Source organism: Promicromonospora sp. CA-289599, assembly GCF_050936155.1.
In the GTDB taxonomy this organism is placed as follows: domain Bacteria; phylum Actinomycetota; class Actinomycetes; order Actinomycetales; family Cellulomonadaceae; genus Promicromonospora.
In genome coordinates, this window is sequence record NZ_JBNJNI010000001.1 from 57,672 (window position 1) to 115,342 (window position 57,671).

Annotated in this window: 43 protein-coding genes and 1 tRNA gene (2 of these 44 cut by a window edge); 8 read left to right on the plus strand and 36 right to left on the minus strand. The window is 71.8% G+C overall.

The features are described from left to right. On the minus strand, positions 1–1,380 hold the start of the coding sequence (gene uvrA, locus ACQEVI_RS00235; RefSeq protein ID WP_432893422.1) for an excinuclease ABC subunit UvrA. 1,566 nt of this gene lie to the left of the window's left edge; the window shows 1,380 of its 2,946 coding nt (coding positions 1–1,380); it begins with the start codon at positions 1,378–1,380; its stop codon lies beyond the left edge, outside the window. 103 nt (positions 1,381–1,483) lie between these two features. Beyond that, a complete protein-coding gene (locus tag ACQEVI_RS00240) occupies positions 1,484–4,276 on the minus strand; it encodes a tetratricopeptide repeat protein (protein WP_432893425.1) in 2,793 nt (930 codons plus the stop codon). 271 nt (positions 4,277–4,547) lie between these two features. Here ACQEVI_RS00240 and ACQEVI_RS00245 point away from each other — a divergent pair, with 271 nt between their 5' ends. Next, positions 4,548–4,784: a hypothetical protein gene (locus ACQEVI_RS00245; RefSeq protein WP_432893427.1), complete on the plus strand. Its 237-nt coding sequence runs from the start codon at positions 4,548–4,550 to the stop codon at positions 4,782–4,784. Positions 4,785–4,894: 110 nt separating this feature from the next. On the opposite strand, the gene sthA is transcribed toward ACQEVI_RS00245, so the two are convergent. Further along, positions 4,895–6,313 carry a Si-specific NAD(P)(+) transhydrogenase gene (gene sthA / locus ACQEVI_RS00250; protein ID WP_432893430.1) on the minus strand — a complete coding sequence of 473 codons (1,419 nt, stop codon included), beginning with the start codon at positions 6,311–6,313 and terminating at the stop codon, positions 4,895–4,897. Between the two features lie 128 nt (positions 6,314–6,441). On the opposite strand from sthA, the gene ACQEVI_RS00255 reads away from it, so the two are divergent. Then, entirely contained in the window at positions 6,442–6,723 is a 282-nt protein-coding gene (locus ACQEVI_RS00255; protein WP_432893433.1) for a YciI family protein, read from the plus strand. A 125-nt stretch (positions 6,724–6,848) separates the two neighbouring features. Next, positions 6,849–7,715: a hypothetical protein gene (locus ACQEVI_RS00260; protein WP_432893436.1), complete on the plus strand. Its 867-nt coding sequence runs from the start codon at positions 6,849–6,851 to the stop codon at positions 7,713–7,715. A 114-nt stretch (positions 7,716–7,829) separates the two neighbouring features. Here ACQEVI_RS00260 and ACQEVI_RS00265 read toward each other — a convergent pair whose 3' ends face one another. The 6 genes from ACQEVI_RS00265 to coaE form a co-directional block, all read right to left on the minus strand. Then, on the minus strand, positions 7,830–8,858 hold the full coding sequence (locus ACQEVI_RS00265) for a TerC family protein (RefSeq protein WP_432893439.1): 1,029 nt from the start codon (positions 8,856–8,858) through the stop codon (positions 7,830–7,832). A gap of 260 nt (positions 8,859–9,118) precedes the next feature. Beyond that, complete coding sequence (locus ACQEVI_RS00270) at positions 9,119–10,090, minus strand: NAD(P)-dependent alcohol dehydrogenase (protein WP_432893442.1); 972 nt, start codon at positions 10,088–10,090, stop codon at positions 9,119–9,121. A 103-nt stretch (positions 10,091–10,193) separates the two neighbouring features. Then, positions 10,194–12,308, minus strand: coding sequence for an excinuclease ABC subunit UvrB (gene uvrB, locus ACQEVI_RS00275; RefSeq protein ID WP_432893445.1), 2,115 nt, complete (start codon positions 12,306–12,308; stop codon positions 10,194–10,196). Between the two features lie 48 nt (positions 12,309–12,356). Further along, a complete protein-coding gene (locus ACQEVI_RS00280) occupies positions 12,357–13,796 on the minus strand; it encodes an NAD(P)/FAD-dependent oxidoreductase (RefSeq protein ID WP_432893448.1) in 1,440 nt (479 codons plus the stop codon). Positions 13,797–13,829: 33 nt separating this feature from the next. Beyond that, on the minus strand, positions 13,830–14,516 hold the full coding sequence (locus ACQEVI_RS00285) for a pyroglutamyl-peptidase I (RefSeq protein ID WP_432893451.1): 687 nt from the start codon (positions 14,514–14,516) through the stop codon (positions 13,830–13,832). Between the two features lie 43 nt (positions 14,517–14,559). Further along, positions 14,560–15,189, minus strand: coding sequence for a dephospho-CoA kinase (coaE, locus tag ACQEVI_RS00290; protein WP_432893454.1), 630 nt, complete (start codon positions 15,187–15,189; stop codon positions 14,560–14,562). 248 nt (positions 15,190–15,437) lie between these two features. On the opposite strand from coaE, the gene ACQEVI_RS00295 reads away from it, so the two are divergent. After that, positions 15,438–16,427, plus strand: coding sequence for an alpha/beta hydrolase (locus ACQEVI_RS00295; protein ID WP_432893457.1), 990 nt, complete (start codon positions 15,438–15,440; stop codon positions 16,425–16,427). 11 nt (positions 16,428–16,438) lie between these two features. On the opposite strand, the gene ACQEVI_RS00300 is transcribed toward ACQEVI_RS00295, so the two are convergent. Continuing rightward, complete coding sequence (locus ACQEVI_RS00300) at positions 16,439–17,671, minus strand: cytochrome P450 (RefSeq protein ID WP_432893460.1); 1,233 nt, start codon at positions 17,669–17,671, stop codon at positions 16,439–16,441. A gap of 243 nt (positions 17,672–17,914) precedes the next feature. Here ACQEVI_RS00300 and ACQEVI_RS00305 point away from each other — a divergent pair, with 243 nt between their 5' ends. After that, entirely contained in the window at positions 17,915–19,804 is a 1,890-nt protein-coding gene (locus ACQEVI_RS00305) for an ABC transporter ATP-binding protein (protein ID WP_432905724.1), read from the plus strand. Positions 19,805–19,837: 33 nt separating this feature from the next. Here ACQEVI_RS00305 and ACQEVI_RS00310 read toward each other — a convergent pair whose 3' ends face one another. From ACQEVI_RS00310 to ACQEVI_RS00335, 6 genes are all read right to left on the minus strand, one after another. After that, entirely contained in the window at positions 19,838–22,585 is a 2,748-nt protein-coding gene (locus ACQEVI_RS00310; RefSeq protein ID WP_432893462.1) for a tetratricopeptide repeat protein, read from the minus strand. 217 nt (positions 22,586–22,802) lie between these two features. Further along, positions 22,803–24,296, minus strand: a complete 1,494-nt coding sequence (rpsA, locus tag ACQEVI_RS00315) for a 30S ribosomal protein S1 (RefSeq protein WP_432893465.1) — start codon at positions 24,294–24,296, stop codon at positions 22,803–22,805. 184 nt (positions 24,297–24,480) lie between these two features. Then, on the minus strand, positions 24,481–26,214 hold the full coding sequence (locus tag ACQEVI_RS00320) for a dipeptide ABC transporter ATP-binding protein (protein WP_432893472.1): 1,734 nt from the start codon (positions 26,212–26,214) through the stop codon (positions 24,481–24,483). Further along, on the minus strand, positions 26,211–27,113 hold the full coding sequence (locus ACQEVI_RS00325) for an ABC transporter permease (protein ID WP_432905726.1): 903 nt from the start codon (positions 27,111–27,113) through the stop codon (positions 26,211–26,213). Before ACQEVI_RS00325 ends, ACQEVI_RS00320 begins: the two co-directional genes overlap by 4 nt. A 56-nt stretch (positions 27,114–27,169) precedes the next feature. Continuing rightward, positions 27,170–28,177 carry an ABC transporter permease gene (locus ACQEVI_RS00330; protein WP_432893475.1) on the minus strand — a complete coding sequence of 336 codons (1,008 nt, stop codon included), beginning with the start codon at positions 28,175–28,177 and terminating at the stop codon, positions 27,170–27,172. Positions 28,178–28,300: 123 nt separating this feature from the next. Then, the gene (locus ACQEVI_RS00335; protein ID WP_432893478.1) at positions 28,301–29,947 is read right to left on the minus strand and encodes an ABC transporter substrate-binding protein; all 1,647 of its coding nucleotides are present in this window, start codon (positions 29,945–29,947) and stop codon (positions 28,301–28,303) included. 227 nt (positions 29,948–30,174) lie between these two features. Between ACQEVI_RS00335 and ACQEVI_RS00340 the strand changes: the two genes are divergently transcribed. Beyond that, positions 30,175–30,975: a class I SAM-dependent methyltransferase gene (locus ACQEVI_RS00340; RefSeq protein WP_432893481.1), complete on the plus strand. Its 801-nt coding sequence runs from the start codon at positions 30,175–30,177 to the stop codon at positions 30,973–30,975. Between the two features lie 108 nt (positions 30,976–31,083). Here ACQEVI_RS00340 and polA read toward each other — a convergent pair whose 3' ends face one another. Further along, positions 31,084–33,813, minus strand: coding sequence for a DNA polymerase I (polA, locus tag ACQEVI_RS00345; RefSeq protein WP_432893483.1), 2,730 nt, complete (start codon positions 33,811–33,813; stop codon positions 31,084–31,086). 121 nt (positions 33,814–33,934) lie between these two features. Between polA and ACQEVI_RS00350 the strand changes: the two genes are divergently transcribed. Next, positions 33,935–34,276, plus strand: a complete 342-nt coding sequence (locus tag ACQEVI_RS00350; RefSeq protein ID WP_432905729.1) for a PaaI family thioesterase — start codon at positions 33,935–33,937, stop codon at positions 34,274–34,276. Between the two features lie 55 nt (positions 34,277–34,331). On the opposite strand, the gene ACQEVI_RS00355 is transcribed toward ACQEVI_RS00350, so the two are convergent. Both ACQEVI_RS00355 and ACQEVI_RS00360 read right to left on the minus strand, forming a co-directional pair. Next, positions 34,332–34,976 carry an N-acetyltransferase family protein gene (locus ACQEVI_RS00355; protein ID WP_432893486.1) on the minus strand — a complete coding sequence of 215 codons (645 nt, stop codon included), beginning with the start codon at positions 34,974–34,976 and terminating at the stop codon, positions 34,332–34,334. 125 nt (positions 34,977–35,101) lie between these two features. Further along, positions 35,102–35,710: an ANTAR domain-containing response regulator gene (locus tag ACQEVI_RS00360; RefSeq protein WP_233257301.1), complete on the minus strand. Its 609-nt coding sequence runs from the start codon at positions 35,708–35,710 to the stop codon at positions 35,102–35,104. 136 nt (positions 35,711–35,846) lie between these two features. Between ACQEVI_RS00360 and ACQEVI_RS00365 the strand changes: the two genes are divergently transcribed. After that, positions 35,847–35,930 (plus strand) — tRNA-Leu (locus tag ACQEVI_RS00365). A 53-nt stretch (positions 35,931–35,983) separates the two neighbouring features. On the opposite strand, the gene ACQEVI_RS00370 is transcribed toward ACQEVI_RS00365, so the two are convergent. The 17 genes from ACQEVI_RS00370 to ACQEVI_RS00450 all read right to left on the minus strand — a co-directional run. Beyond that, positions 35,984–37,696 carry a RyR domain-containing protein gene (locus ACQEVI_RS00370; protein ID WP_432893489.1) on the minus strand — a complete coding sequence of 571 codons (1,713 nt, stop codon included), beginning with the start codon at positions 37,694–37,696 and terminating at the stop codon, positions 35,984–35,986. A gap of 133 nt (positions 37,697–37,829) precedes the next feature. Beyond that, positions 37,830–39,266, minus strand: a complete 1,437-nt coding sequence (gene pyk, locus ACQEVI_RS00375; protein WP_432893491.1) for a pyruvate kinase — start codon at positions 39,264–39,266, stop codon at positions 37,830–37,832. Positions 39,267–39,336: 70 nt separating this feature from the next. Further along, on the minus strand, positions 39,337–40,815 hold the full coding sequence (locus ACQEVI_RS00380; RefSeq protein WP_432893493.1) for a glutamate synthase subunit beta: 1,479 nt from the start codon (positions 40,813–40,815) through the stop codon (positions 39,337–39,339). Then, positions 40,808–45,391, minus strand: coding sequence for a glutamate synthase large subunit (gene gltB, locus ACQEVI_RS00385; RefSeq protein WP_432893496.1), 4,584 nt, complete (start codon positions 45,389–45,391; stop codon positions 40,808–40,810). Before gltB ends, ACQEVI_RS00380 begins: the two co-directional genes overlap by 8 nt. 114 nt (positions 45,392–45,505) lie before the next feature. Beyond that, the gene (gene lgt / locus ACQEVI_RS00390; RefSeq protein WP_432893499.1) at positions 45,506–46,618 is read right to left on the minus strand and encodes a prolipoprotein diacylglyceryl transferase; all 1,113 of its coding nucleotides are present in this window, start codon (positions 46,616–46,618) and stop codon (positions 45,506–45,508) included. Next, positions 46,615–47,559 (minus strand): tryptophan synthase subunit alpha, encoded by a 945-nt coding sequence (gene trpA / locus ACQEVI_RS00395; RefSeq protein WP_432893502.1) that lies wholly within the window; start codon positions 47,557–47,559, stop codon positions 46,615–46,617. Before trpA ends, lgt begins: the two co-directional genes overlap by 4 nt. Then, complete coding sequence (trpB, locus tag ACQEVI_RS00400; protein ID WP_432893505.1) at positions 47,556–48,851, minus strand: tryptophan synthase subunit beta; 1,296 nt, start codon at positions 48,849–48,851, stop codon at positions 47,556–47,558. The genes trpA and trpB overlap by 4 nt, the downstream gene beginning before the upstream one ends. An 11-nt stretch (positions 48,852–48,862) precedes the next feature. Further along, a complete protein-coding gene (trpC, locus tag ACQEVI_RS00405; RefSeq protein ID WP_432893508.1) occupies positions 48,863–49,678 on the minus strand; it encodes an indole-3-glycerol phosphate synthase TrpC in 816 nt (271 codons plus the stop codon). Between the two features lie 186 nt (positions 49,679–49,864). Further along, complete coding sequence (locus ACQEVI_RS00410; protein ID WP_432893511.1) at positions 49,865–50,344, minus strand: DUF2752 domain-containing protein; 480 nt, start codon at positions 50,342–50,344, stop codon at positions 49,865–49,867. Next, positions 50,328–50,657, minus strand: coding sequence for a DUF4190 domain-containing protein (locus ACQEVI_RS00415; protein WP_432893514.1), 330 nt, complete (start codon positions 50,655–50,657; stop codon positions 50,328–50,330). The genes ACQEVI_RS00410 and ACQEVI_RS00415 overlap by 17 nt, the downstream gene beginning before the upstream one ends. A gap of 4 nt (positions 50,658–50,661) precedes the next feature. Then, positions 50,662–50,922, minus strand: coding sequence for an HGxxPAAW family protein (locus ACQEVI_RS00420; RefSeq protein WP_432893517.1), 261 nt, complete (start codon positions 50,920–50,922; stop codon positions 50,662–50,664). 60 nt (positions 50,923–50,982) lie between these two features. Beyond that, positions 50,983–51,621, minus strand: coding sequence for a Trp biosynthesis-associated membrane protein (locus ACQEVI_RS00425; RefSeq protein ID WP_432893519.1), 639 nt, complete (start codon positions 51,619–51,621; stop codon positions 50,983–50,985). After that, complete coding sequence (locus ACQEVI_RS00430; RefSeq protein WP_432893521.1) at positions 51,618–53,219, minus strand: anthranilate synthase component I; 1,602 nt, start codon at positions 53,217–53,219, stop codon at positions 51,618–51,620. Before ACQEVI_RS00430 ends, ACQEVI_RS00425 begins: the two co-directional genes overlap by 4 nt. Beyond that, a complete protein-coding gene (gene hisI, locus ACQEVI_RS00435; protein WP_432893524.1) occupies positions 53,216–53,644 on the minus strand; it encodes a phosphoribosyl-AMP cyclohydrolase in 429 nt (142 codons plus the stop codon). The genes ACQEVI_RS00430 and hisI overlap by 4 nt, the downstream gene beginning before the upstream one ends. Positions 53,645–53,862: 218 nt before the next feature. Next, positions 53,863–54,813: a type IV toxin-antitoxin system AbiEi family antitoxin domain-containing protein gene (locus tag ACQEVI_RS00440; protein WP_432893527.1), complete on the minus strand. Its 951-nt coding sequence runs from the start codon at positions 54,811–54,813 to the stop codon at positions 53,863–53,865. A 319-nt stretch (positions 54,814–55,132) separates the two neighbouring features. Further along, complete coding sequence (locus ACQEVI_RS00445) at positions 55,133–57,019, minus strand: ABC transporter ATP-binding protein (RefSeq protein ID WP_432893530.1); 1,887 nt, start codon at positions 57,017–57,019, stop codon at positions 55,133–55,135. Beyond that, a protein-coding gene (locus ACQEVI_RS00450; RefSeq protein ID WP_432893533.1) for an ABC transporter ATP-binding protein crosses the window boundary here: on the minus strand, positions 57,016–57,671 show its final stretch. Its footprint extends 1,225 nt past the window's final position; only the last 656 of its 1,881 coding nucleotides appear in the window; its start codon lies beyond the right edge, outside the window; it ends in the stop codon at positions 57,016–57,018. The genes ACQEVI_RS00445 and ACQEVI_RS00450 overlap by 4 nt, the downstream gene beginning before the upstream one ends.

Genomic DNA, 57,671 nt, shown 5'->3' on the forward strand with positions numbered 1-57,671 from the left:
GATCTGCGCCTCGCGCACCCCGAGCACGATGCCCTTGAGGAACTCGGCGGCCTCGCCCACCGGCAGGCGGCTGACGTCGGCGATGGACAGCCCGTCGATCTTGACCGCGAGCACCTCCGGCTTGAGCCGCGCGCCGCCGCACGTGGGGCACGGCACCTCACGCATGTAGGCCTCGTACTTGTCCTTGGACAGGTCGGAGTCGGTCTCGCGGTGCCGGCGCTCCAGGAACGTCACGGCACCCTCGAACCCGGTCGAGTACTGCCGCTCGCGGCCCCACCGGTTCTTGTACTTGACGTGCACCTTGTGGTCGCGCCCGTGCAGGATCGCCGCGCGGGCGCGCTCGGGCAGGGCCCGCCACGGCACGTCCATGGAGAACTTCATCTCCTCCGCGAGCGCCGTCAGGACGCGCTCGAAGTACTCCGACGACGTCTGCGCCCACGGGGCGACGGCGCCGCCGCGCAGCGTCTGCTCGTCGTCCGGCACGATGAGGTCGGGGTCGACCTCCAGCCGGAAGCCGATGCCCGAGCACTCCGGGCACGCGCCGTAGGGCGCGTTGAACGAGAAGGTCCGCGGCTCGATCTCGTCGAGCGCGAGGGTGTGCTCGTTCGGGCAGGCCCGCTTCTCGGAGAACTTACGGGTACGCGTCAGGTCGTCGACGTCGGCGTCCACGAGCTCGATCATCACGAGGCCGTTCGCCAGGGTCAGCGCGGTCTCGACGGAGTCCGTCAGCCGGCGCTGCACGCCGTCGCGCGCCACGAGGCGGTCCACGACCACCTCGATGTCGTGCTTCAGCTTCTTCTCCAGCGTGGGCGGGTCGGTCAGCTGCACGACCTCGCCGTCGACCCGGGCCCGCGAGAAGCCCTTGGCCTGCAGCTCCTTGAACAGGTCCGCGTACTCGCCCTTGCGGCCGCGCACCACGGGTGCCAGGACCTGGTACCGCGTGTTCTCGGGCAGCTCGAGGATCTGGTCCACGATCTGCTGCGGCGTCTGCGACTGGACCTTCTCGCCGCACACCGGGCAGTACTGCGTGCCCGCGCGCGCGAAGAGCAGGCGCAGGTAGTCGTAGACCTCGGTGATGGTGCCGACCGTGGAGCGCGGGTTGCGGTTGGTCGACTTCTGGTCGATCGACACCGCGGGCGACAGCCCCTCGATGAAGTCGACGTCGGGCTTGTCCATCTGGCCCAGGAACTGACGCGCGTACGCGGACAGCGACTCGACGTACCGGCGCTGCCCCTCGGCGAAGATCGTGTCGAACGCGAGCGACGACTTGCCGGAGCCCGACAGCCCGGTGAACACGATGAGCTGGTCCCTGGGCAGGTCCAGGGATACGTTCTTCAGGTTGTGCTCTCGGGCTCCCGAGACGACGAGACGATTGCTCACAGAGGCATCCTAGGGCGACCCACTGACATTCGCACGCCTGTTCTAGAAATCAGGCTGAAGTCACACTGACAGACTCGTCACACCCCGCGGGGACCAGCAGGGTTCAGCGCACCGGTCGGCCGTCGGTGACGCCCGACCGGCGTACGCGGGCCTGCAGATCGAGGGCCCGCAGGAGGTCCTGCTCATGGGCGTAGGACCCGTCGACGAGCCGGCGCCGTACGTCCACGACCTCCTGGGCGTACTCCGCCGCGGAGTCCAGCATCTTCAGGTCGAGGTGCACCGAGACCATGTTCGAGAGCGCCGAGGCGAGACCCGGCAGGTGGAGGTCGGGGCTCCTGCGCGCGAGCCCCCGGCGCACGCGCACGGCCTCCGCCGTCGGCTCGACGCCCTCCTCGGGGCGCCCCGCGTCGATGAGCGCGGCGCCCAGGTTCAGCAGCGCGTCGGCGAGGTCCGGCTCGAAGCGTTCGGGATCGCCCACGGCGAGCAGCCGCAGCTGGGCCACCGCCTCCTCGGTCGGCGCGACGGCGTCCTCGGCCCGGCCGAGCTCCGAGTAGAGCACCCCCAGGTTGGACAGCGAGCGCGCCAGGTACTCCTCGCCCGGGTGCCCCTCCGCCGCCAGGCCGCGCCGGATCGCCACGGCCTCCTGCTCCAGGGGCAGCGCCTCGTCCGGCTCCCCGGCCCGCGAGTGCGTGACCGCGAGGTTCGACAGCGAGGCGGCGAGCATCCTGCGGAACCGCGCGGGGTTCTCGCGCGCGAGCCGACGGCGCAGCAGCACGGCCTCGCGTTCGAGCGATATCGCCTCGTCCAGGTCGCCGAGCCGGGACCGCACCGCGCCCAGCGACGCGAGCGTGTAGGCGAGCGTCCAGGTGTGCGCGGCGGGGTTCTCGCGGGCGAGCTGACGACGCAGGGCCGCGGCCTCGCCGAGCGGCTCGATCGCCTCCCGGTCACGGCCGAGCGCCGCGTACGAGTTGGCGAGGTTCGTCAGCGCGAACCCGAGCTCCTGCCGGTACCGCTCGGGTGCCTGCAGGACCATCCTGCGGCTGAGCTCGACAGCCTCCAGCGCGAACGCCGGGGCCTCCTCCGGGCGGCTCTCGGTGAGCGTCACCGCGCGGTTGGACAGGGCGGTCGTCAGGAAGACGCCCCACTGCCGCGGGTCCCGCTTCACCAGGTTCCGGAGGATCGGGAGCAGCTCCATGAACCGCGCGTTCTCCTCCTGGGGAGGACCCGTGTCGTTCAGGACGACGGTCAGGCTCATCAGGACACGAGCCAGCTCCGCCTCGATCCAGCCGGTGTCCCGTTCCTCGGCCGTCCGGGTCAGCTCGACGGCCTCGAGCTGCGCGGCCAGCGCGTCCTTCGTCATCCCGGCTCGCCAGTGCGCGACGCCCAGGGCGTGGATCGCTCCCACCAGGGCCGTGCGGTACCGGTCGGGGTCGCCCGCCGCGAGGCGGCGCCACGCGGCCACGGCCGCCTCCAGCGCGTCCAGCGACTCGGCCAGGCGTGCGTCGTCCCGGAGCGCCATGCCCAGGTCGGTGAGCGCCTCCGCCCGGCCCGCCGCGTCCCGGGCCACGGCCACCGACCGCTCGGCCCTGTCCACGTCGTCGGTCGACACGTCCATCACGCCGCGGGGCTTGAGCAGGAACGACGTCCGCAGGGCGCGTGGGTCGTCGCCGTAGGAGTCGCCCGCGCGACGCAGGAGCTCTGCCGCCAGAGCGCCCACCCCCGGCGTCTCCGACAGCTCGATCTCCAGCCGGCGGGCGACGTGGACCACGCGCAGCGCCGCCTTCCGGGACAGCCCCCACGTGCACGAGCCGACCAGGGCGACCGACCGGCCGAACCGGTCGGCGATGAGCACGTCGCCGAGGCGGCCGTGCCCGACGGCGTTCGCCTCGAGCCCCACCACCGGACGCCGCAGGTCGAGCAGCCACTGCGCGCCGGCGCGGCCGGGCACCCCAGGGACCACCCGGCGCAGCACGTCGCGCATGCTCGCCGCGTCGTCGGCGCCCAGCAGGCAGACGGCGGCCATGACGTCCTTGACCTCGTCGACGGTCAGCTCCAGACCGGCCTCGCGCGCCGACCGGGTCCACGAACTCGCGGCCACCTCCAGGAGCGCGCGCACCGGGTTCAGCTCGGTGGCCGGGACCTGGACCCCTGCCGCCCCGAGGGCGGCCAGGGCCGCCGCCGCGTGCAGGTCGACCACGCGGGTCCCGCCGACCGGTTCCGGCATGCGTACGGCGGACGCGCCGGGGTCCTCGACGCCGAGACACTCGGCGAACGCGGCGGTCGCGGCCTCCAGCACCGCGCCGTCCGGCAGGCCAGGTGCCAGCGCGAGGTCCAGCGGGATCTGCGTCGCGCCACCACGCTCGAGCAGCGGCCACAGCATCGATCCCCAGCGCAGCCGGCGCAGCCACTCTCCCGCGACCCGGGCGAGCAGGAGGACGCGGACGCGTCCGTGGGCGGGACGCGCCAGGGCGTCGAGCATCGCGCCGAGGCCGAGCCGGGTCGCCGCGTTGTCCACGACGAAGAGCACGTCGCCCTGCGGCCGTGCGCGCACCGTGGCGGCCTCCCGGCCGCGCGGCACGGGGACGACGGTCCAGCCGGCCTCGCCCATGCGGCTGCCGAACTCGTTCGCGAGGCGGGTCTTGCCGAAACCGACGGGAGCGACGATGAGCCGCAGGCTGATCGTCGCCGGGCTCTCGGCCCACGTGCGGAGCTCGTCGAGCTCCTGCTCACGGCCCATGAAGGGGACCACGGCCTGGGCCGGGTCGAGCAGCGCGGTCGGCCGTCGGAGGCCGTCCAGCGGCTCGTCCGTAGCAGCCGTGAGCGGGCCGCGGCGGACCACCGTGCGGGCGGCCCGGACCGCGGCGGCCAACCGGGTCGACACCTCCGAGACCACCACGATGAGCAAGTCAACCGGACGAACGTCCAACACTGCAAGGGGAACGGGCAGACTGGTTCACCCCGTGATCAGGACCACGCACGGACGAACACGGCGTAACGGTCGCGCAGCCGCTCGTGAACGGCGTCACAGCGCCGAAAGTCGCGCATCACCCGCACGGCGGATCCGACATTTCGGATGAAAGTTGCATACCCACCTCGACCACGACATCCTTCCCTCGGTCGGGTGAGAGCCCGGCCGCTCCACTTCCGCACGGACGAAAGGCAGGCACGTGAGCCTGAACCTGAACAAGCTCGTCGACAAGGCCTACAAGGACCAGAGCATCGCCGCGATCCTGGCGGCTCCGCCGTCGGCGCTGCTCGGCCTCACGCCGAAGCACGACGAGATGCTCGCCGAGCTCAAGATCAAGACGATCGAGGACCTGGGCAAGTGGCAGCACGCGGTCCACGCGCAGGCGCTCGTGACCCTGGCCGACGCCGAGGTCCCCTCGGTGGCCGGCGACAAGTGAGCCTGGCTCACCTGTCGCGGTAGACGCACGAAGGCGCCCGTCCACCTCGCGGTGGGCGGGCGCCTTCGCCGTCCGAACCGCTGGAGCCCGAACCGTTGGAGCCCGAACCGCTAGAGCCCGAACCGTTCGACGTCCCGCATCTTGTTCGTCGCATCGAGGGCGGCGACCTTGTAGGCCTCCGCGAGCGTCGGGTAGTTGAACACCGTGTCGACCAGATGGTCCACCGTGCCGCCGGTGGTCATGATCGCCTGTCCGATATGGATGATCTCGGTGGCCCCCGTCCCGAACACGTGCACGCCGAGGATCCTGCGGTCCTCGGTCGAGACGAGCAGCTTGAGCATCCCGTAGGAGTCGCCGACGATCTGCCCGCGCGCCAGCTCGCGGTAGCGCGCGACCCCCACCTCGTACGGCACACCCGCGGTGGTGAGCTGGTCCTCGGTGTCCCCGCAGTAGGAGATCTCCGGGATCGTGTAGATCCCGATCGGCTGCAGCTCCAGGAGCGACGAGATCGGCTCGCCGAACGCGTGGTACGCCGCGAGCCGCCCCTGCTCCTGGGACGTGGCCGCGAGCGCCGGGAAGCCGATCACGTCGCCGACCGCGTAGATGTGCTCGACGCCGGTCCGGAACTGCTTGTCGACCTGCAGGCGGCCGCGCCTGTCCGCCTCGAGCCCGGCCGCGGCGAGGTCGAGGCCGTCGGTGGAGCCCTGCCGTCCGGCGGAGTAGAGCACGCAGTCGGCGGGGATCCGCTTGCCCGAGGCCAGCGCGGTCACCGTGCCGCCGCTGCTGGCCGTCACCGACTCGACGGTCTCCCCCAGCCGGAACGTCACCGACAGGTCGCGCAGCTGGAACTTGAGCGCCTCGACGACCTCGGAGTCGCAGAAGTCGAGGATCTTGTCGCGTGCCTCGACGACGGTGACGCGCGTGCCGAGCGCGGCGAACACGGACGCGTACTCGATGCCGATCACGCCCGCGCCGACCACGACCATGGTCCGCGGCACCTCCGTCATGTCGAGGATGCCGTCGGAGTCGACCACGCGGACGCCGTCGAACGCGATGTTCGCGGGCCGCGCGGGCCTGGTGCCGACGGCCACGACCACCTTGTCGGCGGTCAGGCGCCGGACGACGTCGCCCTCGCCGTCCGTCACCTCGAGGTCGTGCGGGCCGGTGAACCGGGCGCTGCCCACCACCGTCTCGACCTGGTTGCGCGCGAGCTGGTTGCGCACCACCTCGACCTCCCGGCCGATGACGTGCTGGAGCCGCGCGAGCAGGTCCTGGACGGTGATGCGTTCCTTGAGCCGATAGCTGGAGCCGTACACGTCGCGCATGTGCAGGCCGGTCAGGTACAGGACCGCCTCGCGCAGGGTCTTGGACGGGATGGTCCCCGTGTGCAGGCTGACGCCGCCGACGTGGTCGCGCTGCTCGACCACTGCCGCCCGCTTGCCGAGCTTGGCGGCACCGATGGCGGCCTTCTGGCCGCCGGGGCCGGAGCCGATCACGACGAGGTCGAAGTGGTTCTCACGTGCGTCCATCGTCCGAGTGTGGCGGTGCGGCGGCCCCGTGACGAGCGACTTCGTCGAGGAAGGTGCAACTTCATCAAGAATTAACCGGGCCCGCCCTCGATTAACCGGCCCCGCCCTCGTGATGGCAGTCTGGCGCCATGAGCATCTACGCCGTGAGCTACACCTACTCCGACGACGTGGCGACGCGTGACGAGGTCCGCCCCAGCCACCGCGACTTCCTGCGCGGGCTCAACGCGGAGGGTGTGGTCCGCGCCTCGGGACCTGTCGACGGCGGGATCGGCGCACTGGTGGTCCTCGAGGCGGAGTCGGCCGAGGACGCGCTGCGGATCCTGGACGCCGACCCGTTCCAGGTGCGGGGGGTCATCGCCGAGCGCAGCGTGCGCCAGTGGGACGTGGTGATCGGCGGCCTCGCGGAGTAGGCCGCCAATACTTCACCATTTGGAAACTTTGACCGAAGAGTCCTGACCGGGCAATAGTCTTGAGCGGCCTCTGGTGCACATGATGCCAGTTGGAGCACTGCTGGCTATGTTCGGGAGGCACCCGCATGACCTCTGTCGACAGCACCACGGTGGCCTACGCGAAGATCAGTCCGCAGATCTGCGTGACGCCGCCGTACTACGCGCTCGGTGAGCTGATCAGTCCCGTCCCTGGGCTGGCCACCGCCACGGTCCCGGTCCAGACGCCCACCGGACGCCAGGCGACCCTGATCAACATCGCGGAGGCTGGGCGGCACCTCGCCATCCTCGGTCTCTCCGCCACCGCCACCGTCAACCCGGGCACCGGACGGCACTACTACCTCGCGCACCGCGGGGTGGGCCGGATGTACCCGCCGATCGGGACGCTGACCACGCTCCACGGGACCGCGACCGCCCGCATGACCGGCCGCAACCGCGCGGTCGCCGAGACCGAGCTGCGCGACGCCGACGGAAGCCTCGTGGCGCGGCTCGATCTCGAGTACCTCGTCATGTCGACGCCCGTGTTCCGGCGCCTGATGGGCCCGGCCACGGCACCGGACGCGACGGAGCCGGCCAGCCCGTACAGCGCCCCGGCGCCGCTCGTCGACGTCGCGGCCGACGCCCGCAGCGCCACGGCCAAGCTGGCGGTGGAAGCCTCGATGTGCCGGGGGCACTTCGACGGGTTCCCCGCACTTCCCGTCTCCGTGGCGGGCTACGCGACGTTCGCGCTGTTCGACCACGTCCTGGAGGCCGCGGCCGGGCCGGACGCCCAGTGGCAGGCGGGCCTCTTCCGGCTGCAGGCCGACCATCTCGCCGCGGCGGGTCAGACCTGCACGGTGGACGTCGAGCCGTCGGCACCCGCCGAGCCCGAGGCGCACGAGCGCGGGTTCACCGGGACGCTCCGGTCCGGTGACCGCAACATCTTCTCGATCCAGGTGGACTACACGACCGTCTGAACCGACGCCCGAGCAGGCCGACGGCCGCGCCACCGTGGTGGACGCGGCCGTCGGCCTGCTGTACTGCTACCTGCGCCGTGCGAGTCGCTTCGCCGTACGAGGCGCTTCGGAGTCCTACTTCGAGGGCTCCTCCGACGGCTCGAGCTCCTTCGCTGCCTCCACCCGCTCGTCGTGCGCGGACTTGATGAGGCTCGCGACGGTGCCGACCACCAGTGACACGACGATCACCGTGAGCGACAGCCAGATCGGGATCTCGGGCGCCCAGTGGAAGCCGTGGCCACCGTTGATCCAGGGGATCGCGTTGGTGTGCAGCGCCTCGAGGATCAGCTTGATGCCGATGAAGCCGAGGATCGCCGAGAGCGCGTAGGGCAGGTACACCAGCCTGTCGAGCAGGCCGCCCAGCAGGAAGTAGAGCTGCCGTAGACCCATCAGCGCGAACAGATTCGTGGCGAACACGATGAACGGGTCCTTGGTGATGCCGAAGATCGCCGGGATCGAGTCGACGGCGAACAGGACGTCCGTCGAGCCGATGGCCAGGAACACGATGATCAGCGGCGTGAACAGCCTGCGGCCGTCGACGGTGGTCCGCAGCTTCGCGCCGTCGTACTGGTGGTGCAGCGGCAGCACGCGCCGCATCATGCGGATGAGCGCGTTCTCCTTGTAGTCGTCGTGCTCCTCCGGCTTCTCGGGGATCGCCTGCTGGATCGCCGTGTAGATGAGGAACGCACCGAAGATGTAGAAGAGCCACGTGAACTGCTCGATCAGCGCCGCACCCGCGAGGATGAACGCGGCGCGGAAGATCAGCGCCATGATGATGCCGACCATCAGCACACGCTGCTGCTGCTCACGCGGCACCGCGAACCGGGCCATGATGATGACGAACACGAAGAGGTTGTCGACGCTCAGGGAGTACTCCATGAGCCAGCCGGCATAGAACTCCGCGGCCGGGGTGATGCCACCGACGCCCCAGACGATCCCACCGAAGATCACGGCGAGCCCTACGTAGAAGCTCACCCAGATGGCGCTCTCCTTCATGGACGGCACGTGCGGACGACGGCCGACGATGAGGAGGTCGGCGATCAGCAGGACGAGCATCGCCCCGAGCGAGACCACCTCGAACGTCACGGGTAGTTCGTGGACCATTGTTTCCTTCCGGAACAGGGAGGAACGCGCAACAGCCTCGGGCCTCCGGTGTGTACAGCAGGGCACCGGAGGTCTTCCTCGCTCGCCCGTACACCAGCCTGACCGAGATCAGACGCTGACGCACCACGAGCCGGCCAGGCCGAGCTGACGTCATCGGCAGCTGTGATGACGACCAAGCCGTTATGAGGTACTCCCCTCCAACGGAGGGAAGCATACGGGACACGACGTTTGTTCCCGAACGTGACGCCCGTCACCGCTCATCAAGCGAGCGTGACCACGAGCTTCCCGCGCGCGTGCCCGGCACCGGCCACCTGCCGGATCGCCTCGACCGCGCGGTCGAGCGGGTACGTCGCGCTCACGATCGGCAGCAGCACGCCGTCGTCCACCATCCGGGCGAGCACCGCGAGGTCCTCACTGTTCTCGGCCGCCGAGACGCTCATCGCCCGGTACGGTCGGAACCGCGCCACCAGCGGCGCCGCCAGCAGGTCGGGCATGGAGCCGAGCAGACCCGCCTTGCTCCCGTCGTTGGTGAGGATCAGCCCGCCCGGCACGACCACGCGGCCGAGCGCCCGCAGCGGGTACCGTCCGGCATTCGTGAAGACGACGTCGAAGCGCGGCTCGCCCGCCGTGACGTCCTCGTGCGTGTAGTCGATGACGTCGGAGGCGCCGAGCTCGCGCACCATCGCCACGTTGCGCGTGCTGCACACGCCCGTCACGTGCGCGCCCCACGCGGCGGCGATCTGCACGGCGAAGTGGCCGATCCCGCCGCCCGCGCCGGTGATCATCACGCGCTGCCCGGCCGTGAGCCCCGCCGCGCGCAGGAACTGGAGCGCCGTGACGGCCGCCATCGGGAGCGCGGCGGCCTCGACGTGGGTGAGGTCGACCGGACGGTGCGCAATCCGGGAGGCGTTCGCCAGCGCGCACTCCGCGAACGTTCCCGCGGCCCCGAACCCGAACACCTCGTCGCCCGGCGCGAACGCGGTGACGCCGGGGCCCACCGCCACGACGACTCCCGACAGGTCGGCGCCCCGGACCTGCGGACGGGGACCGCCGAGCCCGCCCATCATCGGGCGGGCGATCATCGGCTGCCCCGCCGCGAAGTGCCAGTCGTACGGGTTGACCCCCGCCGCGCTCACCCGGACCAGCACCTGCCCCTTCGCGGGGAGCGGCTCGGGGATCTCTCGCACCGCGAGGGCGTCCAAGCCGTAGCTGTCCTGTGTGAGTGCTCGCATCACGGCCTCCTGGCCTGTCACGCTCCCGGACGGGCGCTGCACCCCTGCGGGATCAGGGTCCTCCGGGCCTGTGACCAGGTCAAGGATGAACTCGGCACCCGTCCTATGCCGTCGCCGCCTGCATCTGCCGCAGCTCCTTCTTGAGCCCCGAGATCTCGTCGCGCAACCGTGCCGCCACCTCGAACTGCAGCTCCGCGGCCGCCGCGTGCATCTGGTCGGTGAGCTCCTGGATGAGCTCGGCCAGCTCGCTCGCGGCAGCGCCGGAGAGCCGGTTGCCGGTCGTCGAACCCTCCTTCGGGCTGCCGGGCACCCGCGCGCCCCTGCCCTCGCCCTTCCCCTTGCGGTTGTTCCGGAACCCGCCGGCCAGCAGCTCCTGGGTGTCCAGGTCCTCGCGGGCGAGCATGTCGGTGACGTCCGCGATCTTCTTGCGCAGCGGCTGGGGGTCCAGGCCGCGCTCGGTGTTGTAGGCCACCTGCTTCTCGCGGCGCCGCGTGGTCTCGTCGATGGCCATGCGCATCGCGGGCGTGATCTTGTCCGCGTACATGTGGACCTGACCGGACACGTTACGGGCCGCACGGCCGATGGTCTGGATGAGCGACCGCCCCGACCGCAGGAAGCCCTCCTTGTCGGCGTCGAGGATCGCCACGAGCGACACCTCCGGCAGGTCCAGGCCCTCCCGCAGGAGGTTGATGCCCACCAGCACGTCGTACTCGCCGAGCCGCAGCTCGCGCAGCAGCTCGACGCGGCGCAGGGTGTCCACGTCGGAGTGCAGGTAGCGCACCCGAACGTTGCGCTCCAGGAAGTAATCCGTGAGGTCCTCGGCCATCTTCTTGGTCAGGGTGGTCACCAGGACACGCTCGTTGCGGTCGACGCGGTCCCTGATCTCGCCCAGCAGGTCGTCGATCTGGCCGGTCGTCGGCTTCACGATCACCTCGGGGTCCACCAGGCCGGTGGGGCGGATGACCTGCTCCACCACCCCGTCCGACAGCGAGCGCTCGTAGTCGCCGGGGGTGGCCGACAGGTAGACCGTCTGCCCGATCCGCTCGGTGAACTCCTCCCACTTCAGCGGGCGGTTGTCCATGGCGCTCGGCAGGCGGAAGCCGTGGTCGACGAGGGCGCGCTTGCGGGAGGCGTCCCCCTCGTACATGGCGCCGATCTGGGGCACCGTCTGGTGGGACTCGTCGATGACGAGCAGGAAGTCCTCGGGGAAGTAGTCGAGCAGCGTGTTGGGCGCCGTGCCCGGCTCGCGGCCGTCGATGTGCATCGAGTAGTTCTCGATGCCGGCGCAGGTGCCGATCGAGCGCATCATCTCGATGTCGTACGTGGTGCGCATGCGCAGCCGCTGCGCCTCCAGCAGCTTGCCCTGCTTCTCGAGCTCGGCCAGCCGGCCCTCGAGCTCCTTCTCGATGCCGCCGATGGCCCGCTCCATACGTTCCGGGCCTGCCACGTAGTGCGTGGCCGGGAACACGTAGATCGACTGCTCGTTGCGGACGACGTCGCCGGTGAGCGGGTGCAGCGTCTGGATCGACTCGATCTCGTCGCCGAACATCTCGATCCGGATCGCGAGCTCCTCGTACACCGGGATGATCTCCACGGTGTCGCCGCGCACCCGGAACGTCCCGCGCGTGAACGCCACGTCGTTGCGCGTGTACTGCATGGTCACGAACTGGCGCAGCAGCTGGTCGCGGTCCACGACGTCACCCACGTCGAGGCGGACCATGCGGTCCACGTACTCCTGCGGCGTGCCCAGGCCGTAGATGCACGAGACCGACGCGACCACTATCACGTCCCGCCGGGTCAGCAGCGAGGAGGTCGCGGAGTGCCGGAGGCGCTCGACCTCGTCGTTGACCGACGAGTCCTTCTCGATGTAGGTGTCCGACTGCGCGATGTACGCCTCGGGCTGGTAGTAGTCGTAGTACGACACGAAGTACTCGACGGCGTTGTTCGGCAACAGCTCCCGGAACTCCGTGGCGAGCTGCGCGGCGAGCGTCTTGTTGGGCGCCATCACCAGGGTGGGCCGCTGCAGCTTCTCGACGAGCCAGGCAGTCGTCGCCGACTTGCCGGTACCCGTGGCGCCGAGCAGCACCACGTCCTTCTCGCCGGCCTGGACGCGCTCGGTCAGGTCGGCGATCGCCGTCGGCTGGTCGCCTGCCGGCTGATATTCGGAGATGACCTCGAACGGGGCCACCGTGCGCTGCAGATCGGTCACGGGTCGCATGTGACTACGGTACGACCCACCACTGACACTGCCCGCGAGCGAGTCACCTCACAGCCGGAGCGGCGGGGCGGCGTCGGCGGGTGCGCCCTTCTCGAAGAGCACCGACCGGAGGACCGCGGGCCGGAACAGCTCGGTAGGCGGGGCCATGAGCGCCAGCACCTGACGGAAGGTGGCCTGGACCTCAGGATTGACCCCGCAGCGTTCCTGCACCCTGGCCAGGTACCAGCCCGTGAACCGGTCGCGGAGGGACTGGTTCGCGGCGTTGCCCGTGACGCCCGGACGCGCCTTGTCCGCGCCGGCCGAGATGGCCCAGGCGTGGCCGGAGGCGGCGAGCAGCGCCGCCTGCGTCCTGCGGTTCGAGGACCCGGCGGCGACGCTCTCGTCGAGCGCGACGGCGGCGAGCGCCGCCGTCGACATGCCTTGCCCGAAGACCGGGTTCAGCGCGCACAGCGCGTCACCCGTGACGAGCAGGCCTTCCGGGACCGTCCGGTCGTACGCCCGGCGCACGTTCTCCGTCCTGAGGTACCCGTACACGGGCGAGACCGGCTCGGCCTCGTCGATCCACTGCCTTACCAGGGGGTGCGGCTGGCGGTCGGCCAGCGCCTCGAACGCGCCGGGTGCGGTGGGCAGGGCCTCGCCCCGCGGGGTGGCGAAGGTGACCATGTGGGTGCCCGCGGGCTCGACCGGCACGATCACGGCGCCCATCGTCTCGCCCACCAGGTACACGAGGCGGGCGTCGGTGAGAGCGCCGTCCGTGCCGTCACGGTAGACGCGCGTGGTGTAGCCGATGCCGGACTCGACACGATCCTCGGCGGGCCGGGCCACGCCGAGGCGCTCCAGCCACTCCGGCGTGTGCGAGGACCGCCCGGAGGCGTCGACGACCAGGTCCGCGGCCAGCGTGGTCGGCAGCGTGGTCGGCAGCTGGCTCGGCTCAGCGCCGGCTCGCTCCCCGCCGCGCTCGCGCAGCAGCACACCGGTGACCCGCTCGGCGGTCCCGGTCAGCCCGACGACATCGGTGCCCTGCAGCGCCGTGATCCTCGGGTGCGCCAGGACCCTGGTCCGCACCCCGTGCTCCAGCAGGGGCCGGGTGAGGCACAGCGTCGTGGAGCTCGCGGGTCCTCTCCCGAACCAGCGACCACGCATGTGCTGCAGGTAGTCGGTGGGTGACCGGACCTGGAGCGCCCCGGCGGCCACCAGCTCCGCCTCGAGGCCGGGCAGGAACCGCTCGATGGCCAGCAGCCCGCTCTCCAGCAGGAGGTGGGTGTGCCTGCTCTGCGGCACCCCCTTGCGCGGCTCCGGCCGGTCCGGGTAGCGGTCGCGCTCGACCATCGTCACCCGGCCGGCGTGCCGGGCGAGCGCGACCGCCGCGAGCAGGCCGGCGAGGCTCCCGCCGACGACCACCGCGTGCCCTCTGCCGTCGCCGATGCCGTCGTCGCCGATGCCGTCACCGTGGTCCTGCCGGACCTCGTCCAGCCGCCCGTCACCCACGCGGCACCATCCCTCCCCGATCAGCGAGCACCGTCAGTGCAGCGTGCCGGCGACCTCGACGGTCTCCACCGTCTCGCCGCGGGCCGTGGCGAGCGCCGTACGCGCCACTATCTCCAGGGCGCTGACGAGCGATTCGAGCGGGAGGTGCGGCTCACCGCCGTCCGACAGCGCGGACGCCGCGGCATCTCCCCCGACCTCCTCGGTGGTGCGCGGGACGTGTACGAAGCCGGACAGCACGCCCGGCCGCTCGGCCAGCGCGTGCTGCAGCGCGTAGAACGCGGCGTTGCAGACGTACGTCCCGGCGCTGTACGTGACGCCGGCGGGGATGCCCGCCGCGCGGACGGCGGCGACGGCGGCCTTGGCCGGGAGGGTCGTGAACCGGGCGTCGGGGCCGCCGTCGGCCACCGGGGCGTCGACGGGCTGGGTACCGCCGTTGTCGGGGATCCCGGCGTCCATGAGGTTGATCGCCACCTGCTCTACCCGCACCTGGGTGACCCCGGCGGCCAGGCCCACGGCGAGGACGACGTCCGGCGCGTGCTCGTCGAGCAGCCGCAGCAGCGGGCCGTCGGCCGAGCGGACCTGCTCGAACTCGACCGGCAGGACGGCCGTGACCAGCTCGTCCGGACCCGTCCAGCGTGCCGCGAGGGCCCTTACCGCGTCCCCCGACGAGTTGACGGCGTCACCACCGAACGGTTCGAACCCTGTGACCAGTACCTTCATCGCGCACGCTCCTCACCGGGCCGTGCGGATCACGCCGGCCGGATCACGCGGAGTCAGCCTCCGCCTCCTGCGCGACCTCTTCGGCCACGCGCTGCCACAGGGTATCTACCTGTGCGCGTAGATTGTCCTCGGTCCCCGAACCGTCCAGGGTGAAGTCCGCGACAGCGAGCCGCTCGTCGTCGGCGGCCTGCGACGCGAGCCGGGAGCGCGCGGCCTCCTCGCTCAGCCCGCGTCCCTCGACGAGCCGGCGCACCCGCTGCTCGGCGGGCGTGTGCACCACGACCAGCAGGTGGAAGTGCTCGGCCTGCCCGGTCTCCACCAGCAACGGGATGTCGTGCACGATGACGGCGGTCGGGTCCGCGGCCGCCGACATGGCCTCTCGTTCTGCCGAGAGCCGCCGCACCTCCGGATGCACTATGTCGTTCAGGCGGCTGCGGGCGGCCGCGTCGGCGAAGACCAGGGCGCCGAGCCCCGGCCGGTCGAGGCTGCCGTCCGGCGTCAGGACGACGTCGCCGAACGCCTCGACGATCGCGGCGAGGCCCACCGATCCTGGCGCGACCGCCTCCCGCGCCAGCAGGTCGTGGTCGATGACGACGGCGCCGAGCTCGGCCAGGCGTGCCGTCGCGACCGACTTTCCGGCCGCGATTCCTCCGGTGAGTCCGATGCGGAACATGTTGTCCTCAAGAGCCAGATCTGATGGTCCGCCCAGGCTACCTCCCGCCAGGACGCGTCGCGCGGAGCGGGGAACGGCTACGGCGGTGCGCACCCGGCATGTGACGTGGCCCGCAGTCGACGGGTCCGCGCCGACAGAGCAGCAGCGCGATGGGACGATGGCGCCGTGTGATCACGGTATTGATCGCAGCAACAGATCGACCCAGGGGGCACGGACGTGCGCAAGGCCGGCGAGACGACGATGGCACCATGAGCGGCAGCACGCCCGGCCGCGGGTCCGGGGCCGCCGTCGACGCCGGGCGGCCCGCGTGGCTGACCTGGTCCGTCCGCGCGGTCGCGGCCGCCGGGATCGTCGTCGTGGCGTGGGCCTGCCTGACCGCATGGGGTGCGGTGGTGCACGGTCACCCTGCCTACGCGGTGCTGCTGGGCCTGACCGTCCTGGGCTGCGCGGCGGTCCTCCGGCGCAGCCTCCGGCCGCGCTCCGCCCGCACCGGCCTGCGCCGGGTCCTCGACCTCGTGCTGGTCGCTGGGGGGATCGCATGGGTCGCCGCCATGGCCTGGCTGCGCCCGTTCACGGCCGTCGAGCCGGCGCTGGCCGCCATGGTCTCGGACGACGCTGTCACCGTGACCGAGTCGGCGACGCGCGTCGAGCTCTCCCCGGCCGGGGACGCGGACGGTACCGCCGTCTTCTTCCGCCCCGGGGCCAAGGTCGAGGCCCGGGCCTACGCCGCGATCCTGCGCCCGATGGCCGAGGCGGGGCACACGGTGGTGATCGCCAAGCAGCCGCTCGCCGTCGCGTTCCTCGCGGGCGGAGCGTTCGACGACGCCCGCGCGCAGGTCCCCGCTGCCGAGCGCTGGGTGGTGGGCGGGCACTCGCTCGGCGGCGTCGTCGCCTCGTCGGACGCCGCGGCCGGGTCGGCGGGCGCGGACGAGACCGCGCCCGCCGTCGGCCTGCTCCTGTACGCCTCCTACCCCGCCGAGGACCTCAGCGCGCTGACAGTGGCGGTCGAGTCCGTCTCCGCCTCGCAGGACGGGCTCGCCACGCCCGCCGAGATCGAGGCCTCCCGCCCGAACCTGCCGGCCGGGAGCACCTTCACGGTGGTGGACGGCGCGATCCACGCGTTCTTCGCCGACTACGGCTCACAGCCGGGAGACGGGAACCCGACCATCACCCAGGACGAGGCCCGGTCCCGGATCTCGGCCGTGAGCACGCAGTTCGTCGACTCGCTGAGCGGGTAGCCCGCGGCGGGTCAGACCCGGGCAGGCGTACGCGCGGACTGCCGCTCGGGCGTGAACGCCACGGGCAGCACCGCCGGGTACCGCGACCACGGCGACGGGGCCCAGGTCACCTCGGGATCGGTGAGGCGCAGGTCGAGGCGCTCCATGAGGCTCTCCACGGCGATCTTCACCACCAGCCGCCCCGGACGCCTGGCCGGGCACGCGTGCGGCCCGACACCGAACGACAGGTGGGAGCGGTTGTTCGCCTCGAACAGGTCGTCGGTGGTGCGCACCCGCGGGTCGTTGTTCGCGGCGGCCAGGCCCATGACTATCGCGTCCCCGGCCTGGATCCGCACCCGGCCGAGCGTGCAGTCGGTCACGGCGTACCGGGCCGGCAGGTTGGCGACGGGGGGCTCGCTCCACAGCGTCTCGTCCATCGCGTCGTCCAGGCCGCGGCGCACGCCGGTGACCCGGCCGGTGTACCGGGGGTCGATGAGCATCCGGCGCAGCGTGGCCGCGATCCACGTCACGAGCATCTCGTTGGCCGCGCAGATCGCCACCACCATCGAGTGCACGATCTCCGTGTCGTCCTCGAAGCTCGGGTGCTCGACGAAGCGGGCGGTCAGGTTGTTCCCCGGGTCCTCCCGCGTCGCGATGACGTGGTCGAGCACTATCTGGTCCATGGTGGCCAGCGCCGTCACGGAGTCGCCCCCGTGCCCGAAGATGCCGTGCGCGCACCGCAGGAGGGCGATGCCCTGCCGCTCGTCGAACCCGAACATGCCCGACACCGACAGGAACGAGACCGCCGCGGCGTACCCGCCGATCAGGTCGGCGTGCCCCTGGGCAGCGAAGGAGTCGATCAGCCGGCCGCACACACCGCGCACCATCGCGGCGGTCTGCGCCTCGTCGATGCCCGCGAACGCCTCGTCCACCGGGAGGCGCAGCCGCCGGTGGTCCGCGCCGTCCGCGTAGTACAGCGCGCGTCGTCCGGCCGGGGACAGGATCGCGTGCAGGGTCGAGTCCAGCGGCAGCCGCTCGTTCCAGTGCCGCGGGTTGCGCGCGAAGACGCTCTCCGTGCGCATCACCTCCATGACCTCGGCGTGCCCCAGCACGAGCCAGCCGGGCACTCCGGGCTCCAGGTCGACGGGGGCCACCGGCCCCCACCGCTCCTGCAGCTTCCGCAGTTCTGCGGTCATGTCCTTCGCGCCGGTCAGGTCTACCAGCGCCACGCGACCGCCGCTCCGCTGCGGCTCCAGGTCAGACATGCCCCTCCACCCGTCGATATTCATCGAGTCATCCATCACGAGTCATCCGTCGAAATATAGGGCGACCTGCGTAGACGCCCGATCGTGGGTTTCTATCACGGGCTGCGGAGAACACGTAACACGCGTGTGGTCCAGCTCACTGTCGGCGGACCCGCTACCTTCGGGTCACCTGTGCGTGCGGGGGCGTGCGGAGCGCCCGATTCCGGACGGAACCGGGCCGCGTGCGACGATGCAGTCGTGAGCATGCACGGTGGCGGCGGAAGCATGGGCGGGGGCCGCGCCATGCGGTCGTTCACGCAGGACGGCTCGGTCGCACACGAGCGCCTCGGCCGGGCGACGCTGCGGCGCATAGTGGGTTTCGCCCGTCCCTACCGGGGCCGGCTGATCCTGTTCGTGCTGATCCTGGCCCTGGAGGCCGCCGCGGGCGCCGCCACGCCCTTGCTCTTCCAGCGGATCATCGACCACGGCATCACGGGTGGCGACACCCGCCTCGTCGTCCTGCTCGCCGGCGCCGCGGGGGTGCTCGCGGTCCTGGCCGCCGGGCTGTCCGTGGCGGACCGCCTCGTGTCGTCCCAGGTCGGCGAGGGACTCATCCTCGACCTGCGCATAGCCGTGTTCGACCACGTCCAGCGCATGCCGCTGGCCTTCTTCTCGCGGGCCCGTACGGGCGCGCTCGTGCAGCGCCTCAACGGCGACGTGCTCGGCGCGCAGCGCGCCTTCACGTCGACCCTGCAGACCGTGGTCTCCAACACCCTGACCATCGCCTTCACGCTCGCGGCGATGCTCACCATGTCCTGGGAGCTCACGCTCGGCGCCCTCGTGCTGGTGCCGCTGTTCGTGTTCCCGGCCCGCTGGTTCGGCCGCCGGCTCGCCGTCCTGACCCGCCGCGGCATGGAGGTCGACGCCGACCTGGGCCAGGTCATGAACGAGCGGTTCAACGTGTCCGGCGCGCACCTCGTCAAGGTCTTCGGCGATCCCGCCACCGAGTCGGAGCGGTTCGCCGAGCCCGCCCGCGAGCGCCGCGACCTGGGCGTCCGGACGGCGCTGCTCGGCACCTGGTTCCGCGTGGGGTTGTCGACCATCGCGTCCCTGGCCGTGGCGGGCGTGTACGGGCTGGGCGGGCTGCAGGCCATCGCGGGCGAGCTCACGGTCGGCACGGTCGTGGCGCTCGCCACGTACCTCACACGTCTGTACGGGCCGCTGACGGCGATGGCGAACGTCCAGGTCGACGTGATGACGGCGCTCGTCTCGTTCGAGCGGGTGCTGGAGGTGCTGGACCTGGAACCGTCGGTCGCCGAGAAGCCGGACGCCGTCGACCTGCGGGCCGCCGTCGCCGCCCGGGGCGCCTCGATCTCGCTGGCGGACGTGACGTTCCGGTACCCCCGGGCGGAGGAGGTGTCGCTCGCCTCCCTGGAGTCGGTGGCGGGGCCGCGCAAGGATCCGACGGCGGACACGCTGATGGACGTCTCGTTCGAGGTCCCGGCAGGCTCCATGGTGGCGCTCGTCGGCCCGTCCGGGGCGGGCAAGACCACGATCTCGCAGCTGGTCAGCCGCATGTACGACCCGACGTCGGGCGCGGTGCGCATCGCCGGGACCGACCTGCGCTCCGTTACATTCGCGTCGCTGCGGGCCACCGTTGGCGTCGTCTCGCAGGACGCCCACCTGTTCCACGACACGATGTCCGCGAACCTGCGGTTCGTGCGCCCGGAGGCGACGGACGCGGACCTGGAGCGGGTGCTGCGCCAGGCCCGCATCTGGGACCTCGTCGACCGGCTGCCCGAGGGCCTGGAGACCGTGGTGGGCGACCGCGGCTACCGGCTGTCCGGCGGTGAGCGGCAGCGCCTCGCGATCGCGCGCCTGCTGCTCAAGGCGCCCGACGTGGTGGTGCTCGACGAGGCCACCGCGCACCTCGACTCGGAGTCCGAGGCCGCCGTGCAGGTAGCGCTCGACGAGGCCCTCGCCGGGCGGACGTCGCTGGTCATCGCCCACCGGCTGTCCACGGTACGCGCGGCGGACCGCATAGTGGTGCTCGCCGAGGGGCGGGTGGCCGAGGCGGGCACGCACCTGGAGCTCATCGCCGCCGGGGGCCTGTACGCCGACCTGTACCGGACGCAGTTCGCCGCGTCCGCCTGACCAGCGGTTCAGCGGTTCAGCGGTTCGAGAGGTTCAGCGGTTCGGTAGGGACGTCGGGTTCCGGATCGCCGCGTCGATCCGTGCGAGCACCGCCCGCGACCGCTCGAGCTCGGACAGGTACCGCTCGGGCAGGTCGGCGGCGAGCCGGCGGCGCATGTCGACCGCCTCCCGCGCGTGCCCCAGCGCGGCCACGTTGTCGCCGGCCGCGCTCATCGCGCTGGCCAGGTTGGAGAGCGCGAGGGCCAGGTCGGGCCGGTGCTTGTCCGGGTTCTCGAGGACGAGCTGGCGGCGCATCGTCACCGCCTCCCGCATCGGCGGCAGCGCGTCGGCGGCCCGGTCGAGGTCGAGCAGGGTGGCCCCCAGGTTCGCGAGCGCCTCCGCGAGACCCGTGCGGTACTTCTCCGGCTGCTCCCGCACGAGCCGGCGGAGCATGTCGACAGCCTCCTGCGTGGGCCGCAGCGCCTCGTCGAACCGGCCGAGGTCGGCGTACCGCACGCCCAGGTTGGACAGGGACTGTGCGAGGTACTTCAGGGACCGGGCGTTCCCGCCGGCCAGGCCGCGGCGGATGGCCACCGCCTCCTCCTCCAGCAGCACCGCCTCGTCGTACCTGCCGCGCCGGGCCAGGGTGACGCCGAGGTTGGACAGCGAGTGCGCGAGGTAGTGCAGGTACCGGTCGGGGTGCTCGGCGGCGAGGTCGCGCCGGATCTCCAGCGCCTCCCGCTCCAGCCGGAGCGACTCGTCGGCGCGGCCGGTGGTCGAGTACAGCGCACCGAGCGCCGAGAGCGCGCCGGCGAGGTCGGGGCGGGTCCCGCGCGCGTTCTCCTTGGCGAGGCGGCGCTGGAGCTCCAGCGCCTCCACGAGCACCACGCCCGCCTCCTCGTAGCGCCCGAGGGCCTCCAGGGTGGTGCCGAGCTGGCCGAGCGACCAGGCCAGCTCCCCGAGGCGCTCGGGACGGGCTGCGGCGAGCCTGCGGCGGATAGCCACCGCCTCGGCGTTCGCGGGCAGCGCGTCCTCCGGCCGCCCGCTCTCGGTGAGGGCCTCGAAGTTGCCCAGCACCGCGGCGACCTGCGGCTCGTACTGGACGGGGTCGCCCTCCGCGAGGCGGCGGTAGATCTCGAGCGACGCCCGCTGCGCCACCTCGATCTCGCCGACCCGGCCGAGCTCGGTGTAGGACACCCCCGCGTTCTGCAGGGCGTGTGCGTGCTCGGCGTCCGCCCACAGCCCGTCGCCCGGGGGAAACTGGCGGCACAGGGTGATCACCTCCTCCTGCACGGCGAGGGCGTCGCCGTGCCTGCCCACGGCCCGGTACCCCGTCCCGAGGTTGTTCAGGGCCGCGCACAGCGCCGGCCGGTACCGGTTCTCGTCGCCCCAGACGAGGCCGCGCCACAGACCCACCGCCTCCTGCAGCGCGCCGATCGCGCCGTCGGGCTCGCCCTCGGCGATCAGCACCATGCCGAGATCGGTCAGCGCCTCACCGTGCTCGGCATCGCTGCCGGTGTTCCGGGCGACGTCCGCCACCCGGTGCGTGAGTCGGTCGAGCACCGGCACGGCCAGGGGCCCCGACGGGCGCGGCAGCCGGCGGGAGGCCCGCATCAGCGCCGGCAGGTCCGTCGCCCGTCCGGCGGGCAGGGCGGATGCCGCGGCCGCGACGAGCTCGCCGGTGACGTCGCGCTCGGCGACCGGCCGGTCGAGACCCATCTCGGTCGCGAACGCCAGTATCGCGAACGCCTCTCCCGGCGCGAGGTCGCGCGTGCAGGCGGCGGTGAGCTCCTCCGACGCCGCCAGGGTGCGCGAGACGAGCAGCTCCGCCAGCCGCGGGACCGCCGGCAGGTGCGCGCGGACCCACGCCACGGCGTCCGCCGTCGGGCCCGCGACGGGCTCCGCGCCGGCGCGGCGCAGTGCGGCTCGGATGCCCTCGTCCGTGGGGTCGCCGAGCAGGGTCGCCACCACGAGTGCCGCCTCGGCGGCGCCGGGCGCGAACCCCGCGTCCGCGTCCGAGCCCGCCCACCGGGCGCGTTCGTGGTCGAGCACCAGGTCGAGCGCGCCCGCCGGGTCGACGACGTCGTCGCCGCCGTCGAGCACCGTCGCCAGCGCGGCCGCGTGCAGATCGAGCGCACGGACCTGCTGGTCGGGCTCCGCCTGGAACCGCAGCCGCGGGACCGGGCGGCCCAGCGCTCTGGCGAAGCGCGCGGCCGCCGCCTCGACGAGCGCGCGATAGTCGCCAGAACGCTCGATCTCCAGCCCGAGCGCGGGGTCGAAGGCGACGTCGAGGGTCCGGTCGAGGGCCGGCTCCAGCGCCATCTGGGTGACCGACGGCGTCCGGCCGGCCCACAACGGGCTGGTCCACCGCTCCCTGCGCCACCACTGCCCGCCGCTGCGGGCGGTGCACAGGACGCGCAGGCGACCGCGCGGCCGGGTGGACCCGATGGCGTCGAGCATCGCGGACAGGCCGGGCCGGGACGCGGCGTCGTCGACGACCAGCAGGACGCGGCGCGTGTCCGCGGCTGCCAGGACCGCGGCGGCCTCCGCACCCCGCGGCACGTGCACCACCGTCCATCCGGTACGCCGGAGGCTCTTGCCGAGCTCGAGCACGAGGCGCGTCTTGCCCACACCACCGAGCCCGCACAGCAGCCGTAGCGCCACCGGTTCCCGCGACCGCACCCACGACCGCAGCTCCGCCAGCTCCCGCCCGCGGCCCATGAACGGCACCACCGCCCGCTCGGGCTCGAGGAGAGCGGCTGGGCTCGTGCCCCGCGTCTCGTCGGGTCCGGGTCGGCTCATGGGGAGTCATCCAACAACACCTCGGTCCGTCTGACCAGCACGCCTGTGATACGCCAGGAAGCCGTGCGGAACGGCATCACCCCAGGTCAGCGGCCTGAGATCGGTCACGGGGCCAGGCACCGCACCGCATCATGAAAACGCCCGCTGCCCACCCAGGGAACGACGACGGCCCGCCGCCCCCGAGGGGGCGACGGGCCGTCGATCAGATCAGCTCAGATCAGTTACCCGTGAGCTTCTCGCGAAGCGCGGCGAGCGCCTCGTCCGAGGCCAGCGTGCCGCCGACCTCCTCGACCGGAGCCGAGGAGTAGGTGGTGGAGCTGCTGCTGCCGCTGCTGCTACCGCCACCGGCCGCGGCCGCGGGGGCCTCGGTCGCCTCGGTGTCCGCGGTGAGCGCCTCGGCGACCTGCTTGCGGTGCGCGGTCCAGCGCTCGTGCGCCTTGGCGTACTCCGCCTCCCACGCCTCGCGCTGGGTCTCGAAGCCCTCGAGCCACTCGTTGGTCTCCGGGTCGAAGCCGTCCGGGTACTTGTAGTTCCCGGCGTCGTCGTACTCGGCGGCCATGCCGTACAGCGCGGGGTCGAAGTCCTCGGACTCCGGGTCCACGCCCTCGTTGGCCTGCTTGAGCGACAGCGAGATCCGGCGACGCTCCAGGTCGATGTCGATGACCTTGACGAAGACCTCGGCACCGACGGTGACGACCTGCTCGGGCAGCTCGACGTGGCGCACGGCCAGCTCCGAGATGTGGACCAGGCCCTCGATGCCGTCCTCGACGCGGACGAACGCACCGAACGGGACGAGCTTGGTGACCTTACCCGGCACGACCTGACCGATGGCGTGCGTACGGGCGAAGGTCTGCCACGGGTCCTCCTGCGTCGCCTTCAGCGACAGGGAGACACGCTCGCGGTCGAAGTCGACGTCGAGCACCTCGACCGTGACCTCCTGGCCGACCTCGACGACCTCGGACGGGTGGTCGATGTGCTTCCAGGACAGCTCCGAGACGTGCACCAGACCGTCGACGCCGCCGAGGTCCACGAACGCACCGAAGTTGACGATCGAGGAGACGACGCCCGGGCGCACCTGGCCCTTCTGCAGCGTCTGCAGGAAGGTGGAACGAACCTCGGACTGCGTCTGCTCGAGCCAGGCACGGCGCGACAGCACGACGTTGTTCCGGTTCTTGTCGAGCTCGATGATCTTGGCCTCGATCTCCTTGCCGACGTACGGCTGGAGGTCGCGGACGCGACGCATCTCCACGAGGGAGGCGGGGAGGAAGCCGCGCAGGCCGATGTCGAGGATGAGGCCGCCCTTGACGACCTCGATGACGGTGCCGGTGACGACGCCGTCCTCTTCCTTGATCTTCTCGATCGTGCCCCAGGCGCGCTCGTACTGTGCGCGCTTCTTGGACAGGATCAGGCGGCCTTCCTTGTCCTCCTTCTGGAGGACCAGGGCCTCGACGGCGTCACCGACGGCGACAACCTCGCCAGGGTCGACGTCGTGCTTGATCGAGAGCTCCCGGGACGGGATCACACCCTCGGTCTTGTAGCCGATGTCGAGAAGGACCTCGTCGCGGTCCACCTTGACGATCGTGCCTTCGACGATGTCCCCATCGTTGAAGTACTTGATGGTGGCGTCGATGGCAGCAAGGAAGTCCTCCTCGGTGCCGATGTCATTGATGGCAACCTGGGGTGCGGACTTCGCGGGGGTGGAGATGGTCATTGAGTTCGATGCTCCGATGCGGACATGGCGTAGTAAGGACAGGGTCTGTTTGAGCTCTGCTGATGCTGTGCTCGTGAGGTGCCGACGATCGCCAAAAGGCGCACGGCACCGCCAGTCATCCTAGTGGCGTCGCAGCGCCCTGGTCAACGCGAGCCAGGGCGCTGCGAGCCGCCCGTGCGAGCCCTCAGAGGGCGAGCTCCAGGTCCTTGCCCGGGATGGCGTCGAGCAGGGCCCGCGTGTAGGCGGTGGCGGGCGAGTCGAAGACCGAGTCGACGGTCCCCTCCTCGACCACTCGACCGTTCTGCATCACCAGCACCCGGTCGGCGATCTGCCGCACGACGGCGAGGTCGTGCGTGATGAAGAGGTAGGTCAGCCCCAGCTCCTCCTGGAGACCGGCGAGGAGCTGCAGGATCTGTGCCTGCACCACCACGTCGAGCGCCGAGACCGCCTCGTCGCAGACCACGAGCTCGGGCGACAGCGCGAGAGCGCGGGCGATCGCCACACGCTGGCGCTGGCCGCCGGACAGCTCCGAGGGGAACCGCTGCAGCTGGCCCTTGCTGAGCGCCACCTGGTCGGCGAGCTCCTCCACCCGGGCCCGGCGGGCCGCGGCGTCACCGTAGGAGTGCGCGCGCAGCGGCTCCTCGATCGCGCGGTACACCGAGTACAGCGGGTCGAGCGACGAGTAGGGGTCCTGGAACACGGGCTGGACCCGGCGCCGGTAGGCGATCTGGTCGCGGTGGTTGCCCGCGCCGACGAGGCCGCCGTCGAACACGATCGAGCCGGTGGTCGGCTTCTCGATGTCCAGGATCATCCGGGCGAGCGTCGACTTGCCCGAACCCGACTCCCCCACCACGGCCACCGTGGAGCCGCGCGGTATGTCGAGGCTCACGCCGTCGACCGCCGTGAAGTCCTTGGCACGGGAGAACAAGCCGTTGCCGCGGATGGAGAAGACCTTGCTCACGTCCTTGACGGAAACCAGCACGTCGGCCTCCGCCGAGCCCTCGGCGGCCACGTCCTCGCCGTGGGCCAGCAGCGCGTCGTCCAGCACGTCCTCCAGGCCGCGCTCGCGCGCGATCTCGATGCGCCGCGAGGCGAGCGACGGCGCGGCCGCCATGAGGCGCTTGGTGTACTCGTGCTGCGGGTCGGAGAGGACCTGGCGCGCAGGGCCCTGCTCGACGATGTCGCCGCGGTACATGACCACGACGACGTCGGCACGCTCGGCCGCGAGGCCCAGGTCGTGCGTGATGAGCAGCACCGCCGTGCCGAGCTCCTCGGTCAGCCCGGAGAGCTGGTCGAGGATGCCGCGCTGCACGGTCACGTCGAGCGCCGACGTCGGCTCGTCCGCCACCAGCAGCGCGGGGCGGCCCGACAGGCCCATGGCGATGAGCGCACGCTGGCGCATGCCGCCGGAGAACTCGTGCGGGTACTGGCTCGCCCGGCGCCGCGCGTCCGGCAGGCCGACCTCGTCGAGCAGCTCGACCGTGCGGGTTCGGGCGTCCCGTCGGGTGCGCAGACCGTTGTCGATCAGACCCTCGTCGATCTGCTGCCCGATCCGCATGATCGGGTCGAGGTTGGTCATCGGGTCCTGCGGCACGAGGCCGAGCTCGGTGCCGCGCAGCTGCGCCATGCGCTGCGGGCTGACCTTGCCCAGGTCCTCGTCCTTGAACCAGATGTGCCCCTCGGCCACTGAGCCGTTGCTGGCGAGCAGGCCGAGGACGGCCATGGCCAGCGTGGTCTTGCCGGAACCCGACTCCCCCACGATCGCGACGGTCTGGCCGCGCCGGACGGTCAGGTTCGCATTCGCCACGGCGCGTGCCGCGCCGTTCTCGGTGCGGAAGTCGACGCTCAGGTCCTCGACGCGCAGGACGACGTCGGCGGCCGCGGCGTCGGAGATCTTCTGCTCAGGGGTGTCGCTCATTTTCGGGTCCTGTTCCGGGGGTCGAGGGCCTCGCGCAGGCTCTCGCCCACGAGGGTGAAGCCGAGGGCCGTCACGGCGATGCAGATACCGGGCAGGATCGCCAGGCGCGGCGCGACCGCCAGCTCCTGCTGCGCGGCCGTCAGCATGCGGCCCCACTCGGCGGTGGAGGGCTCGCCGCCACCCAGGCCGAGGAAGGACAGCGCCGCCGCCTCGATCACTGCCGTGGCCAGGGTCAGCGTCGCCTGCACGATGACGGGGCCCACGCTGTTGGGCAGCACGTGGCTCATGGTCACCGAGCGCCGGCTCAGGCCCAGGGCGGACGCGGCCAGCACGTAGTCCTGACCCCGCTGCGCGAGCATCGAGCCGCGCAGCAGGCGGGCGAAGATCGGGATCTGCACCACACCGATGGCGACGATGACCGACATCGAGGACTGGCCCGCGATCGCGGCGATCGAGACGGCCAGGAGCAGCGACGGCACGGACAGCATCAGGTCCACCAGGCGCATCGCGGCGAAGTCGACCCACTTGCCGAACCAGCCCGCGAGCAGGCCCAGCGCCATGCCGCCGGCCAGGCCGAACAGCGTGGACAGGACGCCCACCAGGAGCGATGCGCGCGCGCCCCAGATCAGCTTGCTCAGCACGTCACCGCCGTAGCGGTCCAGGCCCAGCGGGTACTCGGCCGACGGTCCGGGGATCATCGTCGGGCGCACCTCGGCACGGCCCGGCAGCTCGTGCGGGCCGTACGGGGCGAGCAGCGGCGCGAGCAGCGCGATCAGCACGAACGCGGCGACGATGGCAGCGCCGATGATGGCGACGGGGTTCTTGCGCAGCGTGCGCCAGGCACGCGCCCAGACACCCTCGCCGCCGTGGTCGGCGCCGCCGGGTCCGTCGCCGTGGATGCTGGTGTGGAGCGGCTGGGCAGCCACCCCGTCGGTCACAGGAAGCTCGTTGGCACTCACTGCTGCCTCCTCAGCCGGGGGTCGATCAGCCCGTACGACACGTCGACGAACAGATTCACGAGGGCGTACACGATCGCGATCATCAGGACGAAGCCCTGCATGACCGGGTAGTCGGCGTTGAACACGGCCTCGGCGAGGAACGAGCCGATGCCGGCGAAGGCGAACACCGTCTCGGTCAGGACGGCGCCCGAGAGCAGCAGGCCCACCTGCAGGCCGATCGTCGTCAGCACCGGGAGCATCGCGTTCTTCAGGATGTGCTCGCCGCGCAGCCGTGCGGGCTTGATGCCCTTCGCGCGGGCCGTGCGGACGTAGTCGGCGTTCTGCACCTCGGACACCGCGGCGCGGGTCATCCGCGCGACGATCGCCAGCGGGATCGTGCCGAGCGCGATGCCCGGCAGGATCAGGTGCACCAGCGCGTCCCATGCGGCGTCCCACTCACCGGTGAGCAGTCCGTCCAGCACGTAGAAGTTCGTCGGGTGCGTGGCGATCATCGTCGGGTCCTGCCGCCCCGTGGAGGGGAACCAGCCCAGCTCCACGGCGAACAGGTACTTCAGGATGAAGGCGAGGAAGAACACCGGCACGGTGACGCCGATCAGCGACACGACGACCGACGAGTGGTCGATGATCGAGCCGGCCCGACGAGCGGCGACGTAGCCGAGCGGGATGCCGATGCCGATCGCGATGATCAGCGCGACCACGGTGAGCTCGATCGTCGCGGGGAAGCGCGTGATGAACTCGTCCAGCACCGGACGGCCGGTCCGGGTGGAGACACCGAAGTCTCCCGTCAGCAGACGGCCCAGGTACTTGAAGTACTGGATGTGCAACGGCTGGTCGAAGCCGTACAGGGTGTTGATACGAGCGACGGCCTCGGGTGTGGCCCGCTCGCCCAGCAGGGCGGTCGCGGGGCCGCCGGGCAGCGCCCGGACCCACGCGAACAACAGCACCGACAGCCCTAGGAGCAGCGGTATCAGGAGCAGCAACCGCTGCACGATGAGGCGGAGCATACCTATCCTCAGGAAGATCCTTGAAAGTCACGGACAAGCGGTCGGGGCGCGGCAGGTGCCGCGCCCCGACCTGAGCACTTCACCCTAAGGCGCGATGCGCCCTAGGTGTGTCACCGGGTTCCCTTACTCCGAGAACGTGATGACGCTGTAGACCTCGTCCTGCACCGGCGAGACCGGGTAGCCCTGGACCTGCTCCGTGAAGGCGAGCGACGGCACCGGGCTGGCGAGCGGCACGCCCGGCAGGAACTCCATCACGGCCTCGTTCGCGGCCTGGTACTGGGCCTCCTGCTGGTCGACGTCGGCGTACCGCGCGTCGCTCAGGCTCTGGAAGAGGTCGGGGTCGTCGAAGCCCCACTCGGACGACTCGGAGCCGAAGAAGGTGCCGACGAAGTTGTAGGTGTCGTTGTAGTCACCCGTCCAGCCGAGCAGGTGCAGCCCGTGGTTCTCGCTGCCCTGGATGGTGTCGAGGTAGGTAGGGCTCCACGGCTCCGGCGTCGCCGTCACCGTGATGCCGACCTCCTCGAGGTCTGCCGAGATGGCCTCGTAGATCGCCGCGGCGTCCGGCATGTACGGACGCGAGACGTCGGTCGGGTAGTTGAACTCGAGCTCGAGGTTCTCCTGACCGGCCTCCTTGAGGAGCTCCTTGGCCTTCTCCTGGTCGAACTCGTAGGTGGCCACGTCATCGCTGTAGCCCGACACGGTGGAGGGGACGAACTGGGTGGCGACCTCGGTGCCCTCGGGCAGCGCGGCGGCGACCAACGCCTCCTTGTCGATCGCGTGGGCGATCGCCTGACGCACCTTCGGGTCGTCCAGCGGCTTCTGCTTCTGGTTCATGCCCAGGTACAGGATGTTGAACGGGTCGCGGTTCAGGATCTGGTAGCCCGACCCCGCGAGGGCGTCGACGTCGGCCGGGGCGACCAGGTCGTAGCCGTCGATGTCGCCGGCCTCGAGCGCCTGGCGACGTGCGGTGCCCTCGGCGATCACCGTGAAGACGATGTTCTTGACGTCCAGGATCTCGTCCCAGTACCCGTCGAACGCGGCGAGGGTGACCGACTCGCCGGCCTTCCACTCCTTGAACGTGTACGGGCCGGTGCCGACCGGGTGCGCCTTGGCGTACTCGGAGAGCTCAGGAGCGTCCTCCGCGCCGCCGATCTCGTCCGCGCTGAACTCCTCGAGCGCCGTGGGCGACTGCATGGAGAACGACGGCAACGAGAGCGCCGGGACCAGCTCGGGCAGGGGGCTCTTCAGCGTGACGACGGCCGTCGTCGCGTCCGAGGCCGCGCACGAGTCGTACTTGCCGTTCTCGCCCTGACCACCGAACACGTGCGTGTAGTAGTACGACAGCGACTCGGACGCGGCCAGGCCGGTCCAGTTCGCCCAGCGGTCGAAGTTGAAGCACACGGCCTCGGCGTCGAAGTCCGTGTCGTCGTGGAACTTCACGCCCTCCTTGAGGTGGAAGGTGTACTCCAGGCCGTTCTCGCTGATGTCCCAGCTCTCGGCGAGCAGGGGGGCGGGGTCTGCGGTGCCGGGCTCGACTCCGACGAGGCCCTCGAAGATCTGGCGTGCGACCCGGAACGACTCGCCGTCACTGGCGAACGCGGGGTCGAGCGATCCGGGGTCTGCGGACGCGGCGAACACGAAGGTGTCCTTGCCGCCGCCCTCGCCGCTGCCCTCGGGGTCCCGCTCGCTGGCGACACATCCACTCAGAGCCACTGCGAGCGCAGTCACCAGGGTGACGCCGCCCGCAAGGCGCGTAGCGCGTCGACGCATGGCACTCTCCTTCCTCGGGCGCACCGGCGGGCCCGGGTTCGGACAAGACGGCGCGCAGACTTATTGGGGCTGACCTTAGGAGCGTTCTCGTTGCCTGCGTATTTCGCTTCCCTGACCGGAATCCAATCGTGACCCTTTTGTTATGGCCGCTCCTGTGGTATTCGCCAGCGACTCATAGACACAGCCGTACGAATCCATAGGAAGCAGACAGGGGCGATGATTGCCTCGTGAGCGATGACCAGCCCGTGTCCTTCGGCTACCGCGACCTGCCTGACGACGCCGGGGCCGCCCGGGCGTGGTGGGACGCCAACGCCGACGAGTACCTCGACGAGCACCGCGACTTCCTCGGCGACGCCGGGTTCCGCTGGGGTCCCGAGGGCCTGACCGAGGCGGAGGCCGGCCTCCTGGGCGACGTCGACGGGCGCGACGTGCTGGAGGTGGGGGCCGGAGCCGCGCACTGCTCGCGCTGGCTCGCCTCCCGCGGTGCCCGGGCCGTCGCCAGCGACTACTCGGCGGGCATGCTGGCCGGAGCGGAGCGCCTCGACGCCGCCACGGGCGTCGTCGTGCCGCGGGTGCAGGCGGACGCCCGGGCGCTGCCGTTCGCGGACGCCTCGTTCGACATCGTCTTCACGTCCTTCGGCGCGCTGCCGTTCGTGCCCGACGCCGTCCCGGTGCACCGGGAGACCGCTCGCGTGCTGCGCCCCGGCGGGCGCTGGGTGTTCTCCGTGACGCATCCCCTGCGGTGGGCGTTCCCCGACGACCCGACGCTGCGCGGCCTGACGGCGTCGCGCTCGTACTTCGACCGCCGCCCGTACGTCGAGGCCGACGCCGCCGGCCGGGTCCTGTACGCGGAGTACCACCGCACCGTGGGCGACCACGTGCGCGACGTCGCCGCCGCGGGCCTGCGCCTGACGAACCTGGTCGAGCCGGAGTGGCCGGAGTGGAACGACCAGGTCTGGGGCGGCTGGGGGCCGGAGCGCGGCCGCTACCTCCCGGGCACGGCAGTCTTCGTGACGCTCAAGGCCTGACCACTCGTTGAGTGCTGGCTATTTGTGGGCCGGAGCCTCCAGACCTCACAAATAGCCAGCACTCAACGGCGGGGGCAGTGGCACAGCGGGGGCAGTGGCACGGCGGGGTCAGTGGCCCGCCTCGTGCCAGGTGGCGCCCGTGCCCACCGAGACGTCGAGCGGGACGGTGAGCTCGTAGGCCGCGCCCATCTCGCTGCGCAGCACCTCCTCCGCGGCCTCCCGCTCACCCGGGAACACCTCGAGCACGAGCTCGTCGTGCACCTGGAGCAGCAGGCGGGAGGAGAGCCCCCGTTCGTCCAGCGCGGTCTGCACCTTGAGCATCGCGAGCTTGATGATGTCGGCGGCGCTGCCCTGGATCGGCGCGTTGAGCGCCATCCGCTCGGCCATCTGCCGGCGCTGCCGGTTGTCGCTCGTGAGGTCGGGCAGGTAGCGGCGCCGGCCCAGGATCGTCGCGGTGTACCCGGTCGCCCGGGCCTCCTCGACCACTCCGGACAGGTAGTCGCGCACGCCGCCGAACCGCTCGAAGTAGTCGTCCATGAGCGTCTGCGCCTCGCCCGTGGCGATGTTGAGCTGCTGGGACAGGCCGAAGGCGCTCAGTCCGTAGGCCAGGCCGTACGACATGGCCTTGATCTTGGAGCGCATCTCGGCGGTCACGCCGGCGGGCTCCACCTCGAACACGCGCGAGCCCACGTACCGGTGCAGGTCCTCCCCCGAGTTGAACGCCTCGATCAGGCCCTCGTCGCCCGACAGGTGCGCCATGATCCGCATCTCGATCTGGCTGTAGTCGGCGGTCAGCAGCGACTCGTAGCCCTCGCCGACCTGGAACGCCCGCCGGATCTGCCGGCCCGCCTCGGTGCGGATCGGGATGTTCTGCAGGTTCGGGTCGGTCGAGCTGAGTCGGCCCGTCGCGGCGATGGTCTGCTGGAACGTGGTGTGGATGCGCCCGTCGGGAGCCACCGACCGGAGCAGCCCCTCGACGGTGGTGCGCAGGCGCGACACGTCGCGGTGCGCGAGCAGGTGGGCCAGGAACGGGTGCTCCGTCTTGACGAACAGGTCCTGCAGGCTCGCCGCGTCGGTCGTGTACCCGGTCTTGATCTTCTTGGTCTTGGGCATGCCCAGCTGGTCGAACAGCACCTCTTGCAGCTGCTTGGGGCTGCCGAGGTTCACCTCGCGGTCGATCACGGCGTACGCCTCGGCCGCGGCGTCGGCGACCCCCTGCGCGAACTGCTTCTCCAGGCCGGTCAGGTACTGCGTGTCGGCGGCGATGCCGATGCGCTCCATCCGCGCCAGCACGCCGGACAACGGCAGCTCGACGTCGTCCAGCAGGTGGGTGGCGCCGCGGTCGGCGAGCTCGCCCTCCAGGGCGGCCGCCAGCTCGGCCACGCCGTGGGCCCGCACCGCCTCGGCCTGCCCCTCGGACTCGCCTTCGAGCGAGAGGTCCAGGGCGCCCTGGGCGCCCTCTGCCTGTGCGATCTTGAGCTCGCGGCCGAGGTGCCGCACCGCGAGATCGCCCAGGTCGTAGCCGCGCTGGTCCGGGTAGCACAGGTAGGCGGCAAGCTCGGTGTCGAAGACGACGCCCGCGAGGTCCATGCTCCGCGCGGCGAGCATGTGCGCGGCGGCCTTCGCCCCGTGCAGGGTCTTGGGCGCCGCGGGGTCGGCCAGCCAGGACGCGAGGGCCTTCTCGTCGTCGGGCCCGAGCTGCGTCAGGTCGAGGTAGGCGGCCTCGCCGTCCGGCTCTGCCACAGCCACGGCCCAGGCGTCCCCGCCGCCGGCCACGGTCGTGCCGGCCACGTCGACGCCCACGCGCTCCGAGCGGGCGGCGAGCCAGGCGCCGAGGGCGCCCGGGGCGACGTCGGCCAGGTCGAGCTCGATCCCGGGGGCCGCAGGGGTCTCCTCGGCGGCCGCTCCCGCGGGGTCGACGGCGAGGAGCCGGTCGCGCAGCTGGCCGAACTGCAGGGTGTCCGAGACGAGGTGCACCGCCTCCCGGTCGAAGCCCTCCAGGGCGAGGTCGGCCACGCCGAGCGGCAGCTCGACGTCGGTCAGGAGAGCGTTCAGCTCGCGGTTGACCCGGACCTGGTCCAGGTTCGCGCGCAGGCTCTCGCCGGCCTTGCCCTTGACATCGTCGGCGGCGTCCAGCAGGGCCGCCAGGCCGCCGTACGCGGTGATCCACTTGGCGGCGGTCTTGGGCCCGACGCCGGGTACGCCCGGCAGGTTGTCGCTGGTCTCGCCGACGAGCGCCGCGAGGTCCGGGTAGCGCTCAGGGGGCAGGCCGTACTTGGCCTCGACCGCCGCCGGGTCCATGCGGGCCAGCTCGGACACGCCCTTCTTGGGGTACAGGACGGTGACGTCGCCGTTCACCAGCTGCAGCGTGTCGCGGTCACCCGAGCACACCAGCACCTCCATGCCTGCGGCCCGGGCCTGCACGGCGAGGGTCGCCAGGATGTCGTCGGCCTCGATGCCGGCGAGCTCGATCGAGGAGACGTGCAGCGCGTCGAGCACCTCCTTGATGAGCGGGACCTGCCCCTTGAACGCGTCCGGCGTGGCGTCCCGCGTGCCCTTGTACGCGGGGAACTTCTCGGTGCGGAAGGTGACGCGGCCGGCGTCGAACGCCACGCCGAGGTGCGTGGGCTGCTCGTCGCGCAACAGGTTCGTCAGCATCGACGTGAAGCCGTAGACGGCGTTGGTGATCTGTCCTGAGCTGGTCGCGAGGGTGTCGGGCAGCGCGTAGAACGCCCGATAGGCCATGGAATGGCCATCGATCAGCAGGAGACGGGGGCGGCCCGAGGAAGGCTTGTCCGGAGTACGGCTTGGCACGGTGGAGGTCACGCCTGACAACATAGCCCGCATGACTGACACGAGCGCTTCCGCTGCGCCTTCCGAGCCCACGACCGACGAGCCGGCGATCGACTGGAGAGCCCTGTACGCCGGAGCGGACACGACGGGCACGCTCTTCGAGCGGATGGAGATGGAGCTGCTGGAGGTCGCGCCGGACCGCGCGGTCGGGCGGATCCCGGTCAAGGGCAACACCCAGCCGGCCGGGCTGCTGCACGGTGGCGCCTCCGTGGTCCTCGCCGAGACGCTCGGCTCGCTCGCGGCGCAGGCGCACGCGGGTCCGGGCAAGCAGACGGTGGGCATCGAGGTCAGCGCCACGCACCACCGCGGGGCCCGGGAGGGCTACGTCACGGGTACGGCGACCGCTGTCCACCTGGGCCGCACGACGGCGTCGTACGAGATCGCCATCACCGACGACGCGGGCAAGCGGGTGTGCACGGCACGCCTCACCTGCATGATCCTCGGCTGACGAACACCCTCGACTGACAGACCAGCGCCGAAGAACCGGCCGGGCCCGCTGGGCCTCAGCTGGCCTTCGCGGGGCGGCGGGACGGCGCGCCGCCGCCCACCGGGCGCATGTCGATGGGCCCGGACTCGAGCACGGAACGGGCGCGACGCCGGCGGGCGATGAGGTCCTCGAGGCCTACGCGGGCGAACCGGCGGCTCGCGTGGGCGTCCCGTGCTGCGGCCTCGCTGGCGAGGCGGCGCTGGAGCGCCGCGACCGAGGCCACGCGGTGGCCTGCCGCCGGGGCGAACCCGAGCCGCGCGAGGAAGCGCTGTACCCCGCGGTTCCCGGGTACGGGCGCGGAGTAGATGTCCTCGCAGCCGTGCTCGGCCGCGAGATCGGTGGCCGCGCGGAGCAGCGCGTGCCCGACGCCGTGGCGCCGCGCCCGCGGCGCGACGAACACCATGTCGAGGTACAGGCTCGCGCGAGGGGCGAAGAGGTACGCCGCGACGACCCGGCCCAGGACGACACCGGCGACCTGGCCGTTCTGCTCCGCGACGAGCACGTGTCCGCCGGCGGCGAGCAGCACGCTGAGGTGCTCCAGCAGCCGACCGGTGTCCTGGGCTCCGAGCTGGGCCCCGGTCGGCGAGTCGTCGCGTGCCTCAGCGGCCAGTGCGGCGACGGCCGGCAGGTCGTCCTCGCGGGCAGGGCGTATGACGAGCACGCTTGTCTCCTTCCGGGATCTGGGCTTCCGGGCCGAGGGCCCGGCTGAGCGGAGAGACTAGTCCTGACCCGGCCGACAGAGAACACGCGAACCGCAATTTCACCCGCTCTAGAGCGAGGTTCGCGTCAGGCGCCGACCTGCTCGATGACGGCGTCAGCGACCTCGCGCATGGTGAGGCGGCGGTCCATCGACGTCTTCTGGATCCAGCGGAACGACTCGGGCTCCGACAGGCCCATCTTGGTCATCAGGAGGCCCTTGGCACGGTCCACGCGCTTGCGGGTCTCGAAGCGTTCGGTGAGGTCAGCGACCTCTGCCTCCAGTGCACCGATCTGCGAGTAGCGCGAGATCGCGATCTCCACGGCGGGCAGCAGGTCGGCCGGGGTGAAGGGCTTCACCACGTACGCCATGGCACCGGCGTCGCGGGCGCGCTCGACGAGCTCGGTCTGCGAGAACGCCGTGAGCAACACCACAGGAGCCGCGTGGGCCTTGCCGATGCGCTCGGCCGCCGAGATGCCGTCCAGCTCGGGCATCTTCACGTCCATCACCACGACGTCGGGCTTGAGCTCGATCGCCAGGTTCACGGCGGTCTCGCCGTCGCCTGCCTCACCCACGACGTCGAACCCGGCCTCGCGCAGGGTCTCCACGACGTCCATACGGATGAGTGCCTCGTCCTCCGCCACCACGGCGCGGCGCGAGGGGTTGGCGGGAGCTGCCTCCGGCTCGGCGTCGATCATCGGGGGCAGATCCAGGGAAAGCTTCTCGGTGTTCTCGTCGGTCACGGGGTACATCCTACGTCCCGCATACCCGGGCTTGGGGCCTGGAGCAGGGTGTGGTTCGATGTCTGCCGGGCCATGATTCATGACCCGGCAGGCCGGGTTGGCGGAACAGGCAGACGCGGCGCTCTCAAAAAGCGCTGTCCGAGAGGACATGTGGGTTCGAGTCCCACACCCGGCACACCAGATGGGCACCCCGGCGGTACGCGGACGGCGAACACGCCGGGCCCACGTTCACCCCACCGCCGGTCGCTCCTCCGCCGCCGTGCCGCTGCGCTCGCCCACCCCGCTCGCCACCGAGCGCTCGTCGTACCGCACGACCTCCAGGCCGAACTCCGCGAGGATCTCGGGCAGCAGCCGCACCACGTCACGGTCCTTCTCCCGGTTGTCCTCGGGCAGCTCCGACCACGGCACGCCGATCATCGGGTGCACCTTGGCGGCGTCGTCCCGGACCGGCCCGCTCCGCCAGCCCTGGGCCACCCGCACCGACTCCCACAGCTCGTGCTCCGCCTCGGCGAGCTCGTCCAGCTCGGTGCCCTCGAACACCACCTCCGGCGCTCCGTCGCGCGGCGCGATGGTCGCGCCCATCCGCGACAGCCGCGCCGGCAGCCCGACGACCCAGCCCCGGTTGGAGGCCCGCAGGTCCTCCGAGAGGTCCTCCCAGCGCACCATCGCCGGGAGCTCGCCCCAGCCGACGCCGCGCTCGCGCTGGTTGCGCAGGTAGACGTGGTGCACGGCCCGCGCGATCCGCTCGTACATGTCGGCGTGGGCGCGCGCCTCCTCCCGCTCGACGTCCGCGAGCAGGTCGCGCATGGTCACCGTCCGCAGGCGACCGTCCAGGTTGTCGAGCACACGTGACGCCTCGGTGCCGAACGCGCCCGTCAGGCCCGCCAGGCCGTCGAGCAGGAGCACGAGCGACCCGGGGCCGCCGTGCCACAGCTTCGTGGCGGTGAGGGCCACCCGCAGCGACCTGTCGTCCGAGGCGTGGCAGACGTAGACCACGTCCGGCGCCCCGAGGCTGCCGGTGCCGAGCGCCGGCGCGACCCGCAGCTCGATCTTCTCCGCCACGGGCGACCAGCGGGTCCGGAGCGCCTCGACCACCTGTGCGGCGTCGTCCGCGAGCAGGTCGACCGCCAGCCGGACGCCGTCGCCGGCGAGCTCCCACTCGCGGGCCAGGCCGACCACCAGCGCCTTGGCGAACTCGCCGGAGCCGATGACCATCACCTGCGTCAGCGGGGCGGGACCGCCCGGTGCGTCCACCATGCGCCGCACCTCGCGCACCGCGAGCGCCTGCGCGGCGATGACGTCGAGCGTGAAGAAGTCGACACCCGGTTCGGCGCAGCTCAGATGCCGCGCCTGGAGGGCTACCCCGAGGTCGGGGTCGCTGACGTGGGCGTACAGGCGCTCGGGTCCCCTGCCCGCCGCGCGGACGGCGTTCTCCGCCTCCGCGACGGTCAGCACGTTGGCCGTCGCCTCGGCGGTGTCCTCGCCGCACGCGTACAGGACCGTCGCGCCGGGGAGGCCTACTTCGTGCAGGCCGGAGGCGTCCGGGGTGCGCAGCACCCGGTGACCTGCCGCCTCCAGGGCCGCGGTGACGGTGTCGGCGGCATCGGTCTCGCCGACGACTATCGCGTGGCCGCGGGCGCGGCGGTCCCTGAACCGGCGGATCTCCCCGGTGAACAGGGCGCGGGCGGCCTCGAACAGCGCGTAGACCGCGGTGGCCGGGGCGAGGAACCGCGCTACCTGGAGCTGCCAGGAGAGCGGTCCGCCGCCGCTGGCCGGGTCGGCACCCATCACGAAGAGCTGCAGGTCGTGGTAGACGACGTCGTACCAGGTGCGGTCCGGCTCGTGGCTGGTGTCGAGCGCGAGGCCCCACCACCCGAGGCCGAGGGAGACCACGACGAGAACGGCGAAGCCGAGGCGGGTCCAGGGGAATGAGCGGGTCACGCGAAGGAACAATAGCGACATCCGGCGCACACCGACGCCGGACGTGTCAGACGCTCCCGGACGTGTCAGACGCTCAGGTCACCTGGGTGACCTGAGCGTCTGACACGTCCGGGAGCGTCTGACAGGGAGTGCGTCAGCCCTGGCTGCGGCCGTCGACGTGCGAACCGATGCGGTGCACCAGGATCGAGTTGGTCGTGCCCGGCACGCCCACCGGCGCACCCGAGACGACGACCACCAGGTCGCCCTTCTCGGCGAGGCCCTGGTCCTGCAGGGTCAGGTCCACCTGGTCGACCATCGCGTCGACGTTGTCGACCTTCGGCACCAGGTACTCGGTGGTGCCCCAGGTCAGGGCGAGGGTGTTGGCGACGTCCTGCTCCGGGGTGAAGGCGAGCAGCGGGATCGACGAGCGCAGGCGGGACATCCGGCGTGCGGAGTCACCGGACTGCGTGAACGTCACGAGGTACTTGACCCCGAGCGTCTCGCCGATCTCGGCGGCGGCACGCGTGATGGCGCCACCGCGCGTGTGCGGCGTCGAGCCGAGGGGCGCGATGCGCTCCCGGCCCGCCTCCTCCGTGGCCTCGATGATCCGGGCCATGGTCTCGACGGTGATGATCGGGTAGTCGCCCACCGACGTCTCACCGGACAGCATCACGGCGTCGGCACCGTCGAGCACCGCGTTGGCGCAGTCCGAGGCCTCGGCGCGGGTCGGCGTCGGCGACGTCGTCATGGACTCGAGCACCTGCGTGGCGACGATGACCGGCTTGGCGTTGCGCCGCGCCATCTCGACGATCCGCTTCTGGACGAGCGGCACCTGCTCCAGGGGCATCTCGACCGCGAGGTCACCGCGCGCCACCATGACGCCGTCGAACGCGGCGATGATCTCGGCCAGGTTGTCGACGGCCTGCGGCTTCTCGATCTTGGCGATGACGGGGACCGTGCGGCCCTCCTCCTCCATCACGCGGCGGACGTCCTCGTAGTCCTTGGCGGACCGCACGAACGACAGCGCGATGAAGTCGGTGCCGAGCTTGAGCGCCCAGCGCAGGTCGGACTCGTCCTTGTCGGACAGGGCCGGCACGGACACGGCGACGCCGGGCAGGTTGATGCCCTTGTTGTTCGAGACGGGGCCCGGGACCTCGACCTCGGTGATGACCCGCGGACCCTCGACGGCGGTGACGCGCACGCGCACCTTGCCGTCGTCGATCAGCAGCGGGTCGCCGATCTGGGCGTCGTTCGGCAGACCCTTGTGGGTGGTCGACACGATCTCCCGGCTACCGAGGATGTCCTCGGTGGTGATGGTGAACGTGTCGCCCTTGTTCAGGAAGTGCTTCTCGTCCCCGGCGAACCGGCCGAGCCGGATCTTGGGGCCCTGCAGGTCGACGAGTACGGCGACCGACTTTCCGGCCGCCTTCGCGGCCTCACGCACGTGACGGTAGACCGCCGCGTGCGCCTCCTGCTCGCCGTGGCTGCGGTTGATCCGCGCCACGTTCATGCCGGCGTCTACGAGTTCCCGAAGCTTCTCCGGCGACTCCGTGGCGGGTCCGATGGTGCACACGATCTTGGCTCTGCGCATGTCTCCAGCCTAGGCAGGTGGGCGCCGCAGCGCCCTGTGGGGGTGAACAACTCCCGGTGAAGTTCTCGGGTCACGACCGCAGAGCGAACGTGCGCGGACGCACCGGGGCAGGCAGCTCGGTGCTGCCCTGCAGGTAGGTATCAGCCGCGGCGGCCGCGGCGCGGCCCTCCGCGATGGCCCACACGATGAGGGACTGCCCGCGACCGGCGTCGCCGGCCACAAAAACTCCGGGCAGGCTTGCAGCGTAGTCCTCGCCGCGGGCGACCAGGCCACGCTCGGTGACCTCGATGCCGGTCTGCTCCTCGAGCACGCCGGTCTCGGGGCCGGTGAAGCCCATGGCCACGAGCACGAGGTCCGCGGGGATCTCACGCTCCGTGCCCGGGGTGGCCGCGCGGCGGCCGTCGGGCAGGTACTGCGTCTCCGCGACCTTGAGGGCGCGGACGTTGCCGTCGGCGTCGGCCAGGAACTCGACGGTCGAGGCGAGGTAGGTACGCTCGCCGCCCTCCTCGTGCGAGGTCGAGACCTCGAACAGGATGGGGTCGGTCGGCCACGGCTGGTTCGCCGGGCGCTCCGTCGGCGGCATCTTGCCGATGGCGAGCGTCGTGACGCTCGCGGCGCCCTGGCGCAGCGCGGTGCCGAGGCAGTCCGAACCGGTGTCACCGCCACCGATGATGACGACGTGCTTGCCCGTCGCCGACGGCGCACCCTCCGGCAGGACGTCCGGCGTACCGGCGGCGACCGCGTGGTTGGCGGGCGTCAGGTAGTCCATGGCGAAGTGGATGCCCGCCAGGTCCCGCCCGGGCAGGGGCAGGTCGCGCGGCACGGTGGCACCCGTGGCGACCACGACGGCGTCGAACCGGCGGCGCAGGGCGTCCCAGCTCATGTCCTTGCCGATCGCCACGCCGGTCCGGAACCGCGTGCCCTCGGCCTCCATCTGTGCCAGACGGCGGTCGATGTGCAGCTTCTCGAGCTTGAAGTCCGGGATGCCGTAGCGCAGGAGGCCGCCGACGGCGTCGTCCCGCTCGTAGACGACGACGGTGTGGCCGGCGCGCGTCAGCTGCTGCGCGGCGGCGAGCCCTGCCGGCCCGGAGCCGACGACGGCGACCGTGGAGCCCGTGAGCCGTTCCGGCACGTGCGGGGTGACCAGACCGCGGGCGAACGCCTCGTCGATGATCGAGACCTCGACGTTCTTGATCGTCACCGCCGGCTGGTTGATGCTCAGCACGCAGGACGACTCGCACGGCGCCGGGCAGACCCTGCCCGTGAACTCCGGGAAGTTGTTCGTGGCGTGCAGTCGGTCGATCGCGTCGGCCCACTGCCCGCGCCACACCAGGTCGTTCCAGTCCGGGATCAGGTTGCCGAGCGGGCAGCCCTGGTGGCAGAACGGCACGCCGCAGTCCATGCAGCGGCCGGCCTGCTCCTTGAGGAACGGCTGCCCCTCCGCACGGTGCGCGTGGGTGTCCTTCCAGTCGCGCAGCCGGACCTCGACGGGCCGGTTCGGCGGGAGCTCCCGCTCGGTGACCTTGAGGAATCCTCTGGGGTCAGCCACGTGCCACCTCCATGATCTGGTCCCAGACGGACGGGTCCCACTGGGTCTTTCCGGAGACGTCGGCGCCTGCGGCCTCCGCCTCGCTGAGGGCCAGGCGCACGCGCGCCCAGCCGGGCGGCAGCATGCGGGTGAACCGGCCGCGTGCCGCGGCGGGGTCGGCGAGCAGCTCGGCCGCGACGGCCGACCCGGTCTCCGCATGGTGCCGCTCCAGGAGACCGTGCACGGTCTCCCAGTCGGCGTCGGTCAGCGCCTCGAGCGAGAGCTCGCCCGCCTCGAGAGCCGCCTGGTTGACGCGCGAGACCCGCAGGTCCAGGAAGTACGCGGTACCGCCGGACATGCCGGCGCCGACGTTCCGGCCCGTGGGCCCGAGCACCAGCACGTTGCCGCCCGTCATGTACTCGCAGGCGTGGTCGCCCACGCCCTCCGCGACGAGGGTGGCACCGGAGTTGCGCACGCCGAACCGCTCCCCCACGCGACCGCGCAGGTAGACCTCGCCGGACGTGGCGCCGTAACCGATGACGTTGCCGCCGATGACGTTCGCGCCGTCGAGCACGGAAGCCTTGTCCGGGCGGACCGCTATGCGGCCGCCCGACAGACCCTTGCCGACGTAGTCGTTGGCGTCACCGAACAGGCGCAGGGTGATGCCCCGGGGCAGGAACGCGCCGAACGACTGGCCGGCGGACCCGGTCAGCGTCACGTCGATCGTGTCGTCGGGCAGGCCGGCGCCGCGGTACCGCTTGGTCACCTCGTGGCCGAGCATCGTGCCGACCGTACGGTTCACGTTCCGGATCGGCAGCTCGATGCGCACCGCCTCGCCGCGTTCGAGGGCCGGGGCCGCCGCCGTGATGAGCTGGTTGTCCAGCGCCCTGGCGAGGCCGTGGTCCTGCAGCGTGGTGTGCCGCAGCGAGGAGCCCTCCTTGAGCTGCGGCTTGGCCAGCACCGGGGTCAGGTCGAGCCCCTGCGCCTTCCAGTGGTCGACGGCCTTGCGGGTGTCGAGCACCTGCACCTGGCCGACGGCCTCCTCGAGGCTGCGGAAGCCGAGCGCGGCGAGGTGCTCGCGCACCTCCTGCGCGATGAACTCGAAGAAGTTCACGACGAACTCCGGCTTGCCGGTGAACCGGCTGCGCAGCTCGGGGTTCTGCGTGGCGACGCCGACGGGACACGTGTCCAGGTGGCAGACGCGCATCATGATGCAGCCGGAGACCACCATCGGCGCGGTGGCGAAGCCGAACTCCTCGGCCCCGAGCAGCGCGGCGACGATGACGTCGCGGCCGGTCTTCATCTGCCCGTCCACCTGCACCACGATGCGGTCGCGCAGGTCGTTGAGCACCAGGGTCTGCTGGGTCTCGGCCAGGCCGATCTCCCACGGCGTGCCCGCGTGCTTGAGCGACGTGAGCGGCGAGGCGCCGGTACCGCCGTCGTGCCCCGAGATGAGGACGACGTCGGCGTGCGCCTTGGAGACGCCCGTCGCCACCGTGCCGACGCCGAACTCGCTGACCAGCTTGACGTGCACGCGCGCGTCCGGGTTGGCGTTCTTGGCGTCGTGGATCAGCTGGGCCAGGTCCTCGATCGAGTAGATGTCGTGGTGCGGCGGCGGCGAGATGAGCCCGACGCCCGGCGTCGAGTGCCGCGTGCGCGCCACCCACGGGTAGACCTTGGGCCCGGGCAGCTGCCCGCCCTCGCCGGGCTTGGCGCCCTGCGCGAGCTTGATCTGGATGTCGGTGGCGTGCGTCAGGTACTCCGACGTGACGCCGAACCGGCCGGACGCGATCTGCTTGACGCGCGAACGCCGCTCGTCGTCGTACAGCCGCTCCGGGTCCTCGCCGCCCTCGCCCGTGTTGGACCGGCCGCCGAGGCGGTTCATCGCGATCGCGAGGGTCTCGTGCGCCTCGGCCGAGATGGAGCCGTACGACATGGCGCCCGTGTTGAACAGCTTGACGATCTCGCTGACCGGCTGGACCTCGTCGATCGGCACCGGCTCGCGGTCGGGGCTGAAGCGCAGCAGGCCGCGCAGCGTCATGAGGCGGTTGGACTGCTCGTCCACGCGGCGCGTGTACTGCCGGAAGATGTCCATCCGGCCGGACCGCGTGGCGTGCTGCAGGCGGAAGACCGTCTCGGGGTCGAAGAGGTGGTCCTCGCCGTCGCGGCGCCACTGGTACTCGCCGCCCGTGGTGAGGCGCTCGCCCGGCTTCTTGTTGCCCGACGGCGGGTACGCCTCGGCGTGCCGTGCCGCGACCTCTGCCGCGATGACGTCCAGGCCGATGCCGCCGAGCCGCGACGTCGTACCGGTGAAGTAGTCCTCGACCAGGTCGTGGGACAGGCCGATGGCCTCGAAGATCTGGGCGCCGCGGTAGGACATGATCGTGGAGATGCCCATCTTGGACATCACCTTGAGCACGCCCTTGCCGAGCCCCTTGATCAGGTTGGCGACGGCCTTCTCGGGCGTGACGTCCAGGTACTCGCGGCGGGCCAGGTCCTCGACGGTCTCCATGGCCAGGTACGGGTTCACGGCGGCCGCGCCGTAGCCGATGAGCAGCGCGACGTGGTGCACCTCGCGCACGTCACCGGCCTCGACCACGAGGGACACCCGGTTGCGGGTGTGCTTGCGCACCAGGTGGTGGTGCACGGCACTGGTCAGGAGCAGCGACGGGATGGGCGCCAGCTCGGAGTTGGCGTCGCGGTCCGAGAGCACGAGGAAGCTCGCGCCCTCCTCCACGTACCGGTCGACGTCGGCGAAGATCTCCTCGAGCCGGGTCAGGAGAGCGGCGCCGCCGCCCGAGACGTCGTAGAGGCCCTGGATGGTCTCGGCCTGGAAGACACCCTCCAGCTCCTTGTCGCGCTCGACGTGCACGACCTTGGCGAGCTGGTCGTTGTCCAGCACCGGGAAGCCGAGCACGAGCTTGCGCACGTGCTCCGGGACGTCCGCGAGCAGGTTCGGCTCGGGCCCGATGGCGCTGCCGATGGCCGTGACGAGCTCCTCGCGGATCGCGTCCAGCGGCGGGTTGGTCACCTGCGCGAACATCTGCGTGAAGTAGTCGAACAGGAGGCGCGGGCGCTGCGAGAGCACCGCGACGGGCGTGTCGGAGCCCATGGCGCCGAGCGGCTCGCCACCCGTGGTCGCCATCGGCGACAGGATGATCTTGAGCTCTTCCTCGGTGTAGCCGAAGGCACGCTGCCGACGCCGCACCGAGGCGGGGCTGTGCGCCACGTGCTCCCGGTCCGGCAGGTCCTCGAGGCGGACCGAGTGCTCGCGGATCCAGTCGCCGTACGGGTGCAACGACGCGAGGCCGGACTTGATCTCCTCGTCCTCGATGATCCGGCCGGAGCCGGTGTCCACGAGGAACATCTTGCCGGGCTCGAGACGGCCCTTGCGGACCACCGTGGCGGGGTCGATGTCGAGCACGCCGGCCTCGGAGGCCAGCACGACCAGCCCGTCCTCGGTGACCCACCAGCGGCCGGGGCGCAGGCCGTTGCGGTCCAGCACGGCGCCGATCAGGGTGCCGTCGGTGAACGTGAGGGAGGCCGGGCCGTCCCACGGCTCGATGAGGTTCGCGTTGTACTCGTAGAACGACCGCAGGGCCGGGTCCATGCTGGAGTGGTTCTCCCAGGCCTCCGGCACCATCATGAGCACGGAGTGCGGCAGGGACCGCCCGCTCAGGTGCAGCAGCTCGAGGACCTCGTCGAAGCTCGCCGAGTCGCTCGCCCCGGGCGAGCACACCGGCTGCAGCGCCTCCAGGTCACCGAGCAGGTCAGACTCCATGGTGCCCTCGCGCGCCGCCACCCAGTTGCGGTTGCCACGCACCGTGTTGATCTCGCCGTTGTGGGCCAGCAGCCGGAAGGGCTGGGCCAGGGGCCACGACGGGAAGGTGTTGGTGGAGAACCGCGAGTGGACCAGTGCGAGCTCGGTGGCGTACCGGGGGTCGGACAGGTCCGGGAAGAACGGCTCCAGCTGCGCGGTGGTCAGCATGCCCTTGTACGTGAGCGTGCGGGCGCTGAGCGAGGCGAAGTACAGGCCCAGCTCGATCTCGGCACGCTTGCGCAGGCGGTACGTGCGCCGGTCCAGGTCGATCCCGGACAGACCCCGTGAGGGGTCGGCCACGACGATCTGCCGGAACACCGGCATGGAGGCACGCGCCGTCGGGCCCACGATCCCGGCGTCCACCGGGACGTCGCGCCACGCGAGGACGTCGAGCTTCTCCTCGACGGCCAGCGCCTCGACGCGGCGGATGACGGCGTCGCGCTCGGCGTCGTCGGTCGGCAGGAACGCCGTACCGATCGCGTACATGCCGGCGGGCGGCAGGTCGACGCCCACCACGTCACGGATGAACGCGTCGGGGATCTGCGTGAGGATCCCGGCGCCGTCGCCGCTGTCCTCCTCAGCCCCCACCGCGCCGCGGTGGTCGAGGTTCAGCAGGGCGGTCAGCCCGGCATCGACGATGTCGCGCCCGGGCGTGCCGCGCAGGGTCGCCACGAAGGCGACGCCGCACGCGTCATGCTCGGCCGCCGGGTCGTACAGGCCGCCTTCAAACGTCTGCGTCGGCAGCCCAACCCTCTGTGTCGGCAACGGCTTGGTCATGGGTCCTCACAGGCACCCGGCCGTGGCCGGGCGCAGTTCCTTGCGGTGGTCCGGGACGACGGCGGCCCGGTCGGTCAGGGGGCTCGTCGGCCGGTGGTCCCGGCGCCGTGCCCCTCAGGTGCGCGCGGAGCTGTCCGCGTCGGACTTCTCCACTGCTGCTGTCTTCACTTCCTCCGGCTCGGCGGCTGCCGCACCGGTCCCTGCGCTTGCTGGGTCAGGCTCTGAATCAGGGTCTGAATCAGACTCGGAATCAGACTCTGGGTCGGCCGGACTCCCGGCCGACGGATCATCTCCCTCCGGCCGCAGCCGTACCGACTCTTCCCTGGTGGGGAACTTCCGAGCCAGCACCACCGAGACCACTAGGGCCGCGAGGCCCAGGAGGATCGACGTCCAGACGTTGAGGCGTAGCCCCAGCACCAGCTCCGCATCGTCGATGCGGAGCATCTCGATCCAGACCCGTCCGAGAGTGTAGAGCAGGACGTACGCCCAGAATACCCGCCCATGACCCAACTTGAACCGACGGTCTAGAAAAAGCAGAACCCCGGCCATCAGGAAGCACCACAGGAGCTCGTACAGGAACGTCGGGTGGAACAGCGTGCCCTCCGGGTACACCACGCCCGTGGCAGGGTTCGACACCACGTGCTCGGCGTCGATGCGCAGGCCCCAGGGCAGCTCGGTGGGCCGCCCGTACAGCTCCTGGTTGAACCAGTTGCCGAGTCGGCCGACGCCCTGCGCGACGAGGAGACCCGGCGCGACGGCGTCGGCGAACGACGAGATCCGGACGCCCTTCTGCCGGCAGCCCAGCCACGCCCCGACGGCGCCGAGCGCTATCGCGCCCCAGATGCCGAGGCCGCCCTCCCAGACGTAGAGCGCCGTGACCGGGTCGCCCCCGCCCGCGAAGTTCTCGCCGAAGTACCGGTCCGGAGAGGAGAGCACGTGGTAGATCCGGCCCCCGACGATGCCGAAGGGCACCGCCCAGAACGCGATCTCCAGGACGTCCTCCGGGTTGCCCCCGCGCGCCTTCCAGCGCCTGGCGGTCATCCAGAGGGCAATGGCGATCCCCGCGAGGATCGCCAGCGCGTAGGCGCGCAGCGGGAAGATCCCGAGGTACCAGGTGTGTTCGGCGGGGCTGGGTATCTCTGTGACGACCTCGGTGACGGGCGCAGCGGGCAGCAACGCAGGCAGCTCGACGTACAGAGCAGCCGGCAGTGCGGTCAGCAGCGTCACAGAGCCTCTCCGGAAGTGGTCACGCCGCCGGGCACGGCGGCATCGGGTGTATCGGTGGGCGCGGTAGCGCGCGCCGACCGTACCCCGGCGGCGAGGTCCTCCGTCACCTCGGCCAGATTCGTGAGACGGACCGCCCAGTCGGCGTCTGCGAGCGGGCCGTCCGAGAGCAGCGGACGCACCAGCGCGGAGCCGACGATGACGCCGTCCGCGAAGCGGCCCACCTCGGCGGCCTGCGCCCCGGTGGAGACACCAAGGCCCACGCAGACGTTGACGGCGCCGGCCGCGCGGGTGTCCGTGACGAGCTGTTCGGCGCGCGAGCCCACCTGGGTCCGCTCCCCCGTCACGCCCATGAGCGACGCCGCGTACACGAAGCCCCGCGTCGCGTCGACGGTGAGGCGCAGCCGTTCCGTCGTGGAGCTCGGGGCCACGAGGAAGACGCGGTCCAGCCCGTGCGCCTCGCTCGCGGCGAGCCAGTCGGTGGCCTCGTCGGGGATCAGGTCGGGCGTGATCAGCCCGGCGCCGCCCGCGGCGGCCAGGTCGCGTGCGAACGCGTCCGGCCCGTACTTCAGCACCGGGTTCCAGTAGGTCATGACCAGCACGGGGACGTGCGGCGCGTAGTCGGTCAGCTCCCGCACCACGCGGAACACGTCCGAGACCCGGGCGCCCGCGTCGAGCGCGCCCTGCGCCGCCTGCTGGATCACCGGCCCGTCCAGCACGGGGTCGGTGTACGGCACGCCGAGCTCGATCACGTCGACGCCGTAGTCCACGAGCGTCTTGAGCGCCTCGATCGACCGGTCGACGGTCGGGTAGCCGACCGGCAGGTAGCCCACCAGGGCGGCCCGGTTCTCCTGGTCGCGCAGGTGGGCGATCAGGTCGCCCGACTGCCGTCCGGTGCGCGGCCCGGTGGCCGGCCCCGTAGCCGACTCGGTTACAGTGCTCATCCCCGGCCCTCCTGCCGCTCGAGCTCTTCCGCGGCGACGCCGCCCACGGCGCCGTCGAGCAGCCCGAACCAGCGGGCCGCTGTCGCCACGTCCTTGTCACCGCGACCGGACAGGTTCACGAGGATCAGGAGCGGCTCGCCGTCCGGTCCGGTGCGCCCCTGCTCGGCCGCCGCCTTGCCGACGCGCAGCGCGCCCGCGAGGGCGTGCGCCGACTCGATCGCCGGGATGATGCCCTCGGTGCGGCACAGCAGGCGGAACGCCTCCATGGCCTCGGAGTCGGTCACCGGCTCGTAGGTCGCGCGGCCCAGGTCGTGCAGCCAGGCGTGGGCGGGGCCGACGCTCGGGTAGTCCAGGCCGGCCGACACCGAGTGGCTGGGCAGGGTCTGGCCGTCGTCGTCCTGCAGCAGGTAGGACTTGGCGCCGTGCAGCACGCCCAGCGCGCCGCCGCTGAACCGCGCCGCGTGGCGGCCCGACTCGACGCCCTCGCCGCCGGCCTCGAAGCCGCGCAGCTCGACGTCCTTGTCGTCGAGGAACGCGTTGAAGATGCCCAGCGCGTTCGACCCGCCGCCCACGCACGCCGCGACGACGTCGGGCAGCCGGCCTGCGCGTTCCAGGATCTGCTCGCGCGCCTCCTCGCCGATGATGCGGTGGAACTGGCGCACCATCTCGGGGAACGGGTGCGGACCCGTGACCGTGCCCAGGAGGTAGTGCGTCGTCTCGACGTTGGCCACCCAGTCGCGCAGGGCCTCGTTGATCGCGTCCTTGAGGGTGCGCGAGCCGATCTTCACGGGCACGACCTCGGCGCCGAGCAGGCGCATCCGGGCCACGTTCAGGGCCTGCCTGCGCGTGTCCTCCTCGCCCATGTAGACCACGCACTTGAGGTCCATCAGGGCGGCGGCGGTAGCCGTGGCGACGCCGTGCTGACCCGCTCCGGTCTCCGCGATGAGGCGCTTCTTGCCCATGCGCTTGACCAGCAGGGCCTGCCCCAGCACGTTGTTGATCTTGTGCGAGCCGGTGTGGTTGAGGTCCTCGCGCTTGAGGAACACCCGGACCCCGCCCGACTCGCCGCCGGCGTGCGCGGCGAACCGCTGCACCTCGGTCAGCGGGCTGGGCCGGCCGGTGTACTCCCGGTGCAGGCGCTGCAGCTCGGCGGCGAACTCGGGGTCGTCGGCCGCCTTGCGGAACTCGGTGTCGAGCTCGTCGAGCGCGGCGATGAGCGCCTCGGGCACGAACCGCCCGCCGTACTCACCGAAGTACGGGCCGGAGACGTCGGACAGCTTCACGGAGGTCACCTCGGATCCCTTCAAGCCGGACGGACGGACCGCAGCGACGGGTGCGAGCCCGCTGCGACGAGGTCGGCCACCGAGGCGCGCGGCGCGCCGTCGGTCACCAGGGCCTCGCCCACCAGGACGCCGTCGGCGCCCGCGCGGGCCATCTCCATCACGTCGTGCGGGCCACGGATGCCGGACTCCGCGATCTTGATCACGTCGTCCGGGATGTACTCGGCGAGGCTGCGGAACAGGCCGCGGTCGAGCTCGAGGGTCTTCAGGTTGCGGTGGTTGACGCCGACCACCCGGGCGCCCGCGCCCACGGCGCGGCGGACCTCTTCGAGGTTGTGCGCCTCGACCAGGGCGGTCATGCCGAGCGAGTGCACGCGCTCGACGAGCGACTCGAGCACCGTCTGCTCCAGGGCGGCGACGATGATCAGCACCAGGTCGGCCCCGTGCGCGCGCGCCTCCCACACCTGGTACGGCGTCACGATGAAGTCCTTGCGGAGCACCGGGACGTCCACCCGGCCGCGCACGGCGTCCAGGTCCGCGAGCGAGCCGTTGAACCGGCGCTGCTCGGTCAGCACGGAGATCGCGGACGCGCCGCCGGTCTCGTACTCGGCGGCGAGCGCCGCCGGGTCGTCGATCTGCGCCAGCGAGCCCTTGCTCGGGCTCGAGCGCTTCACCTCGGCGATCACCGAGACGGCGTCCGCCTGCTTCAGGCGGCCGAGGCACTCGAGGGCCCCGGGCACCGCGGTGGCGCGCTCCTTGAGCGCGTCGAGAGACACACGTGCCTCACGCTCCGCGAGGTCCTCACGAACCCCCGCGACGATGTCCTCCAGGACCGACATGTAATGGGCCTCCCCGTGTTCTTGCTCTGCCCTCGTGCTACGCCTCGTACGTTTGCCGGGGCGATCGCCCCATGGCCATCGTAGGCGGATCCAGGGTGTGGTCCTGACCACTCCCGGACCGTGAGACGACGGTCCGTCAGATCCCGGGCCGGGAGTGGTCCGAGGGCTCCCTGGGGATCACCTGAGTCAGCTCCATGGCGTGATCCATGGCGTGATCCAGGGCGTCAGGTACGGCTGCAGACCCGGGAGGTTGCGTGCCACGAAGAACGCCAGCGCGACGGCGAGGGTGACCCAGCCGGCGGTGCTGGACAGGCCCCGGACGGGCCGGCCGCGCGCGGCGGACACGAGCCACGCCAGCCAGAGGACCACCACGACGGGGGCGGTCACCGTCCACAGCGCGTTCGCCGACCAGGCACCGGCCAGGTCGAGATGGGCCAGGTCGTGCGTGGCGCGCAGCCCGCCGCAGAGGGGGCAGGCCAGGCCGGTCAGCTCCAGCAGCGGGCAGAACCCGTAGGAGCCGCGCACGTGGGGGTCGCGCAGCGCGAGCAGCAGCGTGGCCGTGCCTACTGCGGCGCCGGTGAGCAGCGGCGCCCGGAGCGCCGAGGGGACGGCGGGCCGGGCGCTGCTGCGGGTGGACGGGCCGGACGACTCAGGAATCGGGCCCACCCGCCAGGAAGCGGGCGATCATCAGCACGATGACCGCGGCCAGGATGGCGAGCGAGATCCAGCCGAGCACGACGCCGGTCATCGCCATGCCCTCGTTGTCCGCCTCGCCGGCCCGCACGGCCCGGCGGCCCTGGTTGCCGATGATGATGGCGGGGATACCGGTGATGACGCCCAGCAGGAGGACCACCGACGCGAGGCCCAGCACGAGCGACCAGGCCCCCAGGTTGTTCCGGGGAAGCGGGGCAGACCTCGCGGGCATCGCGAGGTCCGTCGTCGCCTCGGTCGTCGTCTCGCTCGTCGCCTCGGTCGTCATGGTGCTACCGCTGGACCTTCTTCTGGCCCATGCCCAGGTTGCGCAGCACCAGGCCGACGATCAGCGCGGCGCCGATCACCACGAAGCCGAGCACGAAGATCACCAGCCAGGCCGACGAGGACTGCGCCACGATGACACCCCACGAGGCGATCAGCGTACCCAGCGTGATGCCGGCCATGGTCACCCAGGCGGCGACGGTGTGGCCATGGTTGTTCGGCGGGACGCCCGGCGGCAGGTAGGCGATCTCGGGCTTGTTCTCGGTCATCGCGGGTGGGTGCCTTTCGTGTCGTGCGGTACGCGCTCAGCCTAACCGTTCGAGGTCAGGTCAGCGGCCCGTGGGGTCGTCGCCCCGGGACAGCGCGTCCCAGGCGTCGTGGGGGTCGATCTCGTCGTCCGGTCCGACGGCGGTGCCGTCGTCGGCGGCGGAGGTTCTGGTGGTTCCTGGGCCGGGAACGCCGGCAGTGGCGCCGCCGGCCGCCGCGGCGTCCGCGCGCTCGTGCCGGCCGGACGTCGCCGCCCAGCCGCGCGCCGCGATCGCGCCCCAGACCGCGACGACAACGGCGAGCACACCCGTGGCGACGGCGGCCCACGGCCAGGCGGTGAGCGTCACCGGTGACGTGAGCTCGGTGACGCCGCTCGTCGCGGACGCGGCGGCGGTGGCGGCGGGCAGGGGGTCGCCGACGACGACGAGCGTGCTCGCCACCACGAGCACCCCGGCCGCCGCTGCGACCAGCAGGGCCACGTACCGGGCGACGCGTCCGGTGAGCGCGCAGGCGATGCCGGCGGCCAGGAGCACGAGTGCCCCCGCGCCGACTCCCGGTGCGGCCGAGGTGCCCGCGGCGGCTACCACCACCTCGGGCTCAAGGGCCGTGGCCACCGTGGTGGTCACCCAGGTGGGCGAGCCCGTGCCGAACGTCAGCGCGCCCAGGACCAGCAGCGCGAGGACGGTGCGGGTGCGTGTCACTTGTCGTCCCCACCCTTCCGCAGCGGGGCCAACCGGGAGGCGAGCTGGATGGCCCGCACCGCCGCGGCGGCCTTGTTGCGCGACTCCGCGTACTCCAGCGCGGGCACCGAGTCGGCCACGATCCCGCCGCCCGCCTGCACGCTGGCCCGGCCGTCGGCGATGTACGCGGTGCGGATGGCGATGGCCATGTCCATATTGCCGCCGAAGTCGAAGTACCCGCACACCCCGCCGTAGATGCCGCGCGAGGCGGGCTCCAGCTCGTCGATCAGGGCGATGGCCCGGGGCTTGGGGGCGCCGGACAGCGTGCCGGCCGGGAAGGTCGCCCGCAGCGCGTCCAGGGCGCTGCGGCCGGCGCGAAGCCTGCCCACCACGGTCGAGCACATGTGCATGATGTGGCTGAACCGGCGCACCTTCATGAACTCGACGACCTCGACGCTGGTGGGCTCGCAGACCTTCACCATGTCGTTGCGGGAGAGGTCGACGAGCATGATGTGCTCGGCCCGCTCCTTGGGGTCGGCCAGGAGCTCCTCGCCGAGGTCGGCGTCCTCCTCCGGGTGGGCGCCACGCGGCCGGGACCCGGCGATCGGGTAGGTGGTGACGTGGCCGTCGTCCACCTTCACGAGGGTCTCGGGGCTGGAGCCGACCACGGCGAACTCGGCGCCGTCCGGCTTGGCCAGGTGGAAGTAGTACATGTACGGGCTCGGGTTGATGGTCCGCAGGGCCCGGTAGACGTCGAGCGGGTCGGCCGGGCAGTCCAGGTCGAGGCGCTGCGACAGCACGACCTGGAACACCTCGCCGTCGCGGATCGCCTCCTTGCCCGCCAGCACGGCGTCCTCGAACTCGTCCCGGGTGGAGCGGAACTCGAGCTGCGGCTCGGGACCCTCGGCGACGACCGAGGTGACGCGCGGCCCGGCCGTCGCCAGCTGCGCCGCCATGGCGTCGAGCCGGGCGACGGCGTCCGCGTAGGCCTCGTCGACGCGCTCGTCGGTGGCGTCGGCGTTGATCGCGTTGGCGACCAGCCACACCGTCCCCTCCCGGTGGTCCACCACCGCGAGGTCGGTGGCGAGGCACAGGGCCAGCTCGGGCGCGCCCACCTCGTCCGGGGCGGTCGCGGGGAGCGTGGGTTCCCAGTGCCGCACGATGTCCCAGCCCAGCACGCCGGCCAGGCCGCCCGTGAGCGGCGGCAGGTTGGCCACGCCGGGCGTGCGGAGCGCGACGAGGGCCGCCTCGAGCACGTCGACGACGTCGCCCTCCGTCGGCACCCCGACGGGCACGTCGCCGGTCCAGACGGCGCGGCCGTTGTCGCTGGTCAGGGTCGCGCGGGACGCGACGCCGACGAACGACCAGCGCGCCCAGACACCGGACTCCGCCGACTCCAGGATGAAGCTGCCCGGCTTGCTCTGCGCCAGCGTCCGGTAGAGACCGACGGGCGTGGCGTCGTCGGCCAGCAGCGGGCGGACCACCGGGATCACCCGGCGGTCGGCGGCCATCTCCCGGAACTCCGGCAGGCTCGGCCAGGTGCGACCCCAGGGCAGGTCGGCGGGTGCGGTCGCCGCGCGCGCCTCGTGGGGATCGAGCTGGGTGTCGAGCTGGGTCACCGGTGCGCCTCGTCTCGCTGGTTGGATCGCTGGTTGGTGTCCTGCGGCGTGCCGTCGTTCCGGTCGCGTTCGCCGACCACGGCGCCGAGGTCGCCCCCGGCCTCGAAGCAGGTCCGGGTACCGGTGTGGCACGCGGCGCCGACCTGGTCGACCTGGACCAGCAGGGCGTCGCCGTCGCAGTCCAGGCTCACGGCCTTGACGTACTGGGCGTGCCCGGACGTGTCGCCCTTGCGCCAGTACTCCTCGCGGCTGCGGGACCAGAAGGTCACCCGGCCCTCGGTGAGCGTGCGGCGCAGGGCCTCGTCGTCCATCCAGCCGACCATGAGCACCTCGCCCGTGTCGTGCTGCTGGACCACGGCGGCGACCAGGCCGGCGTCGTCCCGCTTGAGTCGGGAGGAGATCGTGGGGTCGAGAACGTCGGGCACCCGAGAATCCTGCCACGTCGCGGGCCGCCGACGGTGTGATGTCCGCCGTCGGCGCGCCCTCACCCGCCAACCTCCTCGCCGAACCGAAGGTTGCCCACCCACCTGGCGCCGAACCGCAACCCACGCGTCGATCGGGCCCCGCGTAGACGCGCAACCCTCGGTTCGGCGGCAGTAGCCGACAGCAACCTGCGGTTCGGCGCCGCGGAAGCACCCGGCTCTCAGGAGGATCTGCCGTTGTGCAGGTCGAGCGTCGCGCGGATCTTCCCCGAGATCGCCCCCGGCGTGTATACGGCCGACTTTCGAAAGTGCAGCACGATCGCCGAGACGGCCGTGAGGTCGTTGTGGCGCTCCAGATCGGCATCCAGACGGGACCCGTCGTGATACTCGTCGCTGTCGATCTCCGCGATCAGGATTCGCCCCTCCTTGGGGTCCCACCCCAGGTCGCCCCTGCGTTCTACGCCGGAGAGGTCACGCACCGGCACCTGCAGGTGATCCGGGGGCACGCCGTTGTCGATGCAATCGAGCCTGGCCCGGGACTCCGACGGCGACTCAGATCTCGCGTCGACCTCACCGAAACAGCCGTGGCGCGTGGCGATCCCCCGCCGGCCACGACTCTTGGCGTGCACCTCCTCCAGCTCGTCGAAGGTGATGAAGCCTCTGTTCAGGGCGTTGTCCATCACAGCGACAGCATGGATCCGGTCCATCTCCGGCACAGCCTGCACCAGGGCCCAGGCAACCGTCGCGACCGGGATCCCGTCCACCTCGGTCACCGCCATCCGGTCGCCGAACATCCGGGCGTGAATCCCGTCGCGCGAGTACGCCCGCCGTCCGCCCGGAAGCGTGGCCTGTGGAACGAGCGCGACCGGCAAGCCCCAGACCCCATGGAGCGCGAGCGCACAGGCGCCGACCACTACCGAGTCCGGACCGAGCGCCAGCTTGGCGGCGAACGCGGCCCGACGGCGACGGTGGTCCGGGTGCCGCGATCCGATCGGTGTCGCGTCGGTGTCGTACAGCCCTCGGGTCACCCGCTTCCAGGCACCGGATCGGAGCTGCCGGGCGACTCGAGTGAGCGACACGCCCAGGTCGTGACACTGCTGTGTCGTGATGAGGCCCTCCTGGGCCTTCGCGATGAGCGCGAGCTCGCCCGGCAACTCGATCTTTCGTCCCATGCGCCCAGACAACGCGGTCGGCGGGACGTGTTGTCCGCACCATTGGCGGTCTGTGCACAAGTCCGGCCTGACGGCGGATGTGGTCGCGTTCGAAGGGCTCTTCCACCGTCAATCGGTCCTGTCGTACGACACCAGCAGTTCGGCCGGTCCACCTCACGCTGAGCCGCAGTTTGCACGTCCACTCCCTCAGGCCACCAGCGGCCGACCCGCAGCTTGTGGGTCGGCCACCGGTGTCGAACCGAAGGATGGACGTCCGGATCAGGTCCGATCGACGCGTAGGTTGCGGTTCGGCGCCAGCTGGACACTCCCGCGGGCCGTCCTATCGGGTCTGGGCGACCCAGCTCGCGTGCATGCGGGCGTAGATGCCGTCCGTCGCCGCGAGCTCGTCGTGCGGGCCGACCTCGGCGACGTGGCCCTCGTCGACCACCACCACCAGGTCGGACGCCTCGGCGGTCGAGAGCCGGTGCGCGATGGTGATCGTGGACCGGCCGGCCGTGAGCGAGTCCAGGGCCCGCGCGATGCGGACCTCGGTCGCGGGGTCCACCGCCGACGTCGCCTCGTCCAGCACGAGCAGGTCCGGCTGGGCGAGGTAGGCGCGCGCGATCGCGACGAGCTGCCGCTCCCCCGCCGACAGCGACTCGCCCCGCTGGCCCACCTCGGTCTCCAGCCCGTCGGGCAGGTCGGCGACCCAGTCGGACAGGCCGAGCTCGACGAACGCCTGCTCGACGGCGGCGCGCGTCGCGGCCGAGGTCTCTACGGGCTCGGCCACCGGCTCGGTGGTCGAGCCCGCCGGGACCCGCAGCCCGTACGCCGCGTTCTCGAGCACCGTCCCGTCGAACAGGAAGCCCTCCTGCGGCACCAGCACCACCCGCTCGCGCAGCGACGCGAACGCCAGGTCGCGCAGGTCCACGCCGTCCAGCTCGACGGCGCCCGCCGTCGGGTCCATGAGGCGCGTGACGAGCTTGGCGATGGTCGTCTTGCCGGATCCGGTCTGCCCCACCACCGCGACCTTGGTGCGCGGCGGCAGGTCGAGCGTCACACCGTGCAGCACCTCGGGACCGTTCGGGTACGAGAACCGGACGTCGCGCAGCGTCACCCGGGCCGGGCCGCGCTCCTGCGTCACGGCGTCCGGCTTCTCTGCGACCTGCACCGGGGTGTCGATGACGGCGATGACCCGGCGCCAGCCGGCCACCGCGTTCTGCAGCTCGTTGAGGATCTCGGTGGCCATCTGCACCGGCCCGGTGAACAGCTGCACCAGGAACAGGAAGGCCACGAGCTGGCCCGCCGTCAGGCCGCCGCCCACGCCGAGCAGCGTCCCGACGACCACCACGATCGCCAGCACGAGGTTGGAGATCAGGACGCCCGACGAGAACGTCGCCGCGACCAGGATCTGCGACCGGGCCTGCGACCGGCGGGTGTCCTCCACGGCGGCGTCGATGCGCCGTCCGGTGCGCTCGGACACGCCGTACGCGCGCACCGTCTCGGCGCCCACGACGGCCTCCGAGATCGCGCCGAGCATCGCCCCGACCCGCTCGCGCACGAGCGTGTAGGCACGGTTCACGTACTTCTGCCCGAACCGGATCACGAGGAACATCGGGATGAAGGCGACCCACACCACCGCCGTCAGGATCGGCGAGTAGACGAGCATCAACCCGGTCGCCACCACGATCTGCAAGGCGCTGACGAGCAGCATGATGCCGCCCCACTGCACGAACAGCGAGACCGTGTCGACGTCGTTGGTCACGCGCGAGACCAGCGCGCCCCGCCGCTCGGTGTTCTGCGTGAGGGTCGACAGGTCGTGCACGTGCCGGAACGCCTTGACGCGCAGCGTCGCGAGCCCGGCCTCGGCCGAGCGGAACAGGCGCACGTTGACCAGCGCCGCGCACAGCGCGGCCAGCACGAGCGCGCCCGCCGCGAGCGACGCGAGCAGCGCCACCCGGCCCACCTCGGGCCCGGAGTCGGCAAGGATGCCGACGTCGATGGTCTGCTGCACCGCGAGCGGCACCACCACGCGGCCGACGGCGGCGAGCGACGCCAGGCCGAGCGTCACCCACATCCCCCTGGCGATCTCCGGGCTGATCTCGATGCCCCGGCGCAGCGTCGCGAACACACCGAGGTTGCTCGTCGTCTCGATGCGTGCGCCGTCGGCGTCGAGCAGGTCCTCCGGCACGTCGGTCGCTTCGCGCTCGTCCGTCGCCGCGGTCATCCGGCCACCTCTTCCAGCTTCTCGTCCAGCACACCGGCGGCAGCGGCGTCGGCCCGTTCCTGCTCCCTGCGTTCCGTCTCGACCTCGTAGGCCGTGGCGAGCTCGCGGTAGCCGGGGTCGCGCGCCATGAGCTCGTCGTGCGTCCCGGTGTCGACCACGCGGCCGCCCTCGACGTGGATGACTCGGTCGGCGAGCGCCACCGACGACATCCGGTAGGCGACCATGATCACGGTGGTGCCCGGCGCCTGCCCGGGGTCCGTACCGGTCCCGGAGACGGCCTGGTCGGCGGCCCGCGCGTCGGCCCGGTCTGCCAGCCCGCGCAGGATCTCCTGCTCCACGCGCGGGTCGACGGCGCTAGTCGCGTCGTCGAGGACGAGGAGGCGAGGGCTGCGCACCAGGGCGCGCGCTATCGCGAGGCGTTGCCGCTGGCCGCCGGACAGGTTGGCGCCGCGCTCGCCGAGCGGTGCGTCGAGGCCGCCGGCGAGCTCGCGCACGGTGTCCGCGAGGCGGGCGAGCCGCAGGGCTTCCCAGACCTCGTCGTCGGACGGCGAGCCGGGCGCGCCCTCGTCGGCGAGGGTCACGTTGGCGCGCACCGTGTCCTCGAAGATGAACGTGGTCTGGGTGACGAACGCGACCTGGGCCGGGATCTCGC

What these genes read in the sequence shown, in the direction of transcription:
- ACQEVI_RS00270 (WP_432893442.1), bottom strand. Translation starts at nt 10,090, where the DNA reads ATGCGAGCACTCACACAGGACAGCTACGGCTTGGACGCCCTCGCGGTG.
- ACQEVI_RS00420 (WP_432893517.1), bottom strand. Translation starts at nt 50,922, where the DNA reads ATGACCGAGAACAAGCCCGAGATCGCCTACCTGCCGCCGGGCGTCCCG.
- ACQEVI_RS00360 (WP_233257301.1), bottom strand. Translation starts at nt 35,710, where the DNA reads ATGATCGACGCCGAGCCGGAGGCAGCTCCCGCCAACCCCTCGCGCCGC.
- ACQEVI_RS00295 (WP_432893457.1), top strand. Translation starts at nt 15,438, where the DNA reads ATGAGCGGCAGCACGCCCGGCCGCGGGTCCGGGGCCGCCGTCGACGCC.
- rpsA (WP_432893465.1), bottom strand. Translation starts at nt 24,296, where the DNA reads ATGACCATCTCCACCCCCGCGAAGTCCGCACCCCAGGTTGCCATCAAT.
- polA (WP_432893483.1), bottom strand. Translation starts at nt 33,813, where the DNA reads ATGTTGTCAGGCGTGACCTCCACCGTGCCAAGCCGTACTCCGGACAAG.
- gltB (WP_432893496.1), bottom strand. Translation starts at nt 45,391, where the DNA reads ATGACCAAGCCGTTGCCGACACAGAGGGTTGGGCTGCCGACGCAGACG.
- ACQEVI_RS00310 (WP_432893462.1), bottom strand. Translation starts at nt 22,585, where the DNA reads ATGAGCCGACCCGGACCCGACGAGACGCGGGGCACGAGCCCAGCCGCT.
- ACQEVI_RS00440 (WP_432893527.1), bottom strand. Translation starts at nt 54,813, where the DNA reads ATGGGACGAAAGATCGAGTTGCCGGGCGAGCTCGCGCTCATCGCGAAG.
- ACQEVI_RS00300 (WP_432893460.1), bottom strand. Translation starts at nt 17,671, where the DNA reads ATGTCTGACCTGGAGCCGCAGCGGAGCGGCGGTCGCGTGGCGCTGGTA.
- ACQEVI_RS00415 (WP_432893514.1), bottom strand. Translation starts at nt 50,657, where the DNA reads ATGACGACCGAGGCGACGAGCGAGACGACGACCGAGGCGACGACGGAC.
- ACQEVI_RS00330 (WP_432893475.1), bottom strand. Translation starts at nt 28,177, where the DNA reads ATGCTCCGCCTCATCGTGCAGCGGTTGCTGCTCCTGATACCGCTGCTC.
- ACQEVI_RS00445 (WP_432893530.1), bottom strand. Translation starts at nt 57,019, where the DNA reads ATGACCGCGGCGACGGACGAGCGCGAAGCGACCGACGTGCCGGAGGAC.
- coaE (WP_432893454.1), bottom strand. Translation starts at nt 15,189, where the DNA reads ATGTTCCGCATCGGACTCACCGGAGGAATCGCGGCCGGAAAGTCGGTC.
- uvrB (WP_432893445.1), bottom strand. Translation starts at nt 12,308, where the DNA reads ATGCGACCCGTGACCGATCTGCAGCGCACGGTGGCCCCGTTCGAGGTC.
- ACQEVI_RS00265 (WP_432893439.1), bottom strand. Translation starts at nt 8,858, where the DNA reads ATGGTCCACGAACTACCCGTGACGTTCGAGGTGGTCTCGCTCGGGGCG.
- ACQEVI_RS00285 (WP_432893451.1), bottom strand. Translation starts at nt 14,516, where the DNA reads ATGAAGGTACTGGTCACAGGGTTCGAACCGTTCGGTGGTGACGCCGTC.
- trpA (WP_432893502.1), bottom strand. Translation starts at nt 47,559, where the DNA reads ATGAGCACTGTAACCGAGTCGGCTACGGGGCCGGCCACCGGGCCGCGC.
- ACQEVI_RS00320 (WP_432893472.1), bottom strand. Translation starts at nt 26,214, where the DNA reads ATGAGCGACACCCCTGAGCAGAAGATCTCCGACGCCGCGGCCGCCGAC.
- ACQEVI_RS00255 (WP_432893433.1), top strand. Translation starts at nt 6,442, where the DNA reads ATGAGCATCTACGCCGTGAGCTACACCTACTCCGACGACGTGGCGACG.
- ACQEVI_RS00305 (WP_432905724.1), top strand. Translation starts at nt 17,915, where the DNA reads ATGCACGGTGGCGGCGGAAGCATGGGCGGGGGCCGCGCCATGCGGTCG.
- sthA (WP_432893430.1), bottom strand. Translation starts at nt 6,313, where the DNA reads ATGGACGCACGTGAGAACCACTTCGACCTCGTCGTGATCGGCTCCGGC.
- ACQEVI_RS00350 (WP_432905729.1), top strand. Translation starts at nt 33,935, where the DNA reads ATGGAGATGGAGCTGCTGGAGGTCGCGCCGGACCGCGCGGTCGGGCGG.
- ACQEVI_RS00260 (WP_432893436.1), top strand. Translation starts at nt 6,849, where the DNA reads ATGACCTCTGTCGACAGCACCACGGTGGCCTACGCGAAGATCAGTCCG.
- ACQEVI_RS00335 (WP_432893478.1), bottom strand. Translation starts at nt 29,947, where the DNA reads ATGCGTCGACGCGCTACGCGCCTTGCGGGCGGCGTCACCCTGGTGACT.
- pyk (WP_432893491.1), bottom strand. Translation starts at nt 39,266, where the DNA reads ATGCGCAGAGCCAAGATCGTGTGCACCATCGGACCCGCCACGGAGTCG.
- trpC (WP_432893508.1), bottom strand. Translation starts at nt 49,678, where the DNA reads ATGTCGGTCCTGGAGGACATCGTCGCGGGGGTTCGTGAGGACCTCGCG.